The 41,305-nt window shown below is 55.1% G+C and carries 30 protein-coding genes and 1 rRNA gene; 15 read left to right on the top strand and 16 right to left on the bottom strand.

Annotated elements, in window-relative coordinates; genetic code table 11:
* From BHAP_RS09360 to BHAP_RS09345, 4 genes are all read right to left on the bottom strand, one after another.
* Positions 1-523: transposase (locus tag BHAP_RS09360; RefSeq protein ID WP_211279724.1), on the bottom strand; the 523-nt coding region annotated here is incomplete at its 3' end.
* A 317-nt stretch (positions 524-840) separates the two neighbouring features.
* A complete protein-coding gene (locus BHAP_RS09355; protein WP_094730437.1) occupies positions 841-2,097 on the bottom strand; it encodes a MalY/PatB family protein in 1,257 nt (418 codons plus the stop codon).
* A 138-nt stretch (positions 2,098-2,235) separates the two neighbouring features.
* On the bottom strand, positions 2,236-3,219 hold the full coding sequence (locus BHAP_RS09350; RefSeq protein WP_094730440.1) for a LysR family transcriptional regulator: 984 nt from the start codon (positions 3,217-3,219) through the stop codon (positions 2,236-2,238).
* A 188-nt stretch (positions 3,220-3,407) separates the two neighbouring features.
* Positions 3,408-3,632 (bottom strand): substrate-binding domain-containing protein, encoded by a 225-nt coding sequence (locus BHAP_RS09345; RefSeq protein ID WP_094730436.1) that lies wholly within the window; start codon positions 3,630-3,632, stop codon positions 3,408-3,410.
* A gap of 665 nt (positions 3,633-4,297) precedes the next feature.
* Between BHAP_RS09345 and BHAP_RS09340 the strand changes: the two genes are divergently transcribed.
* Positions 4,298-5,116 (top strand): hypothetical protein, encoded by an 819-nt coding sequence (locus BHAP_RS09340; protein ID WP_094730435.1) that lies wholly within the window; start codon positions 4,298-4,300, stop codon positions 5,114-5,116.
* Between the two features lie 486 nt (positions 5,117-5,602).
* Here the strand turns inward: BHAP_RS09340 and BHAP_RS09335 are convergent, their stop codons facing one another.
* From BHAP_RS09335 to BHAP_RS09325, 3 genes are all read right to left on the bottom strand, one after another.
* Positions 5,603-6,457: a class II glutamine amidotransferase gene (locus tag BHAP_RS09335; RefSeq protein WP_094730434.1), complete on the bottom strand. Its 855-nt coding sequence runs from the start codon at positions 6,455-6,457 to the stop codon at positions 5,603-5,605.
* Positions 6,458-6,525: 68 nt separating this feature from the next.
* Positions 6,526-9,009: a KUP/HAK/KT family potassium transporter gene (locus tag BHAP_RS09330; RefSeq protein WP_094730433.1), complete on the bottom strand. Its 2,484-nt coding sequence runs from the start codon at positions 9,007-9,009 to the stop codon at positions 6,526-6,528.
* Positions 9,010-9,306: 297 nt separating this feature from the next.
* Complete coding sequence (locus BHAP_RS09325; RefSeq protein ID WP_094730432.1) at positions 9,307-10,266, bottom strand: TatD family hydrolase; 960 nt, start codon at positions 10,264-10,266, stop codon at positions 9,307-9,309.
* Positions 10,267-10,674: 408 nt separating this feature from the next.
* Here BHAP_RS09325 and BHAP_RS09320 point away from each other — a divergent pair, with 408 nt between their 5' ends.
* Complete coding sequence (locus BHAP_RS09320; protein ID WP_094730431.1) at positions 10,675-11,403, top strand: HD domain-containing protein; 729 nt, start codon at positions 10,675-10,677, stop codon at positions 11,401-11,403.
* 97 nt (positions 11,404-11,500) lie between these two features.
* On the opposite strand, the gene BHAP_RS09315 is transcribed toward BHAP_RS09320, so the two are convergent.
* Both BHAP_RS09315 and BHAP_RS09310 read right to left on the bottom strand, forming a co-directional pair.
* Positions 11,501-12,568 (bottom strand): ATP-binding cassette domain-containing protein, encoded by a 1,068-nt coding sequence (locus BHAP_RS09315; protein ID WP_094730430.1) that lies wholly within the window; start codon positions 12,566-12,568, stop codon positions 11,501-11,503.
* A complete protein-coding gene (locus BHAP_RS09310; RefSeq protein WP_094730429.1) occupies positions 12,565-13,977 on the bottom strand; it encodes an FtsX-like permease family protein in 1,413 nt (470 codons plus the stop codon). The genes BHAP_RS09315 and BHAP_RS09310 overlap by 4 nt, the downstream gene beginning before the upstream one ends.
* Before the next feature lie 606 nt (positions 13,978-14,583).
* On the opposite strand from BHAP_RS09310, the gene BHAP_RS09305 reads away from it, so the two are divergent.
* The 3 genes from BHAP_RS09305 (at position 14,584) to BHAP_RS09295 (ending at position 19,842) form a co-directional block, all read left to right on the top strand.
* Complete coding sequence (locus BHAP_RS09305) at positions 14,584-15,996, top strand: LCP family protein (protein WP_094730428.1); 1,413 nt, start codon at positions 14,584-14,586, stop codon at positions 15,994-15,996.
* Positions 15,997-16,136: 140 nt separating this feature from the next.
* Positions 16,137-18,353 (top strand): DUF4012 domain-containing protein, encoded by a 2,217-nt coding sequence (locus BHAP_RS09300; protein WP_094730427.1) that lies wholly within the window; start codon positions 16,137-16,139, stop codon positions 18,351-18,353.
* A gap of 196 nt (positions 18,354-18,549) precedes the next feature.
* Positions 18,550-19,842, top strand: coding sequence for a citrate synthase (locus BHAP_RS09295; RefSeq protein ID WP_094730426.1), 1,293 nt, complete (start codon positions 18,550-18,552; stop codon positions 19,840-19,842).
* Positions 19,843-19,852: 10 nt separating this feature from the next.
* Here BHAP_RS09295 and BHAP_RS09290 read toward each other — a convergent pair whose 3' ends face one another.
* Positions 19,853-20,908 carry a Gfo/Idh/MocA family protein gene (locus tag BHAP_RS09290; protein ID WP_094730425.1) on the bottom strand — a complete coding sequence of 352 codons (1,056 nt, stop codon included), beginning with the start codon at positions 20,906-20,908 and terminating at the stop codon, positions 19,853-19,855.
* Positions 20,909-21,163: 255 nt separating this feature from the next.
* On the opposite strand from BHAP_RS09290, the gene BHAP_RS09285 reads away from it, so the two are divergent.
* Positions 21,164-22,330, top strand: coding sequence for a pyridoxal phosphate-dependent aminotransferase (locus BHAP_RS09285; protein ID WP_169713203.1), 1,167 nt, complete (start codon positions 21,164-21,166; stop codon positions 22,328-22,330).
* A gap of 247 nt (positions 22,331-22,577) precedes the next feature.
* On the opposite strand, the gene BHAP_RS09280 is transcribed toward BHAP_RS09285, so the two are convergent.
* Positions 22,578-23,639 carry a bile acid:sodium symporter family protein gene (locus BHAP_RS09280; protein WP_094730423.1) on the bottom strand — a complete coding sequence of 354 codons (1,062 nt, stop codon included), beginning with the start codon at positions 23,637-23,639 and terminating at the stop codon, positions 22,578-22,580.
* A gap of 297 nt (positions 23,640-23,936) precedes the next feature.
* Between BHAP_RS09280 and gndA the strand changes: the two genes are divergently transcribed.
* Positions 23,937-25,385 carry an NADP-dependent phosphogluconate dehydrogenase gene (gndA, locus tag BHAP_RS09275; RefSeq protein ID WP_094730422.1) on the top strand — a complete coding sequence of 483 codons (1,449 nt, stop codon included), beginning with the start codon at positions 23,937-23,939 and terminating at the stop codon, positions 25,383-25,385.
* 761 nt (positions 25,386-26,146) lie between these two features.
* Here gndA and pgl read toward each other — a convergent pair.
* From pgl to BHAP_RS09255, 4 genes are all read right to left on the bottom strand, one after another.
* Positions 26,147-26,938 carry a 6-phosphogluconolactonase gene (gene pgl, locus BHAP_RS09270; protein WP_094730421.1) on the bottom strand — a complete coding sequence of 264 codons (792 nt, stop codon included), beginning with the start codon at positions 26,936-26,938 and terminating at the stop codon, positions 26,147-26,149.
* Between the two features lie 28 nt (positions 26,939-26,966).
* On the bottom strand, positions 26,967-27,953 hold the full coding sequence (locus tag BHAP_RS09265) for a glucose-6-phosphate dehydrogenase assembly protein OpcA (protein WP_094730420.1): 987 nt from the start codon (positions 27,951-27,953) through the stop codon (positions 26,967-26,969).
* Positions 27,950-29,509 (bottom strand): glucose-6-phosphate dehydrogenase, encoded by a 1,560-nt coding sequence (gene zwf, locus BHAP_RS09260; RefSeq protein ID WP_094730419.1) that lies wholly within the window; start codon positions 29,507-29,509, stop codon positions 27,950-27,952. Before zwf ends, BHAP_RS09265 begins: the two co-directional genes overlap by 4 nt.
* Positions 29,510-29,643: 134 nt before the next feature.
* Positions 29,644-30,561 carry a DMT family transporter gene (locus BHAP_RS09255; protein WP_094730418.1) on the bottom strand — a complete coding sequence of 306 codons (918 nt, stop codon included), beginning with the start codon at positions 30,559-30,561 and terminating at the stop codon, positions 29,644-29,646.
* A 293-nt stretch (positions 30,562-30,854) separates the two neighbouring features.
* Between BHAP_RS09255 and BHAP_RS09250 the strand changes: the two genes are divergently transcribed.
* Positions 30,855-32,087: an ROK family protein gene (locus BHAP_RS09250; protein WP_338024697.1), complete on the top strand. Its 1,233-nt coding sequence runs from the start codon at positions 30,855-30,857 to the stop codon at positions 32,085-32,087.
* 268 nt (positions 32,088-32,355) lie between these two features.
* Here BHAP_RS09250 and trxA read toward each other — a convergent pair whose 3' ends face one another.
* Positions 32,356-32,709, bottom strand: a complete 354-nt coding sequence (gene trxA / locus BHAP_RS09245) for a thioredoxin (protein WP_094730417.1) — start codon at positions 32,707-32,709, stop codon at positions 32,356-32,358.
* Positions 32,710-33,001: 292 nt separating this feature from the next.
* On the opposite strand from trxA, the gene BHAP_RS09240 reads away from it, so the two are divergent.
* The 7 genes from BHAP_RS09240 to BHAP_RS09210 form a co-directional block, all read left to right on the top strand.
* Positions 33,002-33,628 carry an NUDIX hydrolase family protein gene (locus BHAP_RS09240; RefSeq protein WP_094730416.1) on the top strand — a complete coding sequence of 209 codons (627 nt, stop codon included), beginning with the start codon at positions 33,002-33,004 and terminating at the stop codon, positions 33,626-33,628.
* An 18-nt stretch (positions 33,629-33,646) separates the two neighbouring features.
* On the top strand, positions 33,647-34,510 hold the full coding sequence (locus BHAP_RS09235) for an alpha/beta fold hydrolase (protein ID WP_094730415.1): 864 nt from the start codon (positions 33,647-33,649) through the stop codon (positions 34,508-34,510).
* A 64-nt stretch (positions 34,511-34,574) separates the two neighbouring features.
* The gene (gene nudC, locus BHAP_RS09230) at positions 34,575-35,684 is read left to right on the top strand and encodes an NAD(+) diphosphatase (RefSeq protein WP_094730414.1); all 1,110 of its coding nucleotides are present in this window, start codon (positions 34,575-34,577) and stop codon (positions 35,682-35,684) included.
* Between the two features lie 143 nt (positions 35,685-35,827).
* Complete coding sequence (gene gcvH, locus BHAP_RS09225; RefSeq protein WP_094730413.1) at positions 35,828-36,235, top strand: glycine cleavage system protein GcvH; 408 nt, start codon at positions 35,828-35,830, stop codon at positions 36,233-36,235.
* A 40-nt stretch (positions 36,236-36,275) separates the two neighbouring features.
* Positions 36,276-37,502 carry an App1 family protein gene (locus tag BHAP_RS09220; protein WP_244569380.1) on the top strand — a complete coding sequence of 409 codons (1,227 nt, stop codon included), beginning with the start codon at positions 36,276-36,278 and terminating at the stop codon, positions 37,500-37,502.
* Between the two features lie 113 nt (positions 37,503-37,615).
* Positions 37,616-40,171 carry a S9 family peptidase gene (locus BHAP_RS09215; RefSeq protein WP_094730412.1) on the top strand — a complete coding sequence of 852 codons (2,556 nt, stop codon included), beginning with the start codon at positions 37,616-37,618 and terminating at the stop codon, positions 40,169-40,171.
* Positions 40,172-40,708: 537 nt separating this feature from the next.
* Positions 40,709-41,305: ribosomal RNA gene (locus BHAP_RS09210) — 16S ribosomal RNA — on the top strand; the annotation flags it as partial.

Here is a 41,305-nt window from a genome sequence, read left to right as displayed (position 1 = left end):
TCTCGACCGAACCACCCCAGCAGCGCTTGTGCCATACGCCGTCCATGAACACGTACGCATACTCCTGCACCAGCGGACGCTCCCGCCACGCGTCGATATCCGCGTAGATGCGCTTGAGCTTGTCGCTCAGAGTCTGCGAGGGCATGCGATCACCCCACAACAATTGGCTGACATCATCAACCTGACGCGTGGACACGCCCGCCAGATACATGTCAATCAGCGCCTCCTCGACGCTCTCCTCGCGCCGCCGGTAACGCTCGATCACGGCCGACTCGAACACCGCGCCCTTCAGTTTCGGTACCTTCAGGCTCATTTTCCCGGCCTTGACGGTCAGATCACGCTTGTAATGGCCGGCCCGGTACGCCTTGCGATCCCCGCTGCGCTCGTAACGGGCGGCGCCCGTGATCTCGTCGGCCTCGGCGTCGAGCATTGCGTTCAACGTCTCCTCGACGCTTCTACGGACCATCCGGTCCAGGGTGGTCTCCAACATGGCCTGGTCGACCTGTAGAATCTGCTGTGACATGGCTTCGTGCCCTCTTTCCAATCGCGATTTGTTTTGTTTGGCGACAGAAAATCGTACACAGGACACGAGCCATGCCCTTTCATCTCAAGCCCAAGCCAAAGTGCGCAAAATTTCGGGCCTTATCGCTGCGACCGTAACTGAGTCATGAAGCGAGGCCGTGTGCTCAGTTACGGCCGTTGTCGGTGTGAGAAACGACCGTAACTGAGTCATGAAGCGGGAGTGTGTGCTCAGTTACGGTCTTCCGGGGTGCTCTGCGAGGCCGTAACTGAGCATAAAGCTATAACGTGTGCTCAGTTACGGCCTCGCAGCAGCAGGCGTCACGCGGCGTCGCGTAGATCGGCACGGCTCAACGCGTCGGTCGACGAAGCCGTCGGCAGCAGCCCATCAGCTCGCAACGCAGCAGCCATCTGATCGAGGCAACGTTCCATCAGCGGATACGGCATCGCGAAATTCATACGTACGCATCCCGCGCCAATCGCACCGCACTCGCGCCCATCGGTCAACGCAACGCCGGCGTGCTCGAGGAAGTACTGAGCCGGGTTGGCAATGCCAAGCCCACGGAAATCTAACCACGCAATATACGTGCCTTGCGGTCGCACATAACCAACTCCAGCCAACTGTGTCCGCATACGCTCATCTACGAGCGCCGCATTGCGCGCGACGTACTTGAGCACCTCGTCAAACCACAGTCCACCCTCTTCGTACGCGGCGGTGGATGCGATCGCGCCGATCGTGGCTGTCTGATGTTCTGACCATTCGCAACGTGCATCCCACATGGACACATCGTCAGGGTTCGTCAGAATCACTTGCGCGCACTTTGTGCCAGGAATATTAAACGATTTCGACGCAGACGTTGCGGTAAACGCTTGCCGAGCGGTCATTTCGTTGATCGCAGCGAACGGAACGTGATGATATCCATCGAACACAAACGGTGCGTGGATCTCGTCTGAGAAAATACGCACGTCGTAACGCTCGGCGAGAGCAGACAGTTGCAGCATCTCCTCGCGCGTGCAGACTTTGCCAATCGGATTGTGTGGGTTACACAGCACGAATGCGCGGCAACCGTTACGGAAAGCGGTTTCGATTGCATCGAAGTCGAACAGCCAGTTGTCGCTGGCATCATTCATCAGCATCGGAATTTCGATACAGTCGACGTTGTACAGTCGCGGCAAACTCAGAAACGGCATGTACGCAGGCGTCGGCACAATCACGCTGCCACCGTGACCGACGATCTCACGCAAGAAAATCTCGAACGCTTCGACCACGTCAGGCACGACGCGCACTTGCGTCGGATCAATATTCCAGCCGTACCGCAGTCGTTGCCAGTCAGCGCAAGCCTTCGCAACCTGCTGCTTCCACGGAGTCGGGATGTAGCCGAGCGCACAGCCTTCGGTAGCACGCTCGATTGCGCGCTGAATGCACGGCGCGAGACCGAAATCCATTTCCGCAATGAATGCGCCGACGCAGCCCGGGTAGCGCGACCATTTATCGCTGCCATTTTGAGCGAGCTGGTCTGCGGTTTGCGCGTCGATAGCCTGTGCGTCGAATCCGATGATGTCTTTGATGTAATCCATGTCTCTACTGTCGCGCGTTTGGCGGGTTCTCAAAAGGTGCGACTGCGGCATGTTGCTTGGGTGAGGTATAAGCAAACAAATAGGTCGACGGTAGCAGCGGCGTGTGATGATGGGACGAGTGTTGGACTGTGAGGTTAGTTAGTGTTCCAGCAACGGCTCAGCTGCCCACCGCAACTCATCACACAGCGTACGCACAGCAGGTCGCACGTCGCTGCGCCGCGTGATCAAGCCAATGCTACGTCTCGCATATGGGTCGTCAATCGGACACAGTGTGAGGTTCGCCGGCAATGGTGCCATAGACGCAAGACGCGAGACAATGGACACGTTCTCGCCCATCGCAACAAGATTCTGCGTGGTTGCGTAATCATCGACACAATACGTAATCGATGGTTTGAAATCTTCACGCGCGGCCATACTTAGCAGGTTGGTCTGGCAGAATGGACAGCCGGCAATCCAGTTACACGGTGCGAATGTGCGCAGTTTGACCGGAGTGCCGTGCGCGCGGAATCGTTTCGCAGACGCGAATGAACTGTTCATAAGCAGCAGTAGCGGATCGTCGCCGAGTGGTTCGTACGCGAGTTCGTCGTCAATCACGAGATATTGCGGGATGCTTTCGTAACGGAAAATGACGGCACAGTCTGCCTCGCCGCGCGCGACCGAATCGATCGCCTCGGGTGGTTCAGTCTGCGCGAGACTGACGTCAATCGGCGAGTCGACGCTGAGTTTGGCGAGCGCCTTAGAAACGATCGTCGAACAGATTGACGGCGGGGCGAGCAGTCGCAATGTGGTCGCGGCGCGACGCCGATATTCGCTGAACTCTTTGCTGGCTTGCGCGACGCGTAATGCGATCAGTTCGCCGTGTTTAGCGAGGATGAGTCCGGCTGGGGTGAGTGTGACGCCGCGACCGCCGCGCGTCAGCAGTGCGCAGCCGCAGTCCCGTTCGAGCTTCTTGACTTGCTGGCTGATGGCCGGTTGCGACCAGCCGAGTGTGCGTGCGGCGCCGGATAGTGAACCTTGTTCACCGATGTGCCACAGCGTGATCAGTAGATTCGGGTCGAGATTGTGGGGGAGTGGGGCGGATGTGATTGGCGTAGGCTGGGCTGTTGTGAATGCAGCTGACATTCCGACCGATGTTGCTGATGTTGCTGGTGTTGGCTCCGTGATATGTGGATGACGTGGAGATTCGTGTATTTGATATTCGGTGTCCATCTGTCATCCTGTTCTTTCACTAAGTCTTGTTGTCATGAGCGTACCCGCACGGTTTGGCATAGGATACAGCAGGCTTGTGTGATGTTGTTGTGACTTGTGGCCTACTGCCGTGAGGTGGATTCGCGTACGACGAGCTGATATTTGGCGGTCAAACGTTGCGGAGGATAGTTATCGTAGCCATGTTCCAATCGTTGCATGAGTAAATCGACTGCTTTCTTCGCTAAATCATCGAGATCAACGCTGATGGTGGTAACGGCTTCCATCGTAGGTGGTGTTTGCGCCGCTGATTCATAATGATGACGGGTCACTTGAGCCGGTTCGTCCACAGGTTGGATCCTACGTGGTCACTTGGATTTTGATGCGGCGGGTGGTTGACTCTATCTAGCCCCATGCCCTGTTAGATCCTGTTAGGTTCTATTCAACAATCCATCTGGTAGCTGGCTAATGCCACATTAGGCTCTATGTAGTGTGATATTCCGGCGGTAACTAGCTTCTGTTCCGCCGGAATATCACGTTTTCAGGGTGTTTTTTGTGATATTCCGGCGGAGAAGTTAGAGACTTCCGCCGCGATGTCACAAAAAACGGCCTTTAAGCGTGATATTCCGGCGGATGTTTAGGTATCTTCCGCCGAAAAGTCACAATGGCGAGTCACAGATGGAACAGTCACAATGGAACAAATGTCTCGAACGGGTACGAATGGAGCCTTACGTATTGTGAAATTTTGGTAAAGGGCACTCCTACGTAAGGTCTGAGTTATCCACAATTAGGCGCGACACGCCGTAAACAGACCGTTCGACCACATACCCTGAAATTCACTTGCCATAATCGCGATATTAGCTACTGTCAGGGCATGAAAGTAAAACAACACATTGAACAGCAGCTAAACGAAGCGCAGAAGGCACTCCGGTGCGCGACTGCATTGTGTCACACAGATCAGATGGCATTTTTGCGGTGTACGCATTCTGGTCTGGTCATCAGCCCGTATCGAGGCATGTTTGCTGATGCTTCATACTGGCAGTCTCTGAATCCGACAGCACAGATTCTGCATATTGCTCGAACATTGTCAGTCAAATTACCGTCGTTGGTATTTGCCGGTCCTACTGCAGCGGCAATTCATGGTTTTGAACATCAGTGGGCTATCCATCATGGTGGTTTATACGCTGCAGATACTGAGCATGGTTTAAAAAATCGGTCGCGTGGTGAATTACATCGTGTGTATATGTCGAATATCCCCATTGCTCACGTAGACGGGGTGTTAGTCACATCTGCAACACGTACTGTGGTGGACTGCGGTCTGATGCTCCCATTCCGTAATGCCTTGCCCATAGTGAATTCTGCACTAGCTGCATCGGCAACCACTCGTGAAGAAGTGCAATTATTGTGTGACCGCATGCAACGTGATTGTGCATCGGTAACACGACTGTTACTCAACGCTAACCCACTTTGTGAGAATGGTGGGGAATCCATGATGTATGCCACTATCGTGGAAGCGGGAATTGCTGAACCGGTTGTACAGCATACATTCGTCAATCCGAACGATACAACAGAATGGTATCGCGTTGATTTTGCGTGGTTTCTGCCGGGCGGACGGGTTGTAGTAGCGGAATATGATGGCATGACTAAGTACGTCGATCCGGCCATGACTCATCGGAAAAGTATTGAAGCTGTGGTCACTGCACAAAGTCATCGGGAACGTAGTCTTTTGACGTGGGCGGTGAATGCGATTGTTCGAATCACATATGATGACGTCGTGCGCCGGTATCCGATGATTAATAAACTTATTGCTGAAGGCATTCCTCTGCGCTCGTGATTGAGCACAATCGTTGTCATGCTGGTAACAACAACTGTTTTTGTGATATATCGGCGGAGAAACTAGGAACCTCCGCCGCAATGTCACAAAAAGCGGCCTATTTCTGTGACATATCGGCGGACCATAGCCAATCTTCCGCCGGAATATCACGTTTGCAGGGTGATTTTTGTGATATTCCGGCGGGAAACTGTCTAGCATCCGCCGCAATATCACATTTAGGACGGGAATTGCGTGATATTCCGGCGGAGTTGTACCGACTATCCGCCGGAATGTCACAAAAACGGGCCTTTAAGTGTGATATTGCGGCGGACTATAACCAATGTTCCGCCGGAATGTCACAAAAACGGCTTGTAAGCCGTGTATTCCGCATAATTGTTGTCTCAGGCATACAAGACACAGGGGAGATATACCCGTTGGTCATCATTCCCATGCTCTCCGCGCAACTCAAACGAATAGGTACACGGAAGATACAGAAGGGAATTTACCTCAGATCGAGCGTACACGGAATCGCCCCGTGCGATTTGAGGCCACGATCATCTCATCATTGTGCAGCCGAGTCCATCCGTCAGCCTCAGTCTGCGCGAATCCAGAGCTGGCCACAACCACGCCGCCACCCTCGATACCACGGTAGCGCAGTACGCGGTAATCATGCGCCTGCGCGCCGCGACCGTAGCGGTCATACACTTCAACAATACGTGGGCTAGTCACCTCGCGGCCAGCTGCACACAATGCGATGAACTGGTCTTCGCTTTGAATCATGCAGTTGTAGCTTGACTTCGGATACGTCTGTCGCAACTGACGCACAGCCTGAGCCACAGCCTCGTCAAGCGCGAATCCGAAGCCGATAAACTCGAGAATCACGGAGAAGAAAATCGCCGAATCAGACTGACCGCCAGTCGCAAGGAATGCACCTTTATTAACCGGATAATGCCGATTATTGACGATATTAACCCCGTTCTCATCGGAAATATCGCCGTTGTGAATGAACGTAAGCCCGTTCGCAAAGAACGGCTGCTGGTTTTCAAGAATCAGCGGCAGGTTCGAGCTGGCGAGTCGCAGATGCCACAGAGCACCGCGCGCGGGAGCGTTCGCAAAATCAGGGAACACTGAATCGTAGCGCGCGGCGACCGTGCTTTTATACAGTTGGACACCGGTTTCCGGCGCAGGCGCACCGCCGTCCCGGGTGTAGGGCGGTTCGACGGGTTCGCTCAGCAGACCGACGCCCCAACCATCGTTGTGGATCTCGCTGAGCTCACGGAACTCGTCTACGGCAGGTTCACCGAGTACGGCCGTCAGGCTCGTATTAGCCCCGGCCGTTGCGTATCCCAGTAATCTGCACATGTTTTAGTACTGTACCGAACGATCGCCGTGACACGGCGGTGATCGTTATAGAGATTGCTTATAGCGGTCTATTGTGCGGTGGTCGTCGCGTTACCGCGTGACTCGTCCGTTGGTTTATCAGCCGTTTTGCTGACTGATTTATCGGCAGACTTGCCTGCAGCTGGCTCGGTGATTCGCTGCATGACAACAGTTGTTTCACCGTCGGCCGGGAGCCGCATCGGACGCTGAGACTGTGCGGCATCGCGAGCCGCAGTCGCTGCTGCCGCCGACAGTTGCGACTGTGCCGCCTGCGAAACCACGCCAAACCCAGCATCCGCTGCATCAGCCGACAATCCCGCGCCGTTCTCACTCATGCGACCCTCGTTCGCCGGCTTGCGCAACGTGACACGCTTCAAACGCGGCGGTCGACGCGTTGAAATAAACAGCGGCTGGACTTCAACGATCGGGTTGAACGGCGCCAAACCGAACCACTTAAACGGCGAGCCGGCAACGTGACGAATCGAATACTTCGTACGCAACGCAACCGCACCCAGCGTGGAAACCTTCGACTCCGGCATAAGATCTTTGTGAATCAGTACGTAGCGAATTGTACCGATACCGGGATCGGCGTCCACTTTCGGATAAATCGACTTCTGCTCAGGTAGCTCGCCAGTGCGGCTCAGATCATGCATAATCTGGTGTAAGTACGGCGGGATCGACTGAGACACCTTGAAACCAAGCCGAATACGCACACGGAACAAATATTCCGTACCGAAATTTTCAACCGAATATTCGCGCGTGAACGGCTCGTCAGTTGTCTGTACCGATACAACCCACCATGCGCGGGCTCGCTTCGGGTGTTCCGCGAAAATTGAGAAAAATACGTCAGTATCGAGCCGCTTCATTTCCGGATCGGCCGTCAAATACACGATATTGTCCGCGAAATATGGGATACGGAAGTCGCCATGCAGTCGACCAAGCACCGGCAAAAAGTCAGCCGGACGCATGTGTCGACGCTGCGAACGTTCGATTTTCGTACCCTTGTCCCACGTATACATGATGAACAAAATTGCAAGCGTCAGCAGCATCGTAAACCAGCCGCCGTGCAGGAATTTCGCCATTGATGCGATAAAGAACATAATCTGAATCGCAAGGAATATGAGCAGGAATACCACGGCTCCGATACGCTTGCCGCTATACCAAATGTACACGGCGAGCAAAATTGTGGTCGTGATCATCGTGATGGTAAGCGCAAGTCCGTACGCGGCAGAAATATGCTCGGAATCTTTGAACATGCCGAGCACTGACAGTGTGGCGATCAGCAGTACACCGTTGACGACCGGAATGTACAGCTGACCGCGGGTACGCGCGGGGTAGCGGACCTGCAGATGCGGCATCCAGTTGAGTCGAGTCGCTTCAGAAACCATCGTAAAAGCGCCGGTGATCAGCGCTTGCGATGCGATCACGCCAGCGGTAACCGACAGCACAACCGCCACGTAACGCACGTTCGGCGTCATCATTTGGAAGAACGGATTAAGGCTCTTGATTTGCGCCAACTCAGGATTGTGCTGGTTCTTCAAAATCCACGCGCCCTGACCGAAATAGCACAGCACGAGCGCAACCTTGATGAACGGCCATGTGAAGTAAATATTGCCACGACCAACGTGACCCATATCCGAGTAGAGCGCCTCCGCACCGGTGGTCGCAAGGAAGACGGTGCCCATAAGCGCGATACCAGCCGCGTTATGCGGGCTGAACAGGAACTTGACGCCATACCACGGGTTGAGCGCGGCGAAAACAGTCAGATCGTTGCTTAAGTTCACCGCGCCCACGACAGCGAGGAACGTAAACCAGACGAGCACGATTGAGCCGAACACGCGGCCGATGGATTCGGTACCGCGCGACTGCACTGCGAACAGCACGACGATGATCACGGTGGTGATCATGAGCGTAAGATTTGGATTCTCGTTAAACACGCCTTCGAGCGGCGGCAAGGTAGTCAAACCTTCGACTGCGGAACTGATCGAAACCGCTGGAGTCAGTACTGAATCCGCGAGGAACGCCGCGCCGCCGACCATCGCGGGGATGGCGAGCCACGCGCCACGTCTGCGGATCAGCGAATATAGTGCGAAAATGCCGCCTTCGCCGTTGTTGTCGATACGCATAGCGATGAACACGTATTTGATCGTGGTGATCAGTGTGATCGACCAAAATACGAGTGAGAGCATACCGAGTACGGCTTCGCGGTCGGCGTTGGCGATGCCACCTTGACCGGACAGGAACGTCTGCGCGGTGTACAGCGGCGACGTACCGATGTCGCCGTAGACGACACCGAGTGCGACGATCGCCATAGACAGGGTGATTTTATCTGGGCCAGACTGGAGTTTTGCCCACCATTTGCCGATGGGGCCTCTCGACGCGGTTTCGTATAGTCGTTCCGCTTCCTTCTGTTCCGCGGCACGCTGCCGGGTGAGCTCTTCTTTTTCCTCTTGGGTCAGCGTTCGCTTGGAGACTTTCGGCGCGTTCGTAAACGTGTCGGCTTTCAGCAGGGTCTCGTCAGGTCGTTGCGCCATAACGCATCCTCCACATTGGCGGGGAGTTTCCCCACTCATGTACAGCACACGCGAGGAAGCCCGCCACCATGTGAGCGGCGGGCTTCCTCGCAAGACAAGCGGCAATCCATCCATGCCCCTCGCATTGGCTCTCAACCTAACATATCATGTAAACAAATCGTAAAAAAATCGTCAGAAAAACGTGAGTTGTGCGGGCAATTGGCCGCAGTTGCGCGCGGAGCGCGTCTGAAATTGCAGGATGGGCTGGCCGCGATAACAACCGAACTTCTGATGCGGCAAAATACTGGTCGGATCTCGTCAGATCCCATACACTGTTCGCGTGGTGCGCCGCGTGCCGCGCGCGACCTCAGCAATCGGCAGATCAAACGCATCAGCAAGCGCCGACAACGTGTACGGAATCATGTATGGCGCGTTTGTTCGCCCGCGATACGGCATTGGCGTCAAATATGGCGCGTCGGTTTCCACCATCACATGATCAAGCCCAACGATGCGTGCCGACTGAAGAATCGCGTTATTCCCTTTATAGCTGCACGTGCCAGACATACTTAAGTACCAGCCGTGTTCGCGCGCAATTTCAGCCATCGCCGTGTCGCCCGAGTAACTGTGGAACACAGTACGTTCGGGCGCGCCGTCTGCGAGCAGCGTTTCGATAACCTGTGCGTGCGCGTCGCGATCATGAATCTGCATTGGTAGATTCAACTCCTTGGCGAGCGCAATGTGGGCGCGGAATGCTTCGCGTTGCAAGTGCGCGGCCGATTCTCCGGTACGGAATAGGTCCATGCCGGTTTCACCGATCGCAACGACTTGCTCAGGATATGCCTTGGCGAGGCGTGCGACTTCGGCCATAGCGTCGTCGAAACTCACGTCGTGGTAGGGCTTATACGTAACAGCGAGCCCGTCGGGTCCGGGCGCGGCTCGATGACCGTGGCGCACTGCTTCATTGGGATGAATCGCGATCGCTGCATGGACGGTGTTTGGATGGCTGACGGCCATATCAATGGCTACTTGCAAGTTGGGTAGCTCGCAACCGCAGTCGATAATGCCGGTTACGCCGACTGCTGCAGCCTGTGCGAGCAATTGGTCGACATCGTAAACAGGGACGGGTGGCTGTCCTTTGTCGACAGCTTCGTGACTCATAGCGCGTGCGAATGGTATGACCGAAGCGACGTGCGTGTGATTGTCGATGACTTGCGCGTCGGATGGCAGTGCAGGTGGCGCTGGTGCCCAGCTGCGGTCGCGGTGATGATGCTTACTCATGGAATCCAGTGTGCTCTGATGATTTGACCGGCTGGATTCCGGTGTGAGCGGTGCGGGCGGTGTGGGCGGCCAATGATTTGTGATATTGCGGCGGATGCATGACTGCTTTCCGCCGCAATATCACGTTTATGGTGGTATTTCTGTGATATTCCGGCGGAGGATGAGCTACTGTCCGCCGGAATATCACATTTTCGGGTCGATTTTTGTGATATTGCGGCGGAAGGTATCTCAACATCCGCCGCAATATCACACTTCTGGCCGTAACGGAACCGTATTCGTGACTTGCGGCTCGGCAACGGCCAATAGGTCCAACGAAATAGTGAGTGGGCGGTTCGGTAGCGACTCCATGATTGCGGCTCAGCAGCAGCTCAGTGGCGGCTGCGCAGAACCGCGCCTACAATAACCAGTATGACCGGTATCATTCCTACCCTCGATCAGATCGACGAACTTCACCGCCGCATATCGCCGTCTCAAGCCGCATACGATCTCATCCACACGCATTGCGTGATCGTTGCACAGATTGCCTGCCAGTTGGCTCGTCGCCAAAACGCGTTGTTTGTACGTCGTTGCACTCTGCCGCGCGATCCCGAGAGCAATACGCCAGATTGCAGCCAAGTGCCGCCAACCGATGGTGTAATTGGTGGAACAGTACCGCCGCGATTGCTTGACGAGCATTTGGTCATGATCGGCGGACTGTTGCACGATATCGGCACGTATAAAGTGCTTAAGCACGACGGCTCGGATGGCGAGCCACTTAAGTTCAGTGGCAAACACTATATTCAGCATGGTTTGCTCGGCTATGAGTACCTGCTTGAGCAAGGTATTGATGAGTCGATTGCACAGTTCGCGCGCAATCACACTGGCGTGGGATTGACGAAGGATGAAGTGATTCGGCAAGAATTGCCATTGCCGCCAGCTGACTATGTGCCGGTGAATCTCGAACAGGAGACGGTGATGGTGGCTGACAAGTTCCATAGCAAGTCGACGCCGCCGAAGTTTTTGTCAGTTGATGCGTACACGGCGAAAGCCGGCCGATTCGGTGAAGAGAATCAGCGCAAGTGGCTGGAGTTGGTGGAGCGGTACGGTCGTCCTGATATTGCTGCGATGGCCGAACGATATCACATGCGCATGGTGTGAGGGAGTGGATGATGAGCAGGGGAGCTGAATTGAGGATGATGAAAATGGCTCCCCTTGTCAGGGGAGCCATGAATATGGTGCCTACTGAGGCGCTACGTCACTCGCTGACGTAAGTGACGTGTTCGGCAACCTCAGCTACTTCGTCGTCACCGGTCACGATGATCACGCAGCGCTTCGGATCGCCATGCGTGAGCGAAATCAGCGTTTTGAGCATGGCCACGCTTTCATCTGAGTCCAGTCCACCGGTTGGCTCGTCGGCGATAATGACTTCCGCATCGCATGAAATCGCACGCGCAATCGCAACGAGACGCTGCTGGAGAACCGGCAGTTTGCCGACTGCAGTATTCGGCGTTTCACTGTCGAAACCGACTTGTTCAAGCAGTTCGCGCGCAATCACTGGCTTAGGCTTGAGGAACGTACGGCCGGACGCATCCATCGCATACAGCACGTTGCGCTCAGCGCTCAGATCATCACGTACCGCATAACGTTGCGGAATAACACCGAGTCGGTGACCGCGCAGTTCGCCCGGTTCGATTTCAAGCACGTTGAGACTTTTGTTCATCACCGCGCCGTCGTTCGGACGCATCATGCCAGTCATGACGCTGAGCAGTGCAACGCGCTCGTCGTCAGATTCAACCTTAAATGCGTACGTATGTCCCGCATAGCAGTCGGCACTTACCCGATCGAGCGTGTTATGCCCGGTTTTTCCATCGGTGACGGTCACTTTGTTCAGTGCGAGCGACGGGTATGCCTTGAGCAGTACCTTGTCGGCGGCATCGCTACCGAGTTCCTTGTCGAGTCGCTCGGATAAACGCAGCGATGTCGGTGCTTTCGTTTCAACCGGAGCTTTGTCCACGGACGTACCAGCAGTTGCAGTGCTGCTTAACGAGAGCGTTTGCGCGACTTTGGCAGCGTTATCAGCAGCGACGTGATCCTGCTGAGCAATACCGCGCGGTTGCGTATCGATATCAGAGTCGGAAAGCTCAGTTTGATCAGTATCGTCAGTATTATCATCGTCATCGAACACGATGCTGAACTGTACAGTTTCGGCCGGTGACTGCGCTGTAATGTCAGCGGCAGCAGCGGTATCAGCAGTCTGTTCGTTCTGCGTATCATTCGACTCGCTCATCGTTTCGTCCTTTGCTGTGGTCTGATCGTCGCTCATGCCTTCGCCTCCTGAACATCGTTATCGTCCGCAGCGGAACCCGTATCCTCCGTATCATGCGCAACCGCAGCATCGTCGGACGTCACCGTCCAACCATCGCGCGCTGCAAATAAGGTCGGCGTGCGGAAGAACACTGCGCGCAATCCAGCCACGATCATGAGCACAATCAACGCGCCCAACGAAACCCAAACTGAACGCCACACGAGTGCCCCGGTCACAGGCGTGGCGTATCCACCAGCCAGTGCAGAGCCAAGCGGACCGGAACCGAAGCCAGCGGCGAGCAAGCCGATCGCAAACCCAAGTACGACCGGTAGGAACGTTTCCAACATGAATTGCCACGCCATGCGGCCGCGTGTCACGCCACTTGCCAGAGCAAAACCGAGCTCTTCACGACGATGCACTACCGCGAGCAATACCAGCGCAAGCAGCAGGACTCCACTCACAGCTGGCACCGCCACAACACCTACGCCCATGCGCGCGTCGAGTGCGGTCAGTGGCGCAGTTTTCTTCTCATACGCGGTGATTGTCGGCGAGCTCAGCTCGTACTTCTTGTCGATCTTCGACGCGACTTTCGATGCGAACTTCTCATAATCGGCCATGCTTGAGAACTCGAACACGTAGCTCAAGTTTGGCTTGCTCCAGTCGGAGGCGCTTTCATTACCCCAGCCGAGGTCGTACATCGTTGCGTACGCAATATAAATCGCATTGTCGCGGTTGTCTTTGGACAGTTTCGCGTCAGAGCCATGACCGGTCGGCGCAGTCGCGTCAACATACTCGTAAATACCGCGCACGGTGAGTGTCGTGGTTTTTGACGCATCCGCAGGAGAGGCGATAGTGAACTCGTCGCCGACCTTGAGCTTATTTGCATCAGCCAGCGCCTTCGAGATCAGCGCGCCCTTCGGTGCTGAGCCGGAGTAGCTCAAATGCTTGCCTTCAACCACACTGTAGCGGCCGAGATCGTTGTCTCGCGCAGTTTCGACGGATGTGAATGACTTGAGTGTCAACTCGCCGCCGGTTTTGCTCGCATCCTGATCGGCGGTACCAGCGATGGCCTGAATCGAATCCTTAGTTTGACGTACAGGGAACGATGACGAGGCGTTGATATTGGCTAGCTGAATCGAGTTTTCAGTAGCGACCGTGTAATAGTTGTTGTACGTTTCGGTGGACAGATAGTTCTTCGCCCACGTCGGGTCGGCGCCGTTGTACTTAGACTGCTGATCAGCTTTCATGCGCACGATTGCTGCTGGGGCGAGTGCTTCTCGATCAGTGGTGGTGGCCGTGACGTTCGCCTGCTGCACTGACCAACCAAATAAGGTGCCGAACGCGGCGACCAATGCGATGAGCAGAGTCAGCAACGAGCGTAATTTGTGACGCATCAATGCTGCCCAAGCGTTCCTGAGAACGAACATACGGCTTCTCCAGTTCTCTTATGTGTACGTATATGTACTTTTACGTATACATGTGTATGTGTACGTACGTGGTCACACCCGGGCACGTCGGACAACGCGGACTTACGTGACGCATGTCGTTGCGTTATTCGATGGCCGCGGTTTCGTTTGTGCTGTGTAGCGTTGGCCGAGATGCTGCTGTTTGCGGATACAGCACCGCACAGAGCATCCCGTGGCAACACTATGGCCGCGCTATGTGGATGTTTTCTTGTCGAAGTCTACTGTAGTCCTGCAATATACCTGAGAGAAACCTGTGAATCTCGGTATGTGCTCGTTCGTGTAGGAGTTGTTTACGAGTTACGTAACTGATATACATTTTGTAGAGATGCTATCGAAAGATAAGAACTTGGCTCCACTTGCTAGGGGGGGCCGAAATGCGACGTTTCGCGGCCATGAATAGCATATGCGTACTTCTCATGCAGGATGTTCAAGCATGATTTACTATGTAGTGCTCATAACAAGATATTGTTTCTTTACCTTCTGTTAAACTCCAGCTACGTATGACGACGTTGAGATGACGTCGGCTTGATTGGTGGTCCGACTCGCGTGGACCGGCGTGGAGGTAGTATGACACATCGCCCAATGCATAGCGACGAGTTGCCCAATCTGGCATGGCATGAGACGCGTACGCCGAGGCATTCACTTGGATATCGCGTCAGTCATACGGTGCTCAGTGTGGTGTCACTGATTGTGGTGGGCGTGCTCTCTTTCGTTGGCACAATGGCTGCGGCGACCCTGTCAGACGTGAACACAACGGTGAGCAAGCAGAAAGTGCATGTGATTGCCCAAGATGGCAAGGATGACGACGAGAATACGCTTGTCGATCCATATGCGAACACGGCGATCGATATTCTGCTGATCGGACAGGATACGCGTGAAGGTGCTGGTAATACTGCGATCGGCGGGGACGCGCAGGATACGCAGAATTTGCACAATTCTGATACGACGATGATTATGCAGATCGCGGCTGACCGCAAGACTATTAATCTCGTCTCTCTGCCACGCGACTTGATGGTGGATACGCCGAGCTGTCAGACTTCAAACGGCGAAATCCCGGCACAGTATACGGTTCAATTCAACTCCATTTTTGCGAATGCTTACGCACAGGGCGGCGATGTTGCCTCAGCTGCTAGTTGCACATTGAACGCTGTCAACTCAATGAGCGGCATGGACATCAAGAACTTCATGGTGATCGATTTTGGTGGCCTAGTCAAAATGGTTGATGCAATCGGCGGCGTAGATATTTGCGTGCCTGTCGACATGGTTGACTCATACACTGGGCTTGATCTCAAGCGTGGTCTCGTGCATATGGACGGTACCACTGCCACGCAGTACGCGCGTACCCGCCATGCCACTGGTACTGATGGTTCCGACACGATGCGCACCACGCGTCAGCAATATCTAATCAAGAAGATCATCAGCACCGCGCTCTCTAAGAACTTCTTTACGCAGACCAGTCAACTGTATCAGCTTGCCAAAGCTGCACTGGAATCTGTGCAGATGAGCACTGGTCTAGCTGATACTGCGACGTTAGTGGGTCTTGCGATGAGCTTGCAAAACTTTGATACGACGCATCTGTATTCACAGACAATCCCGATCGAGCCGTGGATACAAAACCCTAACCGCAGCCAGCTCGCGGAAGGCGCGGAAGCAGTGTGGCAGAAGCTGCGTAATCATCAGCCGTTGGTCGAGCAGCAGACTTCGGATGCGGCAGCGAGCGGAAACTCAACTGGTGACACGAATAATACAACCGACAGTACTGGCTCATCTGACTCGACTGACTCATCGAACACGAGCGCCGACGATGGTTCAACCTACGATGCCAACACCGGTGTGATCACGCAAGCTGACGGTATGCTGATCGACAAGGAGACTGGCGGTACTATCGACCCGGAGACTGGTGCGATTCGTGACTCGATCACTGGTCAGTACATCGGACTTGCTAACCGCTATATTGAGGTCACGTACTGCTCTGCGTAAAACGTTGCCGTTACTACGTAGTCGGCTCGCTAGGTTGGTTTGATCGACAGTCTGCACCAGAAATCTTTGCATATTGTTAAGGATTACGGTCTATTATTCGTTCTCGTATCGAACCTCGGCAGACGATAGGAGACGGCAGTATGTTGCAAAGACCGTCGCAACACGCCAACCGCAGTGGCTTCCATGCTATACGTAAAAGCTGTACGGCTCAACGTATCGTATGGCTCACCATCATGGCTGCTGCTGGACTGGTGTTATCCGGCCTGTTGTTCTACGGGATATCAGTCATACGCATGTATTCCGACGCGAATCGACTCATGAATGCCGGGCAAAGTCTAGCAAATACAGCGCTTGGATGCGGATCGGATACAAGCATGCCCGAGGCTTCGAAAGAATTTGTGGCGTCTGCTCGAGCATTGCGTGACGAGCTCAATGAGCCAAAATGGACGTTTGTGCGCGATCACACGGCATACGGCAATGATATCGATGCGGCACGTACCATGCTGGATTCAGTCGGCAATCTCGTTGACGGTCCATTTAGCGAAGCGACCAATCTCATTGAACAGTTAAAGGGTTTCTCGAAAGACAATAAAACCGTTGATCTCAGTGCACTTGGTACGTTGCCGAGTATCGTACGTAACGCTCGCGCCGATATTGCAGCTGAAACCGCAAAACTGAATACGGTCGGTCAGCCTCGACTATCCGTGACCAGCGAACTGTTAAACGCAGGTAAAACCGGACTGTCTTCTGCAGATAACCTGCTCGATGAATACGACGAGCTGATTGATCTTGTGCCGCAGCTTATCGGCGAGAATGGAACACGCACATATTTGGCCGCGATATATAACCCGGCTGAACTACGTTCCGCAGGTGGTATGGTTGGCAACGTTGCCGCGATCACCGCGGACCACGGTAAGGTGACGATCGGTGATTTTTCGCCGACCACCGATTTCAAGTACGCGACCGAACCGTTGGACGATGAGAACGTGAAGGAAGCTGAAGTATTCGGTCAGTGGATTTGGAAATATCCGCAGACCACTACGATGAATCCTGACTATCAGCGCGCTGCTGTAACGCTCGCAAACCAGTGGAAATCACAGGAAGGCAATGAGCACAAGGACGTGGCGGGCGTAATCGCAATCGACCCAATGTTCTTGCAGTCGCTGATCGGAGCGACTGGTTCGGTAACATTAAGTGACGGTAAGGTGCTTGACGGCACTAATACAGCGCGCTTCTTCTTACATGATCTGTACAGTGAATACCCCGATTTTGCTCAGCAGAACAAATACACGAACGATGCGTCGAAGACCATCATGTCACACGTATTTTCTTCGGTGAACTCGTCCACTGCGTCTGCGCTGCTCAAGGCCGTGCGCGATTCTTCCGCAAGTTCTCATCTCAAACTGTGGATGCGTGAGTCGAACGAATTTGCAGCACTCGTACAGACACGCGTACTTGACGCGAATGCGGCCGGTTCACTGCCGGGCACGAGTGAACAGCCTGTAGCTGGTGCATACTTCTCCGAAATGCAGGCCAGCAAGCTCAGTTGGTATTTGCATGTCGATATTAGTGTCCGCAAAACATGCGGAGAGTCGTTCGTAGAAGATACCGGACAGGGGGACCCTGATCAGGTGGGATCGCTGATGTCTACGCGGCTGGCTGGTATCAGCGAGGAGTCACTTGGCGACGAATACACGGTAGTACTCAAACTGAAGAATACGCTCACTAAGGAGCAAGTGGAGAAACTACCTGAGTTCGTAGTCGGAACAGATGATACGAAAGGCGCGATGCTCCTGCGTACCACGCTCATGGCTCCCACTGGGGGTGAGATCACCTCGATCGCGTACGGCAATGCGCTACTTCAGACCAATGGTCCGGTGGAAGATCGACAGTTCATCGTGCTGGACCCGACCGAGACGGGGTTGAGGCCAGGCAAAACCGATGTAATCGTGTATACCGTGCGAGTTGCGGAAGGTGCTACGAATCCGTTGAATGTGGTGACTACTCCCGTAATCGGTGAGAGCGGAGAGTACACCGGCACTGGCGGCGCTGTGACGGACGAGTGCGGGGCTGATGTACCGGATGCGGCTGAGGATAAAACGCAGGATACTACCGGTGCGCAAGGCGATGCTGGGGATGGCGGCAACAGCGCGGCTGAGGACGGAAATAAGAGCGACGGCACTGACGGCACTGATGCAGGTTCCGGGGACACGAATAGCGCCGGTGGTGGTTCTGGTTCCGGCGGTTCTGGTTCGGGCGATAAGACATCTGGCGGTGCCTCCGAAGCGTTAGATTCTCTGTCAAAGTTCAAAGACCAGATTCAATGCCCTGTGGATATCACCAAACTCTCATTCTGACAGTTCTGACAGTTCTGACGGTTCTGACGGTTCTGACGGTTCTGACGGGAAATATCCCCTGATCAATCGATCGGATAGCGTTTTTTCTGCGTGGTTCATGTCTTCACAGTGAGACGCTAACTTGCGTTGAAACACGTATGCCATATAGTGGTCCCTACTTTCGGGCTGAATAACCCGCGAACCGAGGGGAGTACACATGGCAACCGCCCAGCTGAATGTAGATGACAGCAAGTACACGTTACCCGTCGTCAAGGCAACCGCTGGAGCCGACGGCATCGTCGTCTCTACGCTGCGTAACGACGGTTGGGTCACGCTCGACCCCGGTTTTCTCACCACTGCGCAGTGCGAGTCAAAAATTACGTATATTGACGGTCAGCATTCAATTTTGCGTTACCGTGGGTACCCGATCGAGCAACTGTGCGACAAGTCCGATTTTCTGGAAGTCGCGTGGCTGCTGCGTCACGGTGAGCTACCCAACCGCGAACAGTACGATCATTTCGTATCTGCGATCAACCATCGCACGATGGTCGGCGAAGATTTCCGTACATTCATGGGCTCGTTCCCACGCACTGCGCATCCGATGAGTGTGCTCGCTTCGGCAATCAACGCGCTCGCTACGTTCTACCCAGACACGACCGATATCAACGATTCTGATCAGCTCGACGAGGCTGCGGTGATCATTATGGCGAAAGTGCGCACGATCGTCAGCTATATTTTCCGTCGTCGTCGCGATGAGCCGATGCTCTACCCTGATTACGCGCGCGGCTATGTTGACGATTTCCTACGCATGTGTTTTGCAGTGCCGTATGAGCCGTTTGAATCTGACCCGTTGTACGTACACGCGCTCGGCCGATTGCTAATTATTCACGCTGATCATGAGCAGAATTGTTCAACGTCAGTAGTGCGTATTGCTGGAAGTGCGCACGCAAATCTGTATTCTGCGGTCGCAGCTGGAGTCAACGCTCTGTCTGGTCCGTTGCATGGGGGTGCAAACGAGGCAGTATTGCGCCAACTTAAGGCGATTCGTGACTCTGGTAAGTCAGTACGCGAGTTTGTTGAGGATGCGAAAGCAAACGGTCAGCGCATTTCTGGACTTGGACATCGCGTATACAAGTCATACGATCCGCGTGCGGCGATCGCGAAGACGTACTTAGAGAAGATTATGGAACGTGAGGATACGTCGAAACTGCCAGCTGACGAGCGCGCCCTGTTTGACGTGGCGACTGAGTTGGAGGCGATTGCGTTAACCGACGATTATTTTGTGTCGCGACACCTCTATCCGAATGTCGATTTTTACACCGGACTGATTTACCGGGCGATTGGATTCGACCCGGCGATGTTTACGACATTGTTTGCGCTGGGTCGTATTCCTGGCTGGATTGCGCAGTATCGTGAAATGCTCGCCGATCCGAACACGAAGATCGGTCGCCCGCGTCAAGTGTACACGGGCGAAACCGAACGCGATTACGTGCCGATCGACGAGCGGTGAGGGCTGAACGTCACTGCTCAAACGGATAAACAAGACCCCACTTGCCGCGCAGCACGTCCATAAGTTCCATAATGCGCAGCGTATCCGAATGTGGCATTTCCTCGCACTCGCCGAGTCCGTCAAGAATTGCGTTTGCGGCAGCCGCAACCTCGTATTCGTAACCAGTCAGCTGTGCTGGCACGTCGTAATGCGTGCGCACCGAGTGATCGGTACCATATACGTCAATCGACTCGACATTATTGATATTGCGGCACACCACGTAACCGTCGGTACCCCAGATATAACCGCCCCGGTCAGATGCGACCAACATCGACGATACGGACGATGCCATCACGCCATTGCCGTAGTAAATCGTCGTCGCATTCTGCGCGTCCACGCCGGTCGCATACGGCATCATTGATGTCTCGACGCGATCGATCGGCACTGCGCCGTGACCGCCCATCACCATATCAATAAAATTCAGCGGATACACGCCAACATCAAGCAATGCACCACCAGCCAACGTCGGGTCAGTCATGCGCGTCTTGTGCGTCACTGGATAACACAAGTTCGCACTGATCGACTGTACTTCACCGATTTCGCCCGAGTTGACAATATCGTCAATGATCGCGCGCGACGGCATGTACCGCGTCCAAATCGCCTCTGTACACAACAATCCAGTTTCATCCGCCACAGCCAGCAGATCGCGCGCCTGCGCAGTGTTCGCAGTAAACGACTTTTCCACAAGAATATTCTTGCCCGCGCGCAAGCAAGCAATACCCTGCTCAGCGTGCAAACTATGCGGCGTTGCGATGTACACAAGGTCAACCTGCGGGTCGGCAAGCAGTTCATCATACGAACCGTAGGAGACCGGGAAACCGTATTTGTCAGCAAACGCGGCTGCACGCTCACCATTGCGCGCGGCTACGGCATACGGTGCAATCAGATTGGAATATTGCGGGTCGGCAGCCATTTTGTTCAACGTTGTTGCCATTGCATGCGCGATACCGCCGCAGCCGAGAATCGCCACATTGACTTTCAACCCTTGCGCTTCAGCTTCAGCGCGCCTTCCATTGAGCCGACTCATCGTATTCCTCCTTGAAACCGTATGACGTTTTGTTCGTGCGCAGAACAGTTGCCCTGCGGCATCTCCTTCATTTTATGGCGGATGCTGGTCTGTTGTGCGAGCATAAACCTAGCCTCAGTGTCTGACCACACTAGAATCAAACAACAGTGGTAACTTCACTCACAGTTTCAGCATGGGTGAACGAATGTAAGGTGGCAGGATATGACAGACGAGACAGTCAGCGCGGCGGGTCACGAAATCGCCAAACAGCCAGCAATGGCACAGCGAGCGCGCGAAGCACAACCATTCCGTGCGATGGTATTCGGTGAAAAAGCCGACAATATGATCGCAAATGGTATTGATGTGGTCAAACTGAGCTTAGGTGAGCCGGATTTTGGTGCGCCTCCTGCTGTGCGCGAGGCGATGCGCGAACAATATGATGGCCGTCCACTGCCATACACTGCCGCGTTTGGGCTTCCTGAACTGCGTCGTGCGATCGCTGATTTCTACCGTACGAAGCATGGCGTTGACATCGATCCCAAGCGTATTGTGATCACGTCGGGCGGTTCGGCTGCGCTATTACTGGCGACCGCGTTGACGGTTGACCCGGGTGACGAAGTAATTATTGCTGACCCGTCGTATCCGTGCAACCGAGAGTTGGTGCGTTCGTTTGGTGGCACGGTGATTGACGTGCCGACGAGTGCTGCTACGCGCTTTCATTTGACGCCTGAGCTTGTGGATGGCGCGTGGAGTGAGCGGACGAAAGCGGTGATGATTACGTCACCATCCAATCCGACTGGTACGACGATTGCTTTTGACACGTTGCGTGATGTGTGTGATTTGGCGCGAGAGCGCGGCGCGTGGCGCATCGTTGACGAAACATATCTTGATCTGGCTGACCGTGAACCGGATGGCAGCGACGTGCGTTCAGTATTGCTTGCCGACCCGGATGCGATCGTGTGCAACAGTTTTTCGAAATTCTTCGGTATGACCGGTTGGCGACTTGGCTGGGCAGTGATTCCTGAAAACACAATCGAAGCGGTGGATGATCTCGCGACAAACTTCTATTTGTGTGCACACACGCCCACGCAACACGCAGCGGTCGCATGCTTTACACCCGAAAGCCTTGCTGTGTGCGAGGAGAGGCGACAAGAGTTGCTGGCGCGCCGCCGCATTGTGGTAGACGGTTTACGCGAGATCGGACTGCCTCTTGAAGTTGAGCCGAACGGTGCGTTTTACGCGTATTTCAACGTGTCATCGACTGGATTGGACGCGTGGACGTTCTGCGAACGCGCGCTGAACGAGGCACATGTGGCGTTGACACCGGGGCGTGATTTTGGGCCGGCGACGGCTGACACGCATGTTCGCTTGTCGTATGCGGCGTCGCGTGAGGCGCTTGCCGAAGGGCTACGTCGGTTGGGTGCATTCGTAAAGACGCTGTAATAAGTCGAGGCTGCTCGGAAAACAACGCCACGACCGTAACGTAACGACCGTAACTCAGCATTATGTCGCATCTACCATTGACTTACGGTCGTTTTTATCGTCGCAAACGGCCGTAACTCAGCAGTAAACGTTCACTAGTGCTGAGTTACGGCCGTTTGCGGGCATGAGAAAGGCCGTAAGTCAGCAGGAGCTGTTTGTTAGTGCTGACTTACGGCCTTAGGCGCGGAAGACTGTGGTGATTAGACGATCACTTGGCAGTAGCTTTGGCCTTCTGATCGGCGTCGAACGCGTGCTCAGTGGTCGCGTTCTTAGCGGAACCCTTTTCGCCGTTGTCGGAATCCCAGTGGATTTCGTGGCGATCATCATGGTTACGCCACCAACTCGACAGAATCGAACCGGAGATGTTGTGCCACACCGAGAAGAACGTGGACGGCACAGCCGCGATCGGGTTGGAAGCGAACGAGGTCAAAGCCAGCGTTGCGCCGAGGGCAGAATCCTGCATACCAACCTCAAACGTAATAGCCTTCTGCTGCGCGTAACGGAAGCCCTTCGGATACACCTTGTACATGAGCTTGGAGAATCCGAAGCCCAGCGTGTAACCGCACAGGTTGTGCAGAATGACGACAGGAATAGCCATCAGCGACGACGGTACGAACAGCTTCGGGCCATTCGCAGCCACGACCACGCCGATAATCAGCAAAATAGCGAGCTGCGAAACAATCGGCAGCGCAACCGTAATTGTCTCGATCTTCTTGCCGAAAATCATATGGCAGATCACGCCGAGTGCGATCGGGAACAGCACAACCTTCACTGCGTTCAAGAACAGGGACGCAACCGGAACAGTCACATACTGCGAAGCCAGCCACTGCATGAGCAGCGGGATCATAAACGGTGCGCACAGTGTTGACAGAATACCAATCGACACGTCAAGCGCGACGTCACCACGCGACAGGTAACTCATCACGTTCGACGACGTACCAGACGGGCAGCAGCCAACCAAAATCACGCCCACAGCCAGCGGGCCGTCGAGGCGGAAAATCCAGCACAGCAGCACTGCGATCAACGGCATAATCACAAAGTGAGCCACCGTGCCAACGATCACCATCAGCGGCTGCGTAAGAATACGCTTGAAGTCGTCCAGCGTCAGGGTCAAGCCCATGCCGAACAGCACAATACCGAGCAGGTAACCGGTGTATGCCTTACCCCACAAGCTGGTTTGTGGCACGAAATAGTTGAACACTGCCCAAACAATTACGATCAGCGTAAACCATTTGGTCAGCCAATCAGCGAATTTCTTCACGTTTTCCATCGAAAAACTCTCTCTTATATAACGGTGTGGAATACGCGATCCGTTTTGCGGATGTACCCGACATCGTAAGAGCGGATGATTAATTGTTCACAAATGTCTCACGTTGTGAACGTTGTGTTACGACTCGTGTTACTTGGAAGTGTCTGCGCATGTCTTGGTACCGCAACGGTTGCTGACGATTGCTGACGGATCTGATGATGGTTTGTTGCCGTCTGTTGCATTGGACTATGCACAATGGTGCGCCCGGGTTATAGACTTGAGACTTGGAATACGTATGCCAAATACGAAAGGATAACAATGTCCGCTGAAGCAAACGTCGGTGTCGTCGGTCTTGCTGCAATGGGTGCCAGCCTCGCCCGTAATCTTGCGCGTCATGGCAACAAAGTTGCCGTGTTCAACCGTCACTATTCGCGCACGGAAAAGCTCATTGCTGAGCACGGTGACGAAGGCCAGTTCTTCCCGGCGAAGACGATGGCTGAGTTCGTGGATTCGTTGAAGAAGCCCCGTACGGCAATCATCATGGTTAAGGCTGGCGAGCCGACCGATGACATGATTAACCAGCTCGCTGATCTTATGGAGCCTGGCGATATTATCGTTGACGCTGGTAACGCGCACTTCCCGGATACGATTCGCCGCGAAAAGGCGATTTCCGCGCGCGGTATGCACTTCGTCGGCTGCGGTGTTTCCGGCGGTGAGGAAGGCGCGCTGCTTGGACCGTCCATGATGCCCGGTGGCTCCGAGGAGTCGTGGCAAACCTTGAAGCCGATCTTCGAGTCGATCGCAGCGAAGGCTGAGGGTGAGCCGTGCGTGACGCACATTGGTGAGAATGGTGCAGGCCACTTCGTCAAGATGGTGCACAACGGTATTGAATACTCCGACATGCAGCTGATTTCGGAAAGCTACGATCTGATGCGTCGCGCGCTGGGCATGACCCCGGCCGAGATCGGTGACGTGTTCGAGGAGTGGAACAAGACCGAGCTGAACTCGTATCTGATTGAGATTACGGCTGATGTGCTGCATCAGGTGGATAAGAAGACTGGCAAGCCGCTGGTTGATGTGATTGTTGATCACGCTGGCATGAAGGGTACTGGTACGTGGACTGTGCAGTCCGCGCTTGATCTGGCTGTGCCGGTAACCGGTATTGCTGAGGCCGTGTTCGCCCGTGGTCTGTCCGGTCAGAGCGAGCTACGCGCTGAGGCTCAGAAGCAGGCGTTCGAGGGCCCGAATGGCGTAGTGCCGATGGATTCCGCGGAGAAGGCTGCGTTTATTGATGACATTCGTCAGGCGCTGTACGCGTCGAAGATTGTCGCATATGCTCAGGGCTTCAACGAGATTACCGAAGCTGCCAAGGTGTATGACTGGAAGATTGATCTGGCTGCTGTGGCGCGTATTTGGCGTGGCGGCTGCATTATTCGCGCGAAGTTCCTCAACCGTATTTCTGATGCGTTCGAGTCCGGCGAGGCTAATGTTTCCCTGCTGTTTGCACCGTACTTCAAGGATGCGATCGAGGCTGCGCAGACTTCGTGGCGCCGCGTGGTGACGCGTGCAATCTCCTTCGGTGTGCCGGTGCCGGTGTTCGCTTCTTCGCTGGAGTACTTCGATGGCCTGCGCTCGAAGCGCTTGCCGGCTGCCCTGATTCAGGGTCAGCGCGATTACTTTGGCGCCCACACCTATCAGCGTGTGGATATGCCGGGTGCGTTCCACACGCTGTGGGCCGAAGACGGTCGTCCGGAGATCGAAGCGTAGCGGAGATCGTAGGACGAGAGTGCAGTCCGGTGGACTGCACTCAGTCTTCGGCCGAGCGGCGGCAGCCGCGAGGTGATATTGAGTCTCGCGTGTAGCGCGAGTCCATAATTGCAGATCGAGCCGGGTCGTGAGGAGATCGAAGCGTAGCCCGGGAGCACAGTCCTCGGCCTGAGCGAGGGCGAGTCCGCAATTGCACGGGGCGAGCTGGGATGCGAGAGCATTAGCATTTCAATCTCATATATGCACTGAGGAGTGTGAGTGGCGGTTTTCTCTCACTGAGCGTCGCTCAGTGAGAGAAAACCGCCACTCACATATTTGAGGCATTGCATCGGCTCAACGGCTGAGCGATCGTATGAGTATATGAGCACTCAGCCGTTGAAACTTTTTGGCTTAACAGAGACATTTCTCGTCTTGAATTTCGATTTGTGCACTTTTTATTATTTCAAGACAAGCTCGATTATTCCGCAATTTTCAAGATCGTTGATTTTCTGCGGTTTTTCATGACACTGGTATTGTCTCACCGCGCCAGATGTATCGATTCACTAGATTTGGAGACAAATTTCTTGTCTTGAAATCCTCAAAGCACAGGAAAATGAATTTCGAGACAAGTAATGCATACAACTGTGTGGGCAATAGAGCCTGCATGAACTGGTTCCGTGTATTGCATAATGGTGAGTGGCGGTTTTTGCTCACTGAGCCACGCTCAGTGAGCAAAAACCGCCACTCACATTCCAGCACGTTATGCACGTAGCGTGCATCCATTACAGCTTCGACGCCGCACCCTTATCGATAAGCCATAGCAATTCACGCCCGTCTGCATAAGAGCTCGGTGCCTGCGGGTTATGCGGTGCAGCAAGCGCGTGTGCAACAGCTTCCGCTTTGCGCGTTTCAGAGGTGAATACCCATGTGTGTCGCGAACGTGCGATCATTGGCACGGTGAGCGTGAGCCGCAGCGGCGGAGGCTTGGGGGAGTCACGCACTCCGGCGACGAGCACATGCGGATCATCAATCAATACTTGCGGCAGTCCCGGGAACAGTGATGCAAAATGCGCGTCTGGACCAACGCCGAACATGGCAATATCCAACGCCGGCTCGGGGCCGAGTTGCGCGACCAATTCAGTTTGATACTCGACTGCGGCGGCCGTAAGCACAGCATCGGTCTGATCAGGAGACGCGGCGGCGATCTCGTCGGCCGAACGCATATCGGCTGGCATTGCGTGGATATTCGTTTCCGGCAGAAGTCCGCGATCGATCATCTCGTCGAGAAACTCGCCGCGGGCCTGCTTGACGTTGCGGTCGTCGCTATCGGCTGCGACGAACCGCTCGTCGCCCCACCAAATATGTACGCGCGACCAATCAACTGCAGTAACCAACGGACTCGCGAGCAATTCGTGAAAGACGCGATTGCCGTCGGTGCCGCCGGTTACGGCGATGTCTACGCGCTTGCGGCCCGGCTCAGCCAGAAGATCGCCGATCGTCAGCAACGTTCGTGCCGCGACAGCTTGCGCGAGCACGACCGGGTCGGGATAGATGATGGTTGTTCGTGTGGTCATGTGACTCCTTGGAACGAATGGCGGAATATCAGTCGGTGGGATGGATGAGATCCCAACCGCGGCCGATGACCTCGGCATAGACCTCGTCAGGGTTGAGTCGGCGCAATTCCTCGCTCAAGCATTCCTCAAGCGTACGGGCCGGCACACTGATCGTCTGCGGCGAGGCACCCGGCATGCTGATCACCGCGACGCCGCCGTCCGCGTCGGGACGTTCCAAACTGAGCACGCCGTCAGAGCGGGTCAAATACACGCCTGTCACGGCGGTCGCATCTGGCACGTCCTCGATGGACACTGGCACGTTGAGTCGCAGACGCAACCATGCGGCGAGCATGTCCATTGGCAGGAAGCCCTTCGGTCCGGTCACACGCACGGTGCTGATCGGAAGGTGCGGTGGCTGGTCGAGCATAGTGGCTAGCATCGCACGCCAGACAGTCAGACGTGTCCACGACAGATCCACGTTTTTGGACGAACGGTTGCGACGCAGATCTGCGATCGTGCGATATGGGTTCGATGAGCGCATCGCGTCGGTGATACGCGTGCGAGCCATCGCACCGAGCAGATCTTTCGACGGATTCGCTGGCGCTTCGGTCGGCCACCACGCTACGACCGGCGCATCTGGCACGAGCAGTGGAATCACCAATGTGTCCGGATGGTGGACGAGTCCGCCGCGTGGATGCAGCACAATGATTTCACCCGCGCCAGCGTCAGCACCGAAACGCACTTGCGCATCCAAGTTCGAGGCTTCATCGGCCGCGTCGGCATCATTCTCCGCCACAGCACGCTTCTGCCCGCCGAGAGCAGCCGCACCATGCTTCGGACTGATCGCAATCACACGACACGGATGCTCACGGCTTGCCGCATTTGCGAGCTCAAGTGCATGCTCAAGCTCATCCTCATTCGTGGAAATCAGCAGTGTCAACACGCGGCCGGTTGCAGATTCGCCGCGCTCTTCGTGTAGTTCGTCGATTTTGCGCGAAATTTCGCGGGTTCGCGTGTTCGGCATATCAATGATCATGGCATCCTCCACAGGCGTCCATCGCGGGCGAGCATTTCGTCCGCCTCTTCAGGTCCCCACGTGCCGGCCCGATACGGTTGCGGCTGGCCAAGCGTTGACCAGAATTCTTCGATCGGATCGAGAATTTCCCAACTCAAATCGACTTCGCGCGTCGTCGGGAACAGTGGCGGGTCGCCAAGCAACACGTCCAGAATCAGTCGTTCATAGGCTTCCGGCGACGATTCAGTGAACGAACGACCGTAGCTGAAGTCCATTGACACGTCACGCACTTCCATCGACGTGCCGCCCGGTACTTTCGCGCCGAAACGCATCGTTACACCCTCATCAGGCTGCACGCGAATCACGATCGCGTTCTTGCCAAGTTCACGCGTCGCCGTCGACTCGAACGGTAGGTGCGGCGCGCGCTTGAACACGACCGCGATTTCAGTCACGCGCTTGCCGAGCCGCTTGCCGGTACGCAGATAGAACGGCACACCAGCCCAGCGCCGCGTATCGAGATCAAGCCGAATCGCCGCATATGTTTCGGTTGTGGACGCCGGATCGATGCCCTTTTCTTCCAAGTAGCCGACGACCTCATGTGAACCCTGCCAGCCAGCCGCATACTGGCCGCGCGCGGTATGCGCTGCCAAATCTTTCGGCAAACGTACCGCCGACAGGATCTTCGTTTTCTCAGCAATCAGGTCGGCCGCCGAAAACGAGACCGGTTCCTCCATTGCAGTGAGCGCGAGCAGCTGCAGCAGGTGATTTTGAATCACGTCACGCGCTGCACCGATGCCGTCATAGTAGCCGGCACGACCTGCGACACCAATGTCTTCGGCCATCGTAATCTGCACGTGATCGACGTAGTTCGCGTTCCAGATCGGCTCGTACATTGCGTTCGCAAATCGCAGTGCAAGAATATTTTGCACGGTTTCCTTGCCGAGATAGTGGTCGATACGGAACACACTCGACGGGTCGAATACTTCGGAAACAACGTGATCGAGTTCTTTAGCGCTCGCCAGATCGTGACCGAACGGTTTTTCGATGATCACACGCCGCCATGCGCCTTCGGAGGAACGCGACAAACCGCAGTCGGCGAGTTGACGAGAGACGATCGGGAACGCGCTCGGTGGCACGGACATGTAGAACGCATGATTACCACGCGTGCCACGATCGCGGTCGAGCTCGGCAACCGTATTCGACAGACGTTCGAACGCCTTCGGATCGTCAAAAGTACCTTGCACGAAGCGGATGCCTGCTGCAAGCTGCGTCCACGTGGACTCCTTGAACGGAGTACGGCAGTGAGCCATCACGTTTTCGCGTACGAAATCTTTGAAATGATCTTCGGTCCAATCGCGGCGCGCGAAACCAGTCAGGCCGAAGCTTGGCGGCAACAGACCGCGGTTGGCAAGATCGTAGATTGCAGGTAGTAACTTCTTGCGTGACAGATCGCCAGTCACGCCGAAGATCACGATGCTGCATGGGCCGGCGATGCGTGGTAAACGCAGATCGCGCGGGTCACGCAGGGGATTGACCCAGTCGGCGGTGGTGCCGGTGGTAGGTAGTGAATCGTTCATACAACCCATCCTAGTGGGACCGCGCGCCGGAGACGGGAATATTTCGAGAGTAGCGAATCTCACATCCTACGTCAGAAGTTCGTTGACGATGTCGTGTCTACTCTGACAAGGGGAGCTATTTATCTACAGCCTATTTACCTGCGGCGAGACAGTCGCTCCATTATCCGCCCGCCAAAGCGAATCTGCGAACACACAATCGCCGCAAAAATCAGCGCAAATCCTACTCCAGCCGCAGCCTCAACGCGTTCGCCGTAAAATAACACCGAAAACAGCAGACTAAATACTGTCTCCAAGCACATAATGAGCGATGCTTGCGAAGGAGGCGTCACCTTAAGTCCTACATTTTGCATAATCTGAGCGATCATCGTCGCACCGAAAAACAGATACACCAAGCATGCGAGCACATCCGGTTGCAGCCAAGCAGAAGTCGGCGCCGGTTCAGTCAGTAATGCTCCCACCAAACAGCACACGCCAGCAACCACAAATTGACTAAACGTCAAAGCAACCGGGTGAATCTGCTGGCCGAATTTGCCAAGCCACACCAGATTAAACGAAAACACGAACGCGCACAGCAACGTCAGCAAGTCGCCGACACTAATCGACAGTCCACCAAGTCCAGAACTCAGCGACACAAATCCCACGCCAGTTAAGCACAATGCTGCTGCCAACAGATTGCGCGCAGTCGGCCGCTGTTTCATGAGCAGCCACGACGTAAACGGCACAATCACACAGTATGCTGCCGTCAAAAACGCGCTACGACCAGGCTCAATCATCGTCAAACCGGTCATTTGTGACACCATCGTACCCCAATATGTCAGTCCAACAAGCAATCCCGGTACAATAAGGCGGCGATTGAGATACGGCACGATTTGCTTACGAAACAGTATGAGCATAATCGAAGCGGCAGCAAGCAAACGAATCGCCATCAGCCACTGCGGTGTGACGACACTCATCGCAACTTTCGCAGTCGGATAGCTGCCGCCCCACAGCATCGCGCACGCAAGCAACATCAGCTTGCCAACGGTGGGAGAAAGCGTAACTTTGCGTGTCATTATTTGCGACTCCTTTGACTGACTGCTGACTGACTGCTTACTGATTGCAGTAGATTGGTTGAGTAGCTGACCGGTGGGTTCGTAAGCCAACGATGTCCCGACAAACCGGGCAACAGTCTAATGCGATGTACGATAATCCGCACAGCCGGGCGTGCCGGTAATTGTGCGGAACGCGCGCAACCCGCAGCCAATCACGGTAAGATCATGGATACGGCAAAAGGATACGCATCCGCCACGCAACACGGATCCGGTACGTAATTCGTACGAAAACCGTAACTCATCAGGGAGGTGACATGATGCCGGCATCCAGAAGTATTAATCAGGACGATCTACGCAATCACAATCTATCCGTGGTTCTTGCCACCATGTCCCGATCGCACGCGCCATTAAGCCGTGCCGCGCTCGCTAAACAAACTGGTTTAACGAAAGCAACGCTGTCACTGTTGAGTGACATTTTGCTACGCAACGAAATTATTTGCCAGCTCGAACCGGCGTCCGGCACCACGTACGGCCGGCCGAGTACGCCGCTCGCGTTTCGTTCCGGACGTTGGGCTGGCATCGGCATGCAGCTCAACACTGACGGACTTGGCTATACTGTGCTCGATCTCGACGGTTCGGTGGTGATGAGCGACTGGCATGAGCGTGCGATGGATGACGTTGATCCGAACGAGATTTTCGCTGAGCTTGATCAGATGATGCAGTCCGTTGAGCAACGGCTGAGTGAAACCGGTTACACTGTGACCGGTTCGTGCCTCGCGCTGCCCGGTTTGGTATCGAACGGCAATCGTTTACTTGTAGCGCGCAATTTTGGGTGGCACGACATTAATCTCAACCAGTATGCGGTGGTGTCGAGATTGAACGCAAGTGCCGACAACGAGGCGGCACTGGCCGCGATCGCGCAAATTCCGGGCTTTGCAGCGCAGCGTACGGCTGAGCAGTGGCCTATTGGGTCGTACGATTCATTCCTGTATGTGTCGACTGATATTGGTATCGGCGGTGCGTACGTGCGCGAAGGGCAAGTGGTGCGCGGCGATCACGGATTCGCTGGAGAAATCGGTCACATGTGCGTGGATATGCGCGGAACGCTGTGCCGTTGCGGTCGTCACGGTTGCTTGGAGACGGTGGCTGGTCGACGTGCAGTGATGATCGCGGCTGGACTTGCGGACGCAGCGAATGCGACGCGTACTGATCTGTTAGAACAGTTGGTTGCGACGTGGCGTGCGGGGGATACTCGGGCGGCGCTCGCGGTAGAAGAAGTGAAAGCTGCGTTGGCTGCGGCGATTGCATCGACGGTGAATGTGATCGACGTCAGTAATGTGATGATCGGCGGCTTGTGGAGCGGATTTGGTGACGATTTACGAGCTGATCTTGAGCGGCGCGTACAGTCGCAGATTTTGGCACGAGATGCGGTGCGTGTGCGACTGATGTTTCCTCCGGTGACCGTGCATCCTTCGATGTACGGTGCCGCGGTGGAGGGATTGCGCCGACTGGTACGCGATCCAATGCGATTCGTGACTGAAGAATGAGCTGCGGTGGTGTATACACAGCGTCAAAAAATTTCGTGGCTCCCCTTGCTAGGACGTTGCCGTTGAGCAAACAGCAGAGCTGTTTGTAGGCAACGTGCTCGCCGACAGGCGAGCCAGCAAAACGCGTGCGTAACACGGCCATAATTGCAGGGGAGCTGGCCGCGAAGCGGCCTGAGGGGTAGTTACACGTGGTAAACGTTCCAAAGGTGTTACTACCCCTCAGTCAGCTACGCTGACAGCTCCCCTAGCAAGGCGAGCCAAGAATGAATCACTCGGACAGCTGGGTGTCGCCAGCGTCCACGTCGAGCGACTTGGCCTGCTTGATCAGGTCATCGAGATCGGATGCGCGCAGCGCGCCGGCCTGCTTGAACACAACCTGACCCTTCTTGGCGATGAGCAGTGTCGGCACTGCTTGAATACCAGCAGCCACAGCTAGATCCTGATTTTCATCAATATCGACCTTGCCGAACACAATATCCGGGTTTTCGTTGCTGGCCTGCTCAAAAATCGGACCAAATGCACGGCACGGTCCGCACCATGTTGCCCAGAAATCAACGAATACCAGCTCGTTATCGTTGAGCGTCTTCTCAAAATCTTGCGTATTCAGCGTGACGGTTGCCATGCTCGATCCTTCCCTTCATGTTCTTCGTAGTCGTTCGCACTACAGTCTGTCTACAGTCTGCCGTTATGCGACGAATCCGCCGTTAATCGACGATCGTACGACTGACCATAACCGACCATAGTTGAACCCTAGCATCGCAGGAACGGCCAACATCTTCCCCTGTGAGCCAAATCCGCGCGCCTTGAGCATGCCTACAGAACCTAGCCGTGTGCATAAAACCGCACAGATTCAGCGATTCATTCCGTGAGTGTCGCACGCTCCCCGTTACAGGCCCGGGGCGATAATGGGACGTATGCCAGTCTTGAATGATGAAGTGCCCGACGAGGGTGATTTCGACGCGGGTCGTCGCCGCGGCGAGTTCGACAATATTACGCCTGAGGATTTCATCCGCGGCACCGGTCATGGCAATCCTCCGGGATGGCTTGGTCCGGCTGATATTAACCGCGCGCGTCGGCAGATGCCGATCGCGTATGTGGAGGTTGTGCCGGTGCGCACTGACGAGCTTGGGCGCGTGTCGCAGGTTGGTTCATTGCTGCGCGTGGCCGATGACGGGTCGATTGAACGCACGCTGATTACCGGTCGTGTCTTGTTCCATGAGACGTTGCGCGAGGCGATTGCTCGCAATGTGGCTAAGGATTTGGGCGATATTGCGTTGCCAGTGTTGCCGCAAAGTTTGCAGCCGTGCTGCGTCGCTGAGTTTTTCCCGACGCCCGGTATGAGTGAGTATTACGATCCTCGCCAACATGCGATTGCATTGTGCTATGTGGTGCCGATTGCCGGTGATTGCAAACCGCAAGATGAGACGCTTGACGTGGAGTGGGTGGACCCGCATAGCGAGCTGATGGATACGTTTATTGCGCAGATGGTCAACGGTCACGGCGATATTGTGCGCCGTGCGTTGGCGTGGCTTGGCGATTGAGCTTAGGGTGCGTGAATCATGACGATTGAGCTGAAAAACTTAAAGAATACCGTGTACCGCGACGGTGACGGCCACACTGTGCCGTTGGTGCTCGTCCACGCGTTTCCAGTGGACCATCGCATGTGGGATGACTGTGCGGCTGAGATTATCCGGCAGTCTGACGAAGCCGGTTTGCCGCAGTTTGCGATCTGGGCTCCGGATATGCCGGGGGCGGGGGATGCGCCGGTAGTGAGTGACGCTGAGTCTGGTGGACGCGCCGCTGACGGTGCGTACGAGCACGCGTTGGATTTGCTGGCCGACGCGTATGTTGATGTGTTGCATGCGGCCGGATACGAGCGTGCGGTATGGGCTGGATTATCGATGGGCGGCTATGTGATTCTCGACATTCAGCGTCGGCATCCAGATGCTGTTGCGGGATTTGCAATGTGTGACACTAAGGGGGATGCGGATACGCGCGAACAGCGCGCAAATCGTGTGCACGTGGCTGAGCAATGCGAAAATGAGCGTTCTGTAGATCCGGTGATGCATTTTGCTGATGCGAATCCGTCAGATTCGAGTTTCAAACAGTCGGCGGCTGGCAAAGCACTGTTCACACGTTGGATTCTCGATCAAAAGCCGGAGGGTATCGCGTGGCGTCAGCGTATGGCTGCAGGACGGCCTGATTTGAACGATCAGTTGCCGCTGATTAGTGCTCCAGCGGCTGTAATTTGTGGTGACAAAGATCCGTTTGCGGACGAGTCGCGGATGCGTACGATCGCCAGCGCGATGACTAACACGCATGTTGCGTACACACTCATCAATGATTGTGGTCATTTCAGCGCGGTAGAACATCCCGCGCAAGTTGCGACAGCACTGACAGCGCTGATGGGACGAGCACAATAACGAATAGCGCGCACATATGACGGGCATACAAACGGATATCCGCACAGCGAAAGGAAGCGGTTTCATGTTCTCACCATTGGCATTAACGCAGGCGTTACCATTCCTACCGCTCGCACAAGGTGATATCGACTATCACACTGAACGTCGTAGCGAAGATGGACTTATCGACACGTTGCTCATCGAACCGTCCACCAAAGTTATTCTTACGCGTGACGGTCGCATTGCAGTGCCGAAAGGTCAGGGTGGCATCGTCGATTATGAGAACGTGCGTATGCGTCTGGCGACCGTTCCCGGCACGTACGTGCGCAGTGATCTGGCTACGCATCCGCAAGTCGTCGCCATGTTTCTCGGCAGTTACGGCGGGGAGCGTAATGAGCATGTGATTGCGGTTGATATTACACGTATCAGCGAAGCGAGTAGCAACGTGCCGCAACGCTCGGTGCATGTTTCGGATGCAGCGTTAACTGGTGCAGATGATGCGTTTGACGAGCATGACAGTGACGCACAGGCGCACACTGCTGTTCGGCCGAGCCTGCTTGAACAAGCGGTTACGAGGTTTGACTGGGTTGATTTGCGAGGGTTTGCACCGCATGCGACGCCGCGTGAAGCTGGTCAAGCTACGAGTGCGATTTCGTTGAGTATTTGGCATACGCGCCAACAGTTCTGTCCAACGTGTGGTGCGCCGGTTGAAGCGGCGATGGCAGGCTGGGCACAGCGTTGCACAAACGATGGCGATGGTCATCGTCTGCTGTTCCCGCGTGTCGAACCGGCTGTCATCACAGCGATCGTTGACAGTAATGATCGACTGCTTGTGCAGCATAACGTTGCGTGGAAGGATGCGCGACTGTACTCGGTATCGGCTGGTTTCGTGGAAGCTGGCGAGAATCTTGAGCATGCGGTGCGCCGCGAAGCTAAGGAAGAGGTTGGGTTAACGCTCGGTGCAGTGAAGTATCTCGGCTCGCAGCCGTGGCCTTTCCCGGCTTCGCTGATGATGGCGTTCAAAGCGCAGGCTGTCACCACTGACGTGCATGTGGACGGTGAAGAGACGATGACTGCTCGTTGGGTGACGCGTGACGAGTACACGAATGAGCTCATTTCCGGCCGTATGGTTGCGCCCGGCAAGGCGACGATCGCACGATACATGATCGAAGAATGGTACGGTCGCGAGCTGTAACAAGTTCCCCTCTAGGCTCCCCTTGCTAGGGGAGCTGGCCGCGAAGCGGTCTGAGGGGTAGTCACACTTACGAACAGTCTAACCCGTGGCCCCCTTCTCAGCATCATGCATCGAACGGCAACGGTTGTAGTACATTGGGAACTATGAGCGACAACAACGAAGCAGAAACTCCTGAAAACCTCGATATTCCGGACCACCTCTCATACTCTGAAGAGCATGCGTGGGTGGATGAATCTGCGTCTCCGGCAATCGTTGGTATCACTGAATACGCAGCCGAGCAGATGGGCGAGCTTGTGTTCGTTGATCTGCCTGAGCCCGGTGAGCGTGTGGAATCTGGCGACGAAATCGTCGAACTTGAGTCTTCCAAAGCTGTGCAGCCGCTGGTCAGCCCGGTTTCCGGCACGGTGCGATACGTCAATCATGAGGCGAGTGACGATCCGAGCGTGATCACGAACGATCCGTACGGCGAAGGTTGGCTGCTCAAAATCGAACTCGATGATGACGAACCAGACCTACTTACGGCTGAAGAATACGCCAAGATCATCCGCTGAGCCGATACGGTCGGTCATTTGACCACCGTATAGTGGGGTTATGAGCAGGATACAGCAGCATACTGCGGATACTGACACTACGCCGGCCGATGAAATGGAAACCGTGCCGATTCCCGCGCGCACGGTCGTCACGACGTTCGACGCCGCGTCTAAGCACGAGCGCATCGAAAATAAGCCGTTACTCGTGCGTACGTTCCGTCGTGTGATCACGCATATGTTCAGTGCGTGGGTGCGTTTTTCGACACCGATCGTAACTGGTTGGGGATGGTATCCGAATGTTGAACCGTATGTTGGATACGGTACGGAAAACTATTCACGACTGATTTGTCGCACCGTGTACGCGCCGGTTCACGCACGTAGCGGCGAACTGACACGTGGTATTCGCGGTATGCTGGCAATTCCTGCGCCGCATCGTCAAGTACGTATTGCGATCGACGGTATGCCGGTGGAAACTGTGCAAGTCGGTCAATCAGAGATTTACGATCGATTTGATCATGCGCGAGACACAGCTGGCGAATATGCGATTTCAGACATGAGCGGCTATCTCGACCTCGTGGCTGAGCATCGCTTAGAACCGGGCGTGCATCGCGTGACCTATCAGGTGGAGCATCGTCGCCCGGTGTCATCGAATCTGTTCACGATTCCATCGCGTGCCAAAGTTGGCATTATTTCGGATGTTGACGACACCATCATGATCACGCAGGCGCCCACATTGTGGAAAGCGCTGTACAATCTACTTTTCCTTGACCCGAAGAAAAAAGCGTCTGTGCCGGGCATGAGCGTGCTGTTTACTAAGCTCGCTGACTTGTATCCAGATGCGCCATTTTTCTACTTGTCTACATCCCCGTGGAATGTCGAAAGTTCGATTCGTCACTTCATCATCGACCACGGATTTCCGGAAGGTCCGCTGCTACTGCGCGATCTCGACCCGCGTCCGAAAACATTTGTCCCAACTGGTCCGCAACACAAACTCGAGTTTGCTGAACAGTTGATGGCTGATTTTCCGGACATGAAGTTCATTCTCGTCGGTGACGACGGTCAGAAAGATCCGACAACGTACGCAACGATTACACGACGCTATCCGGGCCGCGTGATCGCAATCGGTATCCGTCAGCTGTCACCGCGTGAATACTCGCCGATTTCGTCTGTCGTCGGCACTACGTCAACCCAGCCGATGCCAGTTACGGATGTGCCAGTATTCACGGGAACTACGGGTGCGAATCTGATGAAAACAATGTTGCCGTATCTTAAGCAGCACGCAATCTGATCTGGTGCGAACGTAACTTGCGTGTCGCCTGTTGAACGTTTCTCAGTCCATATCAGTCCATGAGAGAAACGATTCAACTCGCTTGTGTCAGGTGGTCACTACAATGGTCGCTCATGACCGACGAGAGTATGTCCGAGCAGAGTGCGCCACTGCAGCCGCCAACCGCACAGCGTATACCGTTCCAGCGCACGTTCCACGGCGATACGTTTACCGATCCGTACGCGTGGATGCGAGACAAGGATTCGCCGCAAGTGCGTGACTATGTCGCTGCGCAAAACCGATACTGCGACGCGCGCATGGCTGGTCTTGCTGGACTGCGCGCCACGCTATTTGACGAACTGAAGTCGCGTATTCAGCAAACTGACATGTCTGTGCCGACGCGCATCAACGATTACTGGTATTTCTCACGCACGCTGACCGGTCAACAGTACGGATTGCAATGTCGCATGCCAGTGCGTAGTGCGGACGATTGGGAGCCGCCGAGCGTTGACGCAACATCACAACCCGGTTCCATGCCCGGCGAGGAAATTATTTTCGACGCAAACCGAGAAGCGGAAGGTCACGATTTCTTCCGACTCGGTGGACTTGACTTAAGTCGCGACGGCCGGTGGATGCTGTACGGCGTGGATACGCGTGGTGACGAACGTTACGATTTTCGCATTCGCGATTTATCTAGTGGCGTGGAGTTGCCGGATGCGTTGGATGGTATTGGCGGGGCAAGTTTGACGCCGGACGGGCAGTGGGTGTTCTACGTGATGGTGGATGATGCGTGGCGACCATATGCGGTGCGCCGGCATCACGTTGGTACGCCGGTTGCTGAAGATGTTGAGGTGTATCGCGAGTCGGATGAACGATTCTGGGTCGGCGTCGGCATGAGCTTCGACGAGCGGCACGTCGTGATCGGTACAGGGTCCAAAACTACGACCGAAGTGTGGATGCTGCCGATGGATAATCCCGAAGGTGAGTTTTCGGTATTCATTCCGCGACAGACCGATATCGAATACGACGTGAGTTTCGCATGTTTTGAGGGTGCGGGAGAGCACGGCGAGGACGTGCCGCTGGCAATCGTCTATCACAATGCGATGAATCCAAATTTTGAGATCGATGTGATTGACATGCGGTCGCACAAGCCGCCGTATCAGCTTGGCGAGGGAACGCGCGTGGCTGTCGGCTCACCGTATGGTTGCGAACAGGGTGATCGGTTTGAGTCTGGTGCTCGCGCTCGCCGCATTGGTGAAGCGTATGTGAACCCAGTTAATCCGGCGATTGTGCAGGGTGCGCATGGGTTGGCGATCGAGGGATTGGCGATTTACCGGCATTTCGTCGCGCTGTCGTATCGTACGGACGGCCTTCCTCGCGTGGCTGTAATGACCAAGGAACAAGCTGCCGCTGATTTTCTCGCCGGCCGACCGTGGGCATTCCGCGAATTGGTACCGCCTGCGTTGGATGATGATTGGGATGTTGAACCGTCACTTGACGACGATGATGCGGTGGATGATGCTGCCGGTCCGCATCCGCACGCGGCTGTTGGCGGGGATGGTATTTCGGCTGATGGTGATGCTGGTGATGCTGGTGACGCTGATGTGCAGTCGCTGCGTATGGTGAATACATGGGATGGTGCCGCCGACGATCTATTGCCCGGCGAAACGCGACGACTGTACTCAATCGGTTCTGGCGGCAATCCTTCATACGAAGCGCCGCGCATGCGTTACTCGTTCTCTAGCTATACGCGTCCCGGCGAGCTGCATGATATCAACCCATGCACTGGCGAAGACCGACTGCTCAAGCGCGCCGCCGTACTCGGCGATTTTGATCCGCGCAACTACATGGAACGTCGCGTGTGGATTACCGCACGCGACGGCGAACAGATTCCGGTGTCGCTCGCGTGGCGTCGTGACATGCCCGTGTCTCATTCGGCCATGTTTATCACCGGATACGGTGCGTATGAGATCAGTTCCGATCCAGGATTTTCAGTGGCGCGACTGAGTTTGCTTGATCGCGGCGTGCTGTATGCGGTGCCGCATATTCGCGGCGGTGGCGAAATGGGTCGCGCATGGTATGAGCAGGGACGGCGGCTGAATAAGCGACACTCGTTTGAAGATTTCGTTGACGCGACAGTGGCATTGCAAGAAGCTGGATTAGCTGACCGACGCAGGACTGTAGCGAACGGTGGTTCGGCTGGTGGATTGCTGATGGGAGCAGTGGCCAATATGGCGCCTGATCGATTCGCGGGTATCGAAGCAGATGTGCCATTTGTGGATGCGTTGACGTCGATTCTCGATCCGTCGCTGCCGTTAACGGTAACCGAATGGGATGAGTGGGGCGATCCGTTGCATGATGCGGATGTGTATCGCTACATGAAGTCGTATACGCCGTATGAGAACGCACCGGATGCTGGGAATGCTGGTGTTGGCGGTGTCTCTGGTGTTGGTGGTGCGGTTGCGCCGGTGTTCCCGAAGATATTCGTGACTACGTCGATGAACGATACGCGCGTGTTGGTTGTCGAACCGCTCAAATGGGTAGCGCGTTTGCAAGCTGCGGGCGTGGATGCGATCGTCAAAATCGAGGTTGAAGCCGGGCACGGAGGCACGACTGGTCGATACAAGCAGTGGGAAGAAGTCTCTTACGAAAACGCATGGTGCCTATCAGTAATGGGCGTGCACTACTGATTGTTGGATTGAGCGGTGTGTGGCCCCTGTTAGCACGTTGCCGTTAAGTGTTTTATCTCGGCTCCCCTTGCTAGGGGAGCCTTTGTGTTGGTGTTTTGGCTGCCGACACGCCGTGTGTTGGTGGTTTGTTGTTTACCTGTGGGTTGTTTTGGTGGTTTATGGTGGTTATGTTGGGTGTGAAACGCTGTTTGCGACACGCCGAGGGAGTCGTGTGTTTGCAACGTTTTTGGGTGTTGTTTGTTGTGTTGATTTGCGTTTGTGTTCGTGGTCGTGTAAGTTATCTACTCGCTGCCGGTCAGCGATTGGTTCTCTGCTTGAGGGTTGAGAGTTGGTCGAGTGGTGGTGGTTTGAGAACTCAAGAGCGTGTTTGTACTACTTCTTTATGTTTGTGATTGCCAGTCCAATTCCCGCTTCAATGGTTTTGTTGGAGTACCTGGGAGGGTTTGATGGGGGTTGGGGTTTTTGTGCGAACGTCCTTCCTTATAGGACGATTGTCAATTTTTGTTTTTGAGAGTCTTTGTTGAGTCTTTTCATTTTTTTGTGGAGGGTTCGATTCTGGCTCAGGATGAACGCTGGCGGCGTGCTTAACACATGCAAGTCGAACGGGATCCTCAAGCTTGCTTGGGGTGAGAGTGGCGAACGGGTGAGTAATGCGTGACTGACCTGCCCTGTACTTTGGGATAGCTCCTGGAAACGGGTGGTAATACTGAATGTTCCACATGATCGCATGTGATTGTGGGAAAGCTTTTTTGCGGTATGGGATGGGGTCGCGTCCTATCAGCTTGACGGTGGGGTGATGGCCTACCGTGGCTTTGACGGGTAGCCGGCCTGAGAGGGCGACCGGCCACATTGGGACTGAGATACGGCCCAGACTCCTACGGGAGGCAGCAGTGGGGAATATTGCACAATGGGCGCAAGCCTGATGCAGCGACGCCGCGTGAGGGATGGAGGCCTTCGGGTTGTAAACCTCTTTTACAAGGGAGCAAGGCTTTATTGTTGAGTGTACTTTGTGAATAAGCACCGGCTAACTACGTNCCAGCAGCCGCGGTAATACGTAGGGTGCAAGCGTTATCCGGATTTATTGGGCGTAAAGAGCTCGTAGGCGGTTCGTCGCGTCTGGTGTGAAAGCCCATC

The organism is Bifidobacterium hapali, from assembly GCF_002259755.1.
Lineage (GTDB): Bacteria > Actinomycetota > Actinomycetes > Actinomycetales > Bifidobacteriaceae > Bifidobacterium > Bifidobacterium hapali.
This window is presented reverse-complemented; position numbering and strand designations above follow the sequence as displayed.

Bases quoted from the DNA above. Each gene is read 5' to 3' on its own strand.
- BHAP_RS09355 (WP_094730437.1), bottom strand. From the start codon at position 2,097: ATGGATTACATCAAAGACATCATCGGATTCGACGCACAGGCTATCGAC.
- BHAP_RS09320 (WP_094730431.1), top strand. From the start codon at position 10,675: ATGACCGGTATCATTCCTACCCTCGATCAGATCGACGAACTTCACCGC.
- BHAP_RS09265 (WP_094730420.1), bottom strand. From the start codon at position 27,953: ATGATCATTGATATGCCGAACACGCGAACCCGCGAAATTTCGCGCAAA.
- BHAP_RS09295 (WP_094730426.1), top strand. From the start codon at position 18,550: ATGGCAACCGCCCAGCTGAATGTAGATGACAGCAAGTACACGTTACCC.
- nudC (WP_094730414.1), top strand. From the start codon at position 34,575: ATGTTCTCACCATTGGCATTAACGCAGGCGTTACCATTCCTACCGCTC.
- BHAP_RS09300 (WP_094730427.1), top strand. From the start codon at position 16,137: ATGTTGCAAAGACCGTCGCAACACGCCAACCGCAGTGGCTTCCATGCT.
- BHAP_RS09250 (WP_338024697.1), top strand. From the start codon at position 30,855: ATGATGCCGGCATCCAGAAGTATTAATCAGGACGATCTACGCAATCAC.
- gcvH (WP_094730413.1), top strand. From the start codon at position 35,828: ATGAGCGACAACAACGAAGCAGAAACTCCTGAAAACCTCGATATTCCG.
- BHAP_RS09215 (WP_094730412.1), top strand. From the start codon at position 37,616: ATGACCGACGAGAGTATGTCCGAGCAGAGTGCGCCACTGCAGCCGCCA.
- zwf (WP_094730419.1), bottom strand. From the start codon at position 29,509: ATGAACGATTCACTACCTACCACCGGCACCACCGCCGACTGGGTCAAT.
- BHAP_RS09315 (WP_094730430.1), bottom strand. From the start codon at position 12,568: ATGAGCGACGATCAGACCACAGCAAAGGACGAAACGATGAGCGAGTCG.
- gndA (WP_094730422.1), top strand. From the start codon at position 23,937: ATGTCCGCTGAAGCAAACGTCGGTGTCGTCGGTCTTGCTGCAATGGGT.
- BHAP_RS09305 (WP_094730428.1), top strand. From the start codon at position 14,584: ATGACACATCGCCCAATGCATAGCGACGAGTTGCCCAATCTGGCATGG.
- BHAP_RS09235 (WP_094730415.1), top strand. From the start codon at position 33,647: ATGACGATTGAGCTGAAAAACTTAAAGAATACCGTGTACCGCGACGGT.
- BHAP_RS09280 (WP_094730423.1), bottom strand. From the start codon at position 23,639: ATGGAAAACGTGAAGAAATTCGCTGATTGGCTGACCAAATGGTTTACG.
- pgl (WP_094730421.1), bottom strand. From the start codon at position 26,938: ATGACCACACGAACAACCATCATCTATCCCGACCCGGTCGTGCTCGCG.
- BHAP_RS09310 (WP_094730429.1), bottom strand. From the start codon at position 13,977: ATGTTCGTTCTCAGGAACGCTTGGGCAGCATTGATGCGTCACAAATTA.
- BHAP_RS09330 (WP_094730433.1), bottom strand. From the start codon at position 9,009: ATGGCGCAACGACCTGACGAGACCCTGCTGAAAGCCGACACGTTTACG.
- BHAP_RS09350 (WP_094730440.1), bottom strand. From the start codon at position 3,219: ATGTCAGCTGCATTCACAACAGCCCAGCCTACGCCAATCACATCCGCC.
- BHAP_RS09335 (WP_094730434.1), bottom strand. From the start codon at position 6,457: ATGTGCAGATTACTGGGATACGCAACGGCCGGGGCTAATACGAGCCTG.
- BHAP_RS09340 (WP_094730435.1), top strand. From the start codon at position 4,298: ATGTTTGCTGATGCTTCATACTGGCAGTCTCTGAATCCGACAGCACAG.
- BHAP_RS09240 (WP_094730416.1), top strand. From the start codon at position 33,002: ATGCCAGTCTTGAATGATGAAGTGCCCGACGAGGGTGATTTCGACGCG.
- BHAP_RS09285 (WP_169713203.1), top strand. From the start codon at position 21,164: ATGGCACAGCGAGCGCGCGAAGCACAACCATTCCGTGCGATGGTATTC.
- BHAP_RS09290 (WP_094730425.1), bottom strand. From the start codon at position 20,908: ATGAGTCGGCTCAATGGAAGGCGCGCTGAAGCTGAAGCGCAAGGGTTG.
- trxA (WP_094730417.1), bottom strand. From the start codon at position 32,709: ATGGCAACCGTCACGCTGAATACGCAAGATTTTGAGAAGACGCTCAAC.
- BHAP_RS09255 (WP_094730418.1), bottom strand. From the start codon at position 30,561: ATGACACGCAAAGTTACGCTTTCTCCCACCGTTGGCAAGCTGATGTTG.
- BHAP_RS09220 (WP_244569380.1), top strand. From the start codon at position 36,276: ATGAGCAGGATACAGCAGCATACTGCGGATACTGACACTACGCCGGCC.
- BHAP_RS09325 (WP_094730432.1), bottom strand. From the start codon at position 10,266: ATGAGTAAGCATCATCACCGCGACCGCAGCTGGGCACCAGCGCCACCT.